General features: G+C 72.0%; 60 protein-coding genes, 1 tRNA gene and 1 pseudogene (1 of these 62 only partly in view). 24 read left to right on the top strand and 38 right to left on the bottom strand.

Going from position 1 to position 53,787, the window contains the following annotated elements:
* The 10 genes from F6X68_RS01925 to F6X68_RS01880 form a co-directional block, all read right to left on the bottom strand.
* Positions 1-757, bottom strand: partial view of an FtsX-like permease family protein gene (locus tag F6X68_RS01925; RefSeq protein WP_151452602.1) — the 5' end (the start) only. 773 nt of this gene lie to the left of the window's left edge; only the first 757 of its 1,530 coding nucleotides appear in the window; the start codon lies at positions 755-757; its stop codon lies beyond the left edge, outside the window.
* On the bottom strand, positions 754-1,455 hold the full coding sequence (locus F6X68_RS01920; protein WP_151452601.1) for an ABC transporter ATP-binding protein: 702 nt from the start codon (positions 1,453-1,455) through the stop codon (positions 754-756). Before F6X68_RS01920 ends, F6X68_RS01925 begins: the two co-directional genes overlap by 4 nt.
* Complete coding sequence (locus tag F6X68_RS01915; protein ID WP_151452600.1) at positions 1,452-1,988, bottom strand: PadR family transcriptional regulator; 537 nt, start codon at positions 1,986-1,988, stop codon at positions 1,452-1,454. Before F6X68_RS01915 ends, F6X68_RS01920 begins: the two co-directional genes overlap by 4 nt.
* An 85-nt stretch (positions 1,989-2,073) precedes the next feature.
* Entirely contained in the window at positions 2,074-2,649 is a 576-nt protein-coding gene (locus F6X68_RS01910) for a TIGR03086 family metal-binding protein (protein ID WP_151452599.1), read from the bottom strand.
* Between the two features lie 52 nt (positions 2,650-2,701).
* Positions 2,702-4,240 carry a SpoIIE family protein phosphatase gene (locus tag F6X68_RS01905; protein ID WP_151452598.1) on the bottom strand — a complete coding sequence of 513 codons (1,539 nt, stop codon included), beginning with the start codon at positions 4,238-4,240 and terminating at the stop codon, positions 2,702-2,704.
* Position 4,241: 1 nt separating this feature from the next.
* On the bottom strand, positions 4,242-5,609 hold the full coding sequence (locus F6X68_RS01900) for a sensor histidine kinase (RefSeq protein WP_151452597.1): 1,368 nt from the start codon (positions 5,607-5,609) through the stop codon (positions 4,242-4,244).
* Positions 5,600-6,628: a SpoIIE family protein phosphatase gene (locus F6X68_RS01895; RefSeq protein WP_225851913.1), complete on the bottom strand. Its 1,029-nt coding sequence runs from the start codon at positions 6,626-6,628 to the stop codon at positions 5,600-5,602. The genes F6X68_RS01900 and F6X68_RS01895 overlap by 10 nt, the downstream gene beginning before the upstream one ends.
* A complete protein-coding gene (locus F6X68_RS01890; RefSeq protein ID WP_151452596.1) occupies positions 6,616-7,035 on the bottom strand; it encodes an ATP-binding protein in 420 nt (139 codons plus the stop codon). Before F6X68_RS01890 ends, F6X68_RS01895 begins: the two co-directional genes overlap by 13 nt.
* Complete coding sequence (locus F6X68_RS01885) at positions 7,032-7,445, bottom strand: STAS domain-containing protein (protein WP_101413704.1); 414 nt, start codon at positions 7,443-7,445, stop codon at positions 7,032-7,034. The genes F6X68_RS01890 and F6X68_RS01885 overlap by 4 nt, the downstream gene beginning before the upstream one ends.
* Positions 7,445-8,302: an STAS domain-containing protein gene (locus F6X68_RS01880; protein ID WP_151452595.1), complete on the bottom strand. Its 858-nt coding sequence runs from the start codon at positions 8,300-8,302 to the stop codon at positions 7,445-7,447. The genes F6X68_RS01885 and F6X68_RS01880 overlap by 1 nt, the downstream gene beginning before the upstream one ends.
* Positions 8,303-8,464: 162 nt before the next feature.
* On the opposite strand from F6X68_RS01880, the gene F6X68_RS01875 reads away from it, so the two are divergent.
* On the top strand, positions 8,465-8,821 hold the full coding sequence (locus F6X68_RS01875; RefSeq protein ID WP_091624489.1) for an STAS domain-containing protein: 357 nt from the start codon (positions 8,465-8,467) through the stop codon (positions 8,819-8,821).
* 10 nt (positions 8,822-8,831) lie between these two features.
* Here F6X68_RS01875 and F6X68_RS01870 read toward each other — a convergent pair whose 3' ends face one another.
* Entirely contained in the window at positions 8,832-9,986 is a 1,155-nt protein-coding gene (locus F6X68_RS01870; RefSeq protein ID WP_225851915.1) for an MFS transporter, read from the bottom strand.
* 224 nt (positions 9,987-10,210) lie between these two features.
* On the opposite strand from F6X68_RS01870, the gene F6X68_RS01865 reads away from it, so the two are divergent.
* The 4 genes from F6X68_RS01865 (at position 10,211) to F6X68_RS01850 (ending at position 12,205) form a co-directional block, all read left to right on the top strand.
* A complete protein-coding gene (locus F6X68_RS01865) occupies positions 10,211-10,894 on the top strand; it encodes a FadR/GntR family transcriptional regulator (RefSeq protein ID WP_151452593.1) in 684 nt (227 codons plus the stop codon).
* A gap of 39 nt (positions 10,895-10,933) precedes the next feature.
* On the top strand, positions 10,934-11,407 hold the full coding sequence (mscL, locus tag F6X68_RS01860; protein WP_151452592.1) for a large conductance mechanosensitive channel protein MscL: 474 nt from the start codon (positions 10,934-10,936) through the stop codon (positions 11,405-11,407).
* An 81-nt stretch (positions 11,408-11,488) separates the two neighbouring features.
* Positions 11,489-11,725: a hypothetical protein gene (locus F6X68_RS01855; protein ID WP_151452591.1), complete on the top strand. Its 237-nt coding sequence runs from the start codon at positions 11,489-11,491 to the stop codon at positions 11,723-11,725.
* Positions 11,726-11,830: 105 nt separating this feature from the next.
* On the top strand, positions 11,831-12,205 hold the full coding sequence (locus F6X68_RS01850; RefSeq protein WP_132232266.1) for a hypothetical protein: 375 nt from the start codon (positions 11,831-11,833) through the stop codon (positions 12,203-12,205).
* A gap of 286 nt (positions 12,206-12,491) precedes the next feature.
* On the opposite strand, the gene F6X68_RS01845 is transcribed toward F6X68_RS01850, so the two are convergent.
* Complete coding sequence (locus F6X68_RS01845; RefSeq protein WP_151452590.1) at positions 12,492-13,751, bottom strand: benzoate/H(+) symporter BenE family transporter; 1,260 nt, start codon at positions 13,749-13,751, stop codon at positions 12,492-12,494.
* A 57-nt stretch (positions 13,752-13,808) separates the two neighbouring features.
* Here F6X68_RS01845 and F6X68_RS01840 point away from each other — a divergent pair, with 57 nt between their 5' ends.
* Positions 13,809-14,381 carry an XRE family transcriptional regulator gene (locus F6X68_RS01840; protein ID WP_225851910.1) on the top strand — a complete coding sequence of 191 codons (573 nt, stop codon included), beginning with the start codon at positions 13,809-13,811 and terminating at the stop codon, positions 14,379-14,381.
* A 55-nt stretch (positions 14,382-14,436) separates the two neighbouring features.
* Here F6X68_RS01840 and F6X68_RS01835 read toward each other — a convergent pair whose 3' ends face one another.
* On the bottom strand, positions 14,437-15,474 hold the full coding sequence (locus F6X68_RS01835) for a helix-turn-helix transcriptional regulator (protein ID WP_151452589.1): 1,038 nt from the start codon (positions 15,472-15,474) through the stop codon (positions 14,437-14,439).
* A gap of 63 nt (positions 15,475-15,537) precedes the next feature.
* On the opposite strand from F6X68_RS01835, the gene F6X68_RS01830 reads away from it, so the two are divergent.
* From F6X68_RS01830 to eis, 5 genes are all read left to right on the top strand, one after another.
* Positions 15,538-16,257 (top strand): PP2C family serine/threonine-protein phosphatase, encoded by a 720-nt coding sequence (locus F6X68_RS01830; protein ID WP_151452588.1) that lies wholly within the window; start codon positions 15,538-15,540, stop codon positions 16,255-16,257.
* A gap of 80 nt (positions 16,258-16,337) precedes the next feature.
* Positions 16,338-16,676 (top strand): PadR family transcriptional regulator, encoded by a 339-nt coding sequence (locus F6X68_RS01825; RefSeq protein WP_151452587.1) that lies wholly within the window; start codon positions 16,338-16,340, stop codon positions 16,674-16,676.
* The gene (locus F6X68_RS01820) at positions 16,673-17,491 is read left to right on the top strand and encodes an ATP-binding cassette domain-containing protein (protein WP_151452586.1); all 819 of its coding nucleotides are present in this window, start codon (positions 16,673-16,675) and stop codon (positions 17,489-17,491) included. Before F6X68_RS01825 ends, F6X68_RS01820 begins: the two co-directional genes overlap by 4 nt.
* The gene (locus F6X68_RS01815) at positions 17,488-18,180 is read left to right on the top strand and encodes a hypothetical protein (RefSeq protein WP_151452585.1); all 693 of its coding nucleotides are present in this window, start codon (positions 17,488-17,490) and stop codon (positions 18,178-18,180) included. The genes F6X68_RS01820 and F6X68_RS01815 overlap by 4 nt, the downstream gene beginning before the upstream one ends.
* A 66-nt stretch (positions 18,181-18,246) precedes the next feature.
* A complete protein-coding gene (eis, locus tag F6X68_RS01810; protein ID WP_151452584.1) occupies positions 18,247-19,446 on the top strand; it encodes an enhanced intracellular survival protein Eis in 1,200 nt (399 codons plus the stop codon).
* 28 nt (positions 19,447-19,474) lie between these two features.
* Here the strand turns inward: eis and F6X68_RS01805 are convergent, their stop codons facing one another.
* Together F6X68_RS01805 and F6X68_RS01800 are read right to left on the bottom strand one after the other, a co-directional pair.
* Positions 19,475-20,557, bottom strand: coding sequence for an NAD-dependent epimerase/dehydratase family protein (locus F6X68_RS01805; RefSeq protein WP_151452583.1), 1,083 nt, complete (start codon positions 20,555-20,557; stop codon positions 19,475-19,477).
* Between the two features lie 115 nt (positions 20,558-20,672).
* Complete coding sequence (locus F6X68_RS01800; protein ID WP_225851907.1) at positions 20,673-20,969, bottom strand: hypothetical protein; 297 nt, start codon at positions 20,967-20,969, stop codon at positions 20,673-20,675.
* Positions 20,970-21,403: 434 nt separating this feature from the next.
* Here F6X68_RS01800 and F6X68_RS01795 point away from each other — a divergent pair, with 434 nt between their 5' ends.
* Positions 21,404-22,726 carry a M23 family metallopeptidase gene (locus F6X68_RS01795; RefSeq protein WP_192581232.1) on the top strand — a complete coding sequence of 441 codons (1,323 nt, stop codon included), beginning with the start codon at positions 21,404-21,406 and terminating at the stop codon, positions 22,724-22,726.
* A gap of 30 nt (positions 22,727-22,756) precedes the next feature.
* Here F6X68_RS01795 and F6X68_RS01790 read toward each other — a convergent pair whose 3' ends face one another.
* Both F6X68_RS01790 and F6X68_RS01785 read right to left on the bottom strand, forming a co-directional pair.
* The gene (locus F6X68_RS01790; RefSeq protein ID WP_151452580.1) at positions 22,757-23,011 is read right to left on the bottom strand and encodes a flavin reductase; all 255 of its coding nucleotides are present in this window, start codon (positions 23,009-23,011) and stop codon (positions 22,757-22,759) included.
* Positions 23,008-23,268: a hypothetical protein gene (locus F6X68_RS01785; RefSeq protein ID WP_151452579.1), complete on the bottom strand. Its 261-nt coding sequence runs from the start codon at positions 23,266-23,268 to the stop codon at positions 23,008-23,010. The genes F6X68_RS01790 and F6X68_RS01785 overlap by 4 nt, the downstream gene beginning before the upstream one ends.
* A gap of 242 nt (positions 23,269-23,510) precedes the next feature.
* On the opposite strand from F6X68_RS01785, the gene F6X68_RS01780 reads away from it, so the two are divergent.
* Positions 23,511-24,317, top strand: a complete 807-nt coding sequence (locus tag F6X68_RS01780; protein WP_151452578.1) for a helix-turn-helix transcriptional regulator — start codon at positions 23,511-23,513, stop codon at positions 24,315-24,317.
* Positions 24,304-24,495, top strand: coding sequence for a DUF397 domain-containing protein (locus F6X68_RS01775; protein ID WP_151452577.1), 192 nt, complete (start codon positions 24,304-24,306; stop codon positions 24,493-24,495). Before F6X68_RS01780 ends, F6X68_RS01775 begins: the two co-directional genes overlap by 14 nt.
* A gap of 118 nt (positions 24,496-24,613) precedes the next feature.
* On the opposite strand, the gene F6X68_RS01770 is transcribed toward F6X68_RS01775, so the two are convergent.
* The 8 genes from F6X68_RS01770 to F6X68_RS01735 form a co-directional block, all read right to left on the bottom strand.
* Positions 24,614-25,696 carry a Gfo/Idh/MocA family protein gene (locus F6X68_RS01770; protein WP_192581231.1) on the bottom strand — a complete coding sequence of 361 codons (1,083 nt, stop codon included), beginning with the start codon at positions 25,694-25,696 and terminating at the stop codon, positions 24,614-24,616.
* A gap of 22 nt (positions 25,697-25,718) precedes the next feature.
* Positions 25,719-26,780 carry a Gfo/Idh/MocA family protein gene (locus F6X68_RS01765; RefSeq protein ID WP_151452575.1) on the bottom strand — a complete coding sequence of 354 codons (1,062 nt, stop codon included), beginning with the start codon at positions 26,778-26,780 and terminating at the stop codon, positions 25,719-25,721.
* Entirely contained in the window at positions 26,777-27,664 is an 888-nt protein-coding gene (locus F6X68_RS01760) for a sugar phosphate isomerase/epimerase (protein WP_151452574.1), read from the bottom strand. Before F6X68_RS01760 ends, F6X68_RS01765 begins: the two co-directional genes overlap by 4 nt.
* A 30-nt stretch (positions 27,665-27,694) precedes the next feature.
* The gene (locus F6X68_RS01755; RefSeq protein ID WP_151452573.1) at positions 27,695-28,537 is read right to left on the bottom strand and encodes an ATP-binding cassette domain-containing protein; all 843 of its coding nucleotides are present in this window, start codon (positions 28,535-28,537) and stop codon (positions 27,695-27,697) included.
* A complete protein-coding gene (locus tag F6X68_RS01750) occupies positions 28,534-30,315 on the bottom strand; it encodes a dipeptide/oligopeptide/nickel ABC transporter permease/ATP-binding protein (RefSeq protein ID WP_151452572.1) in 1,782 nt (593 codons plus the stop codon). The genes F6X68_RS01755 and F6X68_RS01750 overlap by 4 nt, the downstream gene beginning before the upstream one ends.
* Positions 30,312-31,253: an ABC transporter permease gene (locus F6X68_RS01745; protein ID WP_151452571.1), complete on the bottom strand. Its 942-nt coding sequence runs from the start codon at positions 31,251-31,253 to the stop codon at positions 30,312-30,314. The genes F6X68_RS01750 and F6X68_RS01745 overlap by 4 nt, the downstream gene beginning before the upstream one ends.
* A gap of 81 nt (positions 31,254-31,334) precedes the next feature.
* Positions 31,335-32,855, bottom strand: a complete 1,521-nt coding sequence (locus F6X68_RS01740; RefSeq protein ID WP_151452570.1) for an ABC transporter substrate-binding protein — start codon at positions 32,853-32,855, stop codon at positions 31,335-31,337.
* A gap of 73 nt (positions 32,856-32,928) precedes the next feature.
* Positions 32,929-34,074, bottom strand: coding sequence for an ROK family transcriptional regulator (locus F6X68_RS01735; protein WP_225851906.1), 1,146 nt, complete (start codon positions 34,072-34,074; stop codon positions 32,929-32,931).
* Positions 34,075-34,598: 524 nt separating this feature from the next.
* Here F6X68_RS01735 and F6X68_RS01730 point away from each other — a divergent pair.
* The 3 genes from F6X68_RS01730 to F6X68_RS01720 all read left to right on the top strand — a co-directional run bounded on the left by F6X68_RS01730 (position 34,599) and on the right by F6X68_RS01720 (position 35,347).
* A tRNA-Lys gene (locus F6X68_RS01730) sits at positions 34,599-34,670 on the top strand.
* A 147-nt stretch (positions 34,671-34,817) separates the two neighbouring features.
* A complete protein-coding gene (locus tag F6X68_RS01725; RefSeq protein ID WP_151452569.1) occupies positions 34,818-35,093 on the top strand; it encodes a type II toxin-antitoxin system Phd/YefM family antitoxin in 276 nt (91 codons plus the stop codon).
* Positions 35,090-35,347 (top strand): Txe/YoeB family addiction module toxin, encoded by a 258-nt coding sequence (locus tag F6X68_RS01720; protein ID WP_151452568.1) that lies wholly within the window; start codon positions 35,090-35,092, stop codon positions 35,345-35,347. Before F6X68_RS01725 ends, F6X68_RS01720 begins: the two co-directional genes overlap by 4 nt.
* 98 nt (positions 35,348-35,445) lie before the next feature.
* Here the strand turns inward: F6X68_RS01720 and F6X68_RS01715 are convergent, their stop codons facing one another.
* From F6X68_RS01715 to F6X68_RS01705, 3 genes are read right to left on the bottom strand one after another with little or no spacing between them, the layout of a single operon-like run.
* Positions 35,446-37,449, bottom strand: a complete 2,004-nt coding sequence (locus tag F6X68_RS01715) for a hypothetical protein (RefSeq protein WP_151452567.1) — start codon at positions 37,447-37,449, stop codon at positions 35,446-35,448.
* The gene (locus F6X68_RS01710; protein ID WP_151452566.1) at positions 37,446-38,603 is read right to left on the bottom strand and encodes a 5'-methylthioadenosine/S-adenosylhomocysteine nucleosidase; all 1,158 of its coding nucleotides are present in this window, start codon (positions 38,601-38,603) and stop codon (positions 37,446-37,448) included. Before F6X68_RS01710 ends, F6X68_RS01715 begins: the two co-directional genes overlap by 4 nt.
* The gene (locus tag F6X68_RS01705; protein WP_151452565.1) at positions 38,600-39,325 is read right to left on the bottom strand and encodes an NUDIX domain-containing protein; all 726 of its coding nucleotides are present in this window, start codon (positions 39,323-39,325) and stop codon (positions 38,600-38,602) included. The genes F6X68_RS01710 and F6X68_RS01705 overlap by 4 nt, the downstream gene beginning before the upstream one ends.
* Positions 39,326-39,350: 25 nt before the next feature.
* On the opposite strand from F6X68_RS01705, the pseudogene F6X68_RS34765 reads away from it, so the two are divergent.
* Positions 39,351-39,887: pseudogene (locus F6X68_RS34765) on the top strand (DUF5713 family protein); the annotation flags it as partial.
* Positions 39,888-40,055: 168 nt separating this feature from the next.
* Here F6X68_RS34765 and F6X68_RS01695 read toward each other — a convergent pair.
* Positions 40,056-40,898, bottom strand: coding sequence for a GDSL-type esterase/lipase family protein (locus F6X68_RS01695; RefSeq protein WP_151452564.1), 843 nt, complete (start codon positions 40,896-40,898; stop codon positions 40,056-40,058).
* 395 nt (positions 40,899-41,293) lie between these two features.
* Between F6X68_RS01695 and F6X68_RS01690 the strand changes: the two genes are divergently transcribed.
* Positions 41,294-41,698 carry a hypothetical protein gene (locus F6X68_RS01690; protein WP_151452563.1) on the top strand — a complete coding sequence of 135 codons (405 nt, stop codon included), beginning with the start codon at positions 41,294-41,296 and terminating at the stop codon, positions 41,696-41,698.
* 301 nt (positions 41,699-41,999) lie between these two features.
* Positions 42,000-43,718, top strand: a complete 1,719-nt coding sequence (argS, locus tag F6X68_RS01685) for an arginine--tRNA ligase (RefSeq protein WP_151452562.1) — start codon at positions 42,000-42,002, stop codon at positions 43,716-43,718.
* A 101-nt stretch (positions 43,719-43,819) separates the two neighbouring features.
* Here the strand turns inward: argS and F6X68_RS01680 are convergent, their stop codons facing one another.
* The 4 genes from F6X68_RS01680 to F6X68_RS01665 form a co-directional block, all read right to left on the bottom strand.
* Positions 43,820-44,092 (bottom strand): hypothetical protein, encoded by a 273-nt coding sequence (locus F6X68_RS01680; RefSeq protein WP_151452561.1) that lies wholly within the window; start codon positions 44,090-44,092, stop codon positions 43,820-43,822.
* 28 nt (positions 44,093-44,120) lie between these two features.
* Positions 44,121-44,570 (bottom strand): MerR family transcriptional regulator, encoded by a 450-nt coding sequence (locus F6X68_RS01675; protein WP_151452560.1) that lies wholly within the window; start codon positions 44,568-44,570, stop codon positions 44,121-44,123.
* Positions 44,567-44,923, bottom strand: coding sequence for a hypothetical protein (locus F6X68_RS01670; RefSeq protein WP_151452559.1), 357 nt, complete (start codon positions 44,921-44,923; stop codon positions 44,567-44,569). Before F6X68_RS01670 ends, F6X68_RS01675 begins: the two co-directional genes overlap by 4 nt.
* Before the next feature lie 87 nt (positions 44,924-45,010).
* Positions 45,011-45,994: an NAD(P)-dependent alcohol dehydrogenase gene (locus F6X68_RS01665; protein WP_151452558.1), complete on the bottom strand. Its 984-nt coding sequence runs from the start codon at positions 45,992-45,994 to the stop codon at positions 45,011-45,013.
* Positions 45,995-46,099: 105 nt separating this feature from the next.
* Here F6X68_RS01665 and F6X68_RS01660 point away from each other — a divergent pair, with 105 nt between their 5' ends.
* Positions 46,100-46,819 carry a TetR/AcrR family transcriptional regulator gene (locus F6X68_RS01660; RefSeq protein ID WP_151452557.1) on the top strand — a complete coding sequence of 240 codons (720 nt, stop codon included), beginning with the start codon at positions 46,100-46,102 and terminating at the stop codon, positions 46,817-46,819.
* Between the two features lie 119 nt (positions 46,820-46,938).
* Positions 46,939-47,961, top strand: coding sequence for a zinc-dependent alcohol dehydrogenase family protein (locus F6X68_RS01655; RefSeq protein WP_151452556.1), 1,023 nt, complete (start codon positions 46,939-46,941; stop codon positions 47,959-47,961).
* Between the two features lie 58 nt (positions 47,962-48,019).
* Here the strand turns inward: F6X68_RS01655 and F6X68_RS01650 are convergent, their stop codons facing one another.
* The 4 genes from F6X68_RS01650 to F6X68_RS01635 all read right to left on the bottom strand — a co-directional run bounded on the left by F6X68_RS01650 (position 48,020) and on the right by F6X68_RS01635 (position 51,948).
* On the bottom strand, positions 48,020-48,697 hold the full coding sequence (locus F6X68_RS01650; RefSeq protein ID WP_151452555.1) for a hypothetical protein: 678 nt from the start codon (positions 48,695-48,697) through the stop codon (positions 48,020-48,022).
* 165 nt (positions 48,698-48,862) lie between these two features.
* The gene (locus F6X68_RS01645; protein WP_151452554.1) at positions 48,863-49,360 is read right to left on the bottom strand and encodes a MerR family transcriptional regulator; all 498 of its coding nucleotides are present in this window, start codon (positions 49,358-49,360) and stop codon (positions 48,863-48,865) included.
* Positions 49,360-50,859, bottom strand: a complete 1,500-nt coding sequence (locus tag F6X68_RS01640) for a SulP family inorganic anion transporter (RefSeq protein ID WP_151452553.1) — start codon at positions 50,857-50,859, stop codon at positions 49,360-49,362. The genes F6X68_RS01645 and F6X68_RS01640 overlap by 1 nt, the downstream gene beginning before the upstream one ends.
* A 222-nt stretch (positions 50,860-51,081) precedes the next feature.
* Positions 51,082-51,948 carry an SDR family oxidoreductase gene (locus tag F6X68_RS01635; protein WP_151452552.1) on the bottom strand — a complete coding sequence of 289 codons (867 nt, stop codon included), beginning with the start codon at positions 51,946-51,948 and terminating at the stop codon, positions 51,082-51,084.
* Between the two features lie 119 nt (positions 51,949-52,067).
* Here F6X68_RS01635 and F6X68_RS01630 point away from each other — a divergent pair, with 119 nt between their 5' ends.
* Complete coding sequence (locus tag F6X68_RS01630) at positions 52,068-52,685, top strand: TetR/AcrR family transcriptional regulator (RefSeq protein WP_151452551.1); 618 nt, start codon at positions 52,068-52,070, stop codon at positions 52,683-52,685.
* A gap of 115 nt (positions 52,686-52,800) precedes the next feature.
* Complete coding sequence (locus tag F6X68_RS01625) at positions 52,801-53,307, top strand: hypothetical protein (RefSeq protein ID WP_132232336.1); 507 nt, start codon at positions 52,801-52,803, stop codon at positions 53,305-53,307.
* On the opposite strand, the gene F6X68_RS01620 is transcribed toward F6X68_RS01625, so the two are convergent.
* Positions 53,251-53,742, bottom strand: a complete 492-nt coding sequence (locus tag F6X68_RS01620; RefSeq protein ID WP_151452550.1) for a GNAT family N-acetyltransferase — start codon at positions 53,740-53,742, stop codon at positions 53,251-53,253. The two genes, F6X68_RS01625 and F6X68_RS01620, sit on opposite strands and share 57 nt — an antisense overlap.
* Positions 53,743-53,787 lie beyond the last annotated feature (45 nt).

Below are 53,787 nucleotides of genomic sequence, written 5' to 3'. Positions count from 1 at the left end.
GCAGCAGCGCCGGCACCAGCCAGGACGGCGGGTCGGTGTCGCGCCGGTCGTAGAGGCGGGTGACCGGTTCGACGGCGACGAAGGCGGCCAGCCCGGCGCCGATGAGGACGCCCGCCCAGGGTCGGGGGCCGCGTTCCCGGCGGTGCGTACGCAGCACGCCGAACGGGGTCGTGCTCACCCGGCGCAGCATCAGCGCGGTGGCCAGTGCCGCCACGACCGGCAGCCCCGCCAGCACCGCCACCAGCACGCCGGGGGTGGGCAGCACGTCGGTGGGGAGGACGAGCCGGCCCCGGGCGTCGGGCCGGTCGAGCAGCTCCCGGCCGACGAAGTGGACCGACGCGCCGGCCAGCGTGCCGAGCAGGCTCGCCAGGCCGGCCTCCAGCACGGCGATCCGGGTCACCTGGCCGGGGGTGGCGCCGGCCAGCCGGAACGCGGCCAGTCGGCGGTCCCGCGCCGGGGCGCCGAGCCGGGCGCACTGCCCGGCCAACGCCAGCACGGGAATCATGAGCAGCAGCAGGGCGAAGGCCGTGCCGCCGCGCAGCCCCGGCTCGACGAGCAGCTGGTTGGCGTACTGGTGGGACCAACGGCTGCCGTTGCCGTTGCCGTCGGTGGCGGGCGGGGTGGGGATGGCCAGCACGGTGAACGCGGCGAGGGCGACGAGGGTGGCCAGGGCGGCGCTGAGCGCGGTCAGCGCCACCCGGGCGGTGTCGGTGCGGGTGCCGGCCAGGGCGAGGCGTACCAGCGTCGACGGTCTCACCGGCGGCTGCCCGGCAGCGGGGTGTCGAGGCCGAGCCCGGTGTGGTCGACCATGCCGTCGCGGAGGATGACCTCGCGGTCGGCGTACGCGGCGATCTGCGGCTCGTGGGTGACCAGGACGACCGACGTCCGCTGCTCGCGGGCGAGCCGGACCAGTTGGATGAGCACCTGCTCGCCGGTGAGCGTGTCCAGCGCGCCGGTCGGCTCGTCGGCGAAGAGCACCCGGGGCTCGGTGACCAGCGCCCGTGCCATCGCGCAGCGCTGCTGCTGCCCGCCGGACATCTCGCCCGGCCGGACGTCGGCCAGGTCGGCCACGCCGAGCCGGTCCATCCAGGACAGCGCCGCCGTCCGCGCCTCCCGCCGCCGGGTGCCGGCGAGGAGCAGCGGAAGGGCGACGTTCTCGGCGGCGGTCAGTTCGGCGACGAGCTGGCCGAACTGGAAGAGCACCCCGAACTCCGTGCGCCGCAGCCTGGATCGTGCCGCCTCGGACCAGGTGTCGATCCGGTGCCCATTCCAGCTCACCTCGCCGGCGTCCGGACGCAGGATGCCGGCGAGGCAGTGCAGGAGGGTGGACTTGCCGCAGCCGCTCGGGCCGGTGACGGCGACGATCTCCCCCTCGGCGACGTCGACGGTGACGCCGCGCAGCGCGGGTGTCCGCCCGTAGGCCTTGACCACGCCGCGAGCCTGAAGTTGCGTCACGAGTGCACCTCCCGGTGCCAGTCGGCGACCCGGCCCAGGGTGCTCTGCAACCACCGCAGGTCGGCGTCGAGATGGGCGATGGCGAAGTCGGCCGCGACGATGTCGTCGAGGCTGGCCGAGGGCGCCGTCTTCACCGCGGTCAGCTCGCGCAGCCGCTCGGTGTGGGCCTGTCGCTGGGCGACGAGGTAGGTGCGGGCCCGGTCCGCGTCGGCCACCAGCAGCGCCACGACCACCTTGGCGAAGAGCGTGCTGGCGACGTACGGCATCGGCGGCTCGACCTCGGCGAGCCACCGCTGGAGCGCGGCCCGGCCGTCGGCGGTCAGCGAGTACGCGGTGCGGTCGGGACCGCCTTCGCGTTCCTGCCCGGCGGGTGCCACCAGGCCGTCCCGCTGCAACCGGCCGAGGGTCGAGTAGACCTGCCCGAAGGCCAGCGGCTTGACGCGGGGCAGGCGCTCGTCGTGGGCGCGCTTCAGCTCGTAGCCGTGCCGGTTGCCGGCGGCCAGCAGGCCCAGCAACACGTGCGGTGTGGACACCGCGTCACTATTCACCCGGTGAATAGTGACTGTCAAGGAGGCCCGCGCGGCGGGGGTGCCGCGCGGGCCTGGTGGCGCTTCGAGGTCAGGCGCCCGCCGACCAGCCCGGGTCCCGGCCGGTCAGGGCGAGCAGACGGTCGATCTCCGGGGCGTCCGACGACGACGTCCCCACCGGCTCCCCGAAGACGCCCTGCTTCCGGGCCATCGGGCCCATCTGCTCGGTCAGGGCGTACAGCGGGGGCAGCGCCTCCGGCGCGGGGCGGAACGGCTGCCCGGTGGCGACGGCCAGGTCCCAGGCGTGCACCGTCAGGTCGAGCAGCACCATGGTGCCGACCGTCTCCTGCGGAAGCCCCATCCCGGGCGAGACGCCCTCCAGCGCGGCCGGGTCCGACCACGCCTCGACCAGTTTCGCGGTCTCCGCCTCGAACCGGTCCCGCCAGCCCTCGGCCAGGTGGTCGGGCTTCTCCGCCCACTCCGGTTGCCCCCTGCCGGCGAGGGCCTGGAAGTTGACCACCACGTCGTAGAGGTGGTTGAGCAGGTCGCGCACGGCGTAGTCGCTGCACGGGGTCGGCAGGTCCAGTTGGTCGTCCGAGACGCCCCGGACCACCGCGACGGCACGGGGTGCCGCGGCTGCGAGCAGATCACCAGTCTTCGTGGCCATCAGCTCAGGGTACGAGGGTGGCCCCGACGTCGCCGCCCCGCGCGAGGCCGGCTCAGTTGCGGCGGAGGGCCACCACGGCGACGTCGTCGTGGATCTCCGACGGAGCCAGCTCGACCAGGAGCCGTTCGCAGAACCGGTCCAGGTCGTCGTCGACCCGGGTGGCGGCCACGGCCAGGGCGGCCAGCCCGTCGTCGATGGTGTTGTCCCGCCGCTCGATCAGTCCGTCGGTGTAGAACACCAGCGTCGCCCCGGCCGGCAGCACGAACTCCAGGTCGGGCGGCCGGGGGGCGCGGACCCCGAGCAGCGGGGCCGAGTGCTGCACGAACTCCACCTTGCCGTCGAGGCTGAGCGCCGGCGGCAGGTGCCCGGCGCTGGCCAGCCGCACCCGGCCGCTGGGCGGGTGCAGCAGCAGCACGCAGATCGTGGCCAGCTCGTTGGGGAGCAGGGTGCGCATGAGTTCGTTGACCCGGTGCAGGATCTCGCCCGGCTGGTGCCCCTCCACCGCGTACGCCCGCACCGCGTGCCGCAGCTCGGCCATCACCGTCGCGGCGTGCAGCGAGTGCCCGGCCACGTCGCCGATCGCCAGCAGCAGGTGACCGTCGAGCATCACCAGCTCGTAGAAGTCGCCCCCCACCTCGGTCTGCGCGCTCGCCGGCTCGTAGCGCACGGCCAGGTCGAGCCCGTTGACCTGCGGTATCCGGCGCGGCAGCAGGCTGCGCTGGAGGGTGACCGCGATGCGGTGCTCCTCGTCGAAGGAGCGCTGCGCCTCCACGGCCGCCGCCACGGCCTGGGCGAGCTGCCGCAGCACGGGAGTGTGGGCGGTCTGCGTGGCGGTGGGCACGACGACGTAGAGCGGCGCCCGGTCCTCGCGCAGCCGGGTGGCGGCCACCGTGACCGTGTCGTCCGCCGGCCAGTCGACCAGCCCCCAGGCGGCCGGATCGTCCACCCGGACCGTCGTCCCGGTCGGCACCCCGGTGTCGTCGACGACCCACGGGACGATCGTGGCCGTGCCGTCGGGGCCGTCCGCGGTCCCGGCGAGACAGTCGCCGTCGAACGTCTCGGCGATCACGGCGGCCGGGCTCCTGAAGATCTGCGCGGCCCCGGCCGCCGCCGCCTCCAGCAGCCGCGCGAAGTTCGGCGCGGAGTGCACCGCCACGGTGGTGTCGGCCAGCCCGAGCAGCCGTTCGGCGAGCAGCTCCGCGCGCTGCCGGGCCCGGTAGTAGCGCAGCACCGCGTGGGAGGTCGCGACCAGCTCCTCCGGCTCGATCGGCTCCGCCAGGTACGCGTCCGCGCCCCGGGTGAGCCCCTGCGCCCGGTCCACCACGTCCACCGCGTGCGCGGACACGTGGATCACCGGCATCGCCGGGTGCGCCGCCTTGATCCGCTCGCAGACCTCGAAGCCGTTCAGGTCCGGCAGCCGCACGTCGAGCACCACGAGGTCGATCGGGTCCACCCCGACCCGGGCCAGCGCCTCGGCGCCGTTCTCGGCCTCCAGCACCGCGAAGCCCGCCCGGGAGAGCCAGCTCACCAGGAGGTAGCGCTTGGTGGGGCTGTCGTCGACCACCAGGACCGTCGCCGGGCCGCCCTCCACGTCACGCTCCTCCCACGGGCAGGGTGACGGTGAACGTGCTGCCCCGGCCCGGCTCGCTGGACACCACGAGGCTGCCGCCGAGCAGGGTCACCAGCCGTCGGGCGTACGGCAGGCCGAGGCCCGTGCCGCCGACCCGGGTCGCGCCGGGCACCTGGTAGAACTCCTCGAAGATCCGCTCGTGCAGCTCCGGGGGGATGCCCGCGCCGGTGTCGGAGACGATGAGCGACCAGCGCTCGTCCCGCCGCTCCGCCCGCAGCCGGACCTCCCCGCGCTCGGTGAACTTGAGCCCGTTGTGCAGCAGGTTGCGCAGGACCTGGGCGAGCAGCACCTCGTCCGTACGCAGCGTCGCCGGAACGGGCGGCTCCTCCACCACCAGCTCCACGTCGGGCCGGGTGGCCAGGGCCCGTAGCGTGCCGCGCAACTGGCCGAAGACCGGCCGCAGGTCGACCTCGGTCCAGTCGGGCTCGATCCGGCCCGACTCGGCCTTGGCCAGGTCGAGCAGCTCGTTGACGAGCGTGAGGAGGTCGCCAGCCGAGGAACGGATCAGCCCGACCTGGCGGGCCTGCTCGGCCGTGAGCGGGTCGGAGGCGGAGTCGCCGAGCAGCCGGCCCAGGCCCATGATCGCGGTGACCGGCGCCCGCAGCTCGTGGCTGACGTTCGCCAGGAAGCGGCTCTTCGACTCGCTGGCCGCGCGCAGCTGGGCGGACTTCTCGTCGAGCTCGGCGTAGAGGGCCACCACGCCGCGGTTGGTCTCCTCCAGCTCCTCGGTGAGCTGGTTGTAGAGCGCCATCACCCCGCGGTTGGTCTCCTCCAGTTCCTCGTTCAGGACGGCCAGCTCGTCGCGCTGGCTGCGTACCTCGTCGAGGGCGGCGATCAGTTGGGCGTTCTGGGCGGTCAGCTCGTCCAGGGCGCTGCCCGGGGCGTTCCGGTCGAGCTCGGAGCGCAGCTCGGCGAGACGCTCGGGGGTCAGCACCTCTGCGGTGACCGGGACACGTCGGGACATCCTCACGACCGTAACCCCCTCCCCGGTCACCACGCCCAACTTGTCCACCAACCGCGCCACCGCGCCGGACTGCGGCTCGTACCGCCCGCCGGGCAGCGGGCGCACCGGGACGAGGTCCACCCGCAGGTGACGCCTGCCGTCGACGGCGTCGTCGACGAGGACGAATGCCACCTCCGCCCCGCCGACCGAGTGCAGCAGGTCCCGGGCGACCTCGCTGAGCGCCGTGGCGATGCGTACCTGGTCCTGGTGCTCCAGGCCCACCACGGCGGCGACCTCACGGCCCCGCTGCCGGACGACGAAGATGTCGTGTTCGACCCGCAGCGCCATCGTCAGCAGCGGCGCCCCGGTGGGTCCGGTCACGACCATGCCCGGACGGCCAGGACGCAGGCGTCGTCGCGGCGCGTGCCGGCGTCACGCAGCACCGTCGCGGCCACCACCAGGGGCGACCGGTCGGCGAGACCGGGATAGTCGGCGAACTGCCAGCGGTCGACCACCCCGTCACTGTGCATGACCAGCAGGGCGTCGGCCTCGAAGGGGTAGTCGTACTGCCGGACCGAGGGGCGCTGGTGCCCGGCGATGCCGGGCAGCGAGACCAGACCCCGCCGCTTGCCGTCGGCGCCGATCACGGCGGCGGAGATGTTGCCCAGCCCCGAGTAGCGCAGCACCCCGGCCGACGGGTCCGGCTCGGCCACGGCCAGCGCCGCGCCCCGGGTGTGCGACATCGAGCGGTGCAGGTGGGCGACGACCGCCGACGGCGCCCCCACCGGCGCCTTGCGGAACGCGTCGAGCGCCGCGTCGGTGGCGGCGGAGGCGAGCGGCCCGTGTCCCAGGCCGTCGCAGACCAGCACCTGGCGCCGGCCCTCGACGATCCGCCACGCGTACCCGTCGCCACTGACCGACTCCCCGGCCAGCGGCCGGCTGAGCGCGCCGACCCAGGGCCGCTCGTGCCCGCCGTCGGGCTTCGGCCAGACCTGTACGGCGAGGACCGTGCCGCGCTCCGGCCGGGAGTAGCCGTCGAACCAGCTGGCCTGTCGGACGATCGCGCCGAGGCCGATGCCGAGGGTCCCGACGGTGGAGTGCCCGTCCTGCGAGGAGGCGGTGAGGTCGGCCATTCCCGGCCCGGTGTCGAGGGCGACCAGCTCCACGCCGGCCTCCCCGTCGCGCCGGACCGGCCGCAGCAGCAGGACACCGTCGTCGGCGTGCTTGACCAGGTTGCTGGTCAGCTCGGCGGCGACGATGGACAGGTCGGCGATCCGGGCGTCGCCCAGGGCGAGCTGGGCGCCGAGCCGCTCGGCGGCCCGACGCGCCGTGCTGGCCGCGCTGCCGTTCTCGACCCGGTACCAGACTCCACGGTCGGGGACCGCGTCGTCGTTCATCGGGACCATTTGGTGACCGTGATCCGGGTTCCCTCACCCGGGGCGGTCTGGATGTCGAACTCGTCGACCAGCCGGCGTGCGCCGCTGAGCCCGAGGCCGAGCCCGCCGCCGGTGGTGTAGCCGTCGGTCAGCGCCAGGTCGAGGTCGGCGATGCCCGGGCCGGAGTCGGCGAAGACGATCCGCACGCCCCGCCGCCGGCCGTTGTCCACCGTGGCCACCTCGACCGAGCCGCCGCCGCCGTACACCAGGGTGTTGCGGGCCAACTCGCTCGCCGCGGTGACGACCTTGGTCTGGTCGACCAGCGAGAGCTTGACCGCCACCGACACCGTACGCACCAACTGCCGGACGCGTACCACGTCCTCGTCGCTGCGGATCGCCTGCGCCTGCGGCTGGCCCAGGTCGACTCCGGCGGTCATGACAACGCCGTCGTCTCGGCGTCCGGTTCGTCGTCGAACGCGAGCTCGTGCTCGTCGGCGTGGGCCGCCGCGATCAGCTCCATGCCCCGCTCGACGTTGAGCGCCGTCCGGATGCCGTTGAGCGACAGGCCCAGCTCGACCAGGGTGATGGCCACGGCGGGACGCATCCCGACCACGACCGTCTCCGCGTCGAGCACCTTGGAGATCGACGCGATGGTCGACAGCATCCGCCCGACGAAGGAGTCGACGATGTCCAGGGCGGTGATGTCGATGATCACGCCGTGGCAGCCGGTGGCGACGATCCGCTCCGCGAGGTCCTCCTGGAGCTGGACGGCCGTCTGGTCGGACATGTCGACCTGGATGGAGACCAGCAGGATGTCGCCGATCTTGAGGATCGGCACCCGTTCCATCAGGCCTCCCGGCGCTGGCGGCGGCCGGTCTCGACCCCGGTGAGCCGGAGCACGTGCCGCAGCGCGTCGGCGAGGCTGGCCTTGGTGGCGATGTCACCGAACTCGATGCCCAGGGCCACGATGGTCTGCGCGATCTGCGGCCGGATGCCGGAGATGATGCAGTCGGCGCCCATCAGCCGGGCGGCCACCACGGTCTTGAGGATGTGCTGGGCGACCTGGGTGTCCACCGCAGGCACGCCGGTGATGTCGATGATCGCGTAGGGCGAGCCGGTGTCGACCAGGGTCTGGAGCAGCCGCTCCATCACCACCTGGGCCCGGGCCGAGTCGAGGGTGCCGACCAGCGGCACGGCGACCACGCCCTCCCAGAGCTTCACCACCGGGGTGGACAGCTCCAGCAGCTGCTCCGCCTGGTCGGCGATGAGGCTCTCGCGGGTGCGCACGAAGCTCTCGAAGGTGAACAGGCCCATCTGGTCGATCAGGCCGGAGAAGGCGACGTAGTCGCGGAGCGTGTCGGCGCCGCCCTCGGCCTCCATCAGCTCCAGCAGCACCTCCTTGAGCGAGAACACGCTGACCGCGGTCTCGGAGGCGGAGAAGCCCTGCCGGGCGCGCCCCCGGGACAGCTCGGAGAGCACGGCGCGCAGCTCGGTGGCCTGCTCGGAGTCGAGGTCGACAGCCCCCTGCTCACTGGCAGTGATCATGCTAGAGTGCAGCTCCTGCATCTGCCGGCGCAGTTCGCCCTGACTGAGTCGCCCGCGCAGTGACCCCGCGGCGATCTCCGTCCAGCGCTGCATGATCCGCTCGGCGTGACCGGTCAGCAGACCGGCCAGCCGGCCGCTTTCCTCGGCGCTCAACGCCATGGTGAACCCCCTTCGACCTCGACGGCGGACTCTATCACCGGGGGTCGCAGCGCTACTTGTCGCAGGGCAAACGAATGAGGACGGCCACCGGATACCGCCTCCCGTTCTGCGTACCACCCCGATCGTGGGATACCGTTTCCCCGATAACAGGAGGTCTGGCGAATGTCCTTGACGGTGCACACGGAACAGCGCGGCGACGTGGTCGTCGTATCGGTCGCGGGCGAGCTGGACATGGCGACCGCACCGCAGCTTCAGGACCAGATCACCGACCTGCTCGACAAGGGCCGCAGCCGGCTCGTCTTCGACCTGGCGAACGTCTCGTTCTGCGACTCCACGGGGCTGTCGGTGTTCGTCCGGGCCAAGAACAGCTGCGACGAGGCCGGCGGCGTGGTGCGACTGGCCGCCCCGCAGCGCGGCGTGCTGCGCATCCTCGAGGTGAGCGGGCTCGTCGAGGTGCTGCACACCTACCCGACGGTCGACCAGGCCGTGGCCGGCGACCCCACGCCGGCCACCTCCTGACGGCCCCTCCTCACGCCTCGTCCTCGATGTGCCGGGGACGGGCGATCACCATGCCCGCGCCGGTCTGCACGGCGAGTGCCGCCAGCAGGAACCCGATCGGGACGGTCCACCCGCCGGTCGTCCCGTAGAGGATGCCCACCAGCAGTGGCCCCAGCGCGGCGATGAGGTAGCCGACGCTCTGGCTGAACGCGGAGAGCGCCACCGTCCCCTCGGTGGTCCGGGCCCGCAGCCCGATGGTGGCCAGGATCATCGGGAAGGCGCTCTGCCCGATCGCGAGCAGCACCACCCAGAGCAGCGCCCCGTCGTGCGGCGCGACGGCCATCCCGACGTAGGCGAGGGCCATCGCGGCGGAGAGCGTCAGCACCAGCGGGTGCAGGGTGCGCAGCCGCCCGGCCAGGGTCGGCATCAGCAGGGCGATCGGCACGCCCAGCGCCGTCACCCCGGCGAGCAGCAGGCCGGCGTCCTGCGGCCGGTAGCCGGCGTCGCGGAAGAGCTGGGCCAGCCAACCCATGATCGCGTAGGCGCCCAGCGACTGCGTCCCGAAGTAGACCGCCATCGCCCAGCCGAGCCGGGTCCGCCCCGGCCGGATCCGGCGGGGACGGGGCGCCACCGCCGCCGGGGTCGCCGCCCGTCGGGCCGCACGCGCCCGCAGCGCCAGCGGCACCCACGGGAGTACGGCCACCAGGGCCAGCCCGGCCCACACGGCGAGCCCGGCCCGCCAGGTGCCGAAGAGGTGCGCCACCGGCACCGCCGCCGCGGCGGCCACCGTCGCGCCCACCGTCAACGTCATCGAGTACGCCCCGGTGACCAGTCCGATGCGGTGCGGGAAGTACTGCTTGACCAGCAGCGGGAGCAGGACGTTCGCCACCGCGATCCCGGCCAGCGCGAGGGCGCTGCCGGCGATGAAGACCAGCGCGGAGTCCGTGCCGACCCGGACGAGCTGCCCGGCGGCGAGGATCAGCATCGCCACCACCAGCACCCGGGCCGGGGAGTTCCGGCGGACCAGCCGGGGGGTGAGTGACCCGAAGACGGCGAAGGCCACCGCGGGCAGGGTGGTCACGACCCCGGCCAGCGCCCCGGAGAGGGCCAGGCCGCCGCGTACCTCGTCGAGCAGGGCGCCGAGGCTGGTGATCGCGGCCCGCAGGTTGAGCGCCACGAGCAGCATGCCGACGAGCACGAGCAGGCCACCGGCGACCGGTCCGGCCGGCTTGGGGGTGGGACCGGCGGCAGGAGCCGTCGCATCCGCCGGCGCGGGCACGTCGTCCGGCCCGGCGATCGTCTCCCGCACGGAACGCGGTGAGGTTCCGGCGTCGACGGCTGCGGTGGTTGGCGGGGTCATGCGTCCGAACCTACAATCATGGGATGAATTCCGGGCAGGTGTTGTAACCAGTGCCACCGTCGGTTGATTCCGCCGCCGCGCCGCCCAGGGGCCACCGGGTGCGGCAGACCATCGCCCAGCTCAGGGAGCGGATCCTCGGCGGCGAGTGGCCGGTCGGCGGGCGGATCCCCACCGAGCCGCAGCTGGTCGCGGCGCTCGGCGTGGGCCGCAACACGGTCCGCGAGGCGGTGCGGGCGCTGGTGCACGCCGGGGTGCTGGAGTGCCGGCAGGGCTCCGGGACGTACGTGGTGTCGACCGACGAGCTGGCCCCGGTGGTGGCCCGCCGACTCACCGCCGACCGGATGGCCGAGGTGGTCGAGGTGCGCCGCGCCTTCGAGGTGGAGGCCGCCCGGCTCGCCGCGTTGAGGCGTACGGCCGAGGACCTGGCGGTCCTGGACGGCGCGCTCGCCGCCCGCGAGGCGGCCTGGCGCGACGGCCGGTTCGACGAGTTCGTGGCGGCCGACGCGGCGCTGCACACCGCCGTGGTCGCGGCGGCGCACAACGGCATGCTCGCCGAGCTGTACGCCTCGGTCGGGGCCGCGCTGCACAGCACGATCGCCCAGTCGATGGGCGGCGCGCTGGAGCCGGAACGCTACGTCGACCACTCCCGGCTGGTCGAGGCGATCCGGGCCGGCGACCCGGGCCGCGCGGCGATCGAGGCCGGCGCTTTTCTGGAGCCCTCGCCCGGGGCATAGGTTGTGCCGGACGGAAGACCGGACACCTCGGGAGTACGGATGCTCAAGGGCTTCAAAGACTTCATCATGCGCGGCAACGTCGTCGACCTGGCGGTCGGTGTCGTCATCGGCGCCGCGTTCACGGGCGTGGTCACCCAGCTCACCAAGTCGTTCCTGGAACCGCTGATCCGGGTCTTCGTGCTGCTCATCACGGGCAGCGACAAGGGCCTGGCCGGCACTGCCCCGATGTTCCGCGGCATCGCCTTCGACTGGATCGCGTTCGTGAACGCGCTGATCACGTTCCTGCTCACCGCGGGGGCGCTCTACTTCCTGGTCGTCTACCCGATGAACAAGCTGGCCGAGCGGCGCAAGCGGGGCGAGGAGCCGCCGCCGAAGGCGCCGAGCGAGGAGGTCCGGCTGCTCACCGAGATCCGTGACGCCCTGGTCGCCGCCGGCCACACCACCCCCGGGCAGCGGCGCGGCGCGCTCGACGACGTGCTCGGCCGCCGGGAGGAACCGCCCACCGGGCGCTGAACCCGACGCACGCACATCGGCCCCTGCGGGAATCCCGCAGGGGCCACACATTTTCGTACGCCTGTTCGATAGAGTCCCGCCATGGAGCAGCGGAAGCACTGGTGGAACGGGAAATGGGGCCGGCTGGCCCGGCGCGACGTCTTCCTCCGGGTGGACGCGGACCGGTGGCACGTCGAGCAGCGCGCCGGCGGCTCCGAGGGCGTCTCCCGGTTCTACGAGTACGGCACCGCCGAGGAGGCCGAGGAGACGGTCCGGGCGCTGCTCCAGGGCACCGACACGTGGCGCGAACTCTCCCCCCGCCCTCCAACGTCCTGGTGAGGGACCCCGCCCGAGATCTTGGACGGTTGGCGTTCGGCCCGAGCGACAACTGTCCAAGATCTCGACGATGGTTTAGCCGGAGCGGGGGCCGGGAACCGCCCCGGGATGGAGCAGCAGGGCACCGAGCGGCAGGCGACAGTTTCCCGGGTCACCACGGGCATGCGGGTGATCGACGTCGACGGCACCGAGTTCGGCACCGTCGACCTGGTCCAGCGGGGTGATCCCAACGCGGTGACAGTGCAGGCGCCGACCGCCGACCCGGGCAGCAGCCTGGACGAGCTGATCGAGTCGACGGCCGTCGAGGAGCCGGACGTGCCGGCCGACCTGGCGGCCCGGCTGCTGCACAGCGGCTACCTGAAGGTCTCCACCGACCTGGTCCGCACCGGCGCGGTCTACGTGCTCGCCGAGCAGATCGCCGCCGTCACCGACGACCAGGTACGCCTCGACGTCCCGGCCCGCGACCTGCCGCCCGAGGAGTGAGCGACGCACCGCCGCAGCGTGCCCGCCCGAACGCACCGCCGGGGCGCGCCCGTCCAGCGCGGCACAGCGTCAGCACCGGACACATCCGCCGCACGCTGTCGAGCTGATGTCGTAGACGATTCAAACTCACGCGCTGCCGGCCCGAAGCGGGCTGCCGGACCTGCGGGTGCCGAACGACAGGTTCCGAAACGCCGGATTCCGGTCGCCGAGCCACGTGCCGATCGGCCAGCCAACAGTGGCGAGGCCGTGATGTCGTAAACGACTCAGTTCGACAGCGCGTGGAGGGTCAGGTGCCGCCGGCCCGGCCGCCACTCGGCGACGAGGCGACCGCGACGGAATCCGGTCCTGTCGAAGCCGGCCCAGCCGCACCCGGTTCGGCCGCAGCCAGCCCGCCGGAGCGGTGGCGGAAGAGCAGGAGCATCACCCCGCCCGCGACCAGGCCCCAGAACGCGCCGCCCACGCCGAGCAGGGTCACCCCGGAGGCGGTGACCACGAAGGTGACCACGGCGGCCTCCCGGTCCGCCGGTTCCGCCAGCGCCGAGGTGAGCGCGGTGGCCAGCGCGCCGAGCAGCGCCAGCCCGGCGACCGCCTCGATCAGCACCGGCGGGGCGAGCGCGACCAGCGCGGTGGCCGCACCGGCGCCCAGCCCCAGCAGGGCCAGCCCGGTCCCGGCGGTGACCGAGGCGATCCAGCGGCGGTCCGGGTCGGGGTGGGCGTCCGGGCCGGCGGCCAGGGCGGCGGTGATCGCGGCGAGGTTGACCGCGTGTCCGCCGGCGGGCGCGGCGAGCACGGTGGTCAGTCCCGTGGCGCGCAGCGCGGCGCCGAAGGGCGGCCGGTAGCCGTAGCCGACCAGCACCGCCATCCCCGGTACGTTCTGCGCGGCCATGGTGACCAGGAAGAGCGGCAACGCCAGGCCCACCATCGCGGAGAGGGTCCAGGCCGGGGCGGTCAGCTCGACCGCGGGCAGCAGCCGCGTGCCACCGAGCCCGGAGACCGGGGTGGTCAGCGCGATCGCCGCCACCGCGACGACCAGCGCGCCCGGCACCGCCCACCGGCGGGCGAACCGGTGCAGCAGCAGCCAGGCCAGCACCACGGGGACGGCCAGCCGGGGCACCTCGACCAGCGCGCGGACGGGGGCGGTGCAGAGCGGCAGCAGGACCCCGGCGAGCATCGCGCCCGCGATCGGCCGGGGGATCGCCGCGACGGCCCGCCCGAGGGCGGGGAACAGCCCGGCGGCCACGATCAGCGCGCCCGAGACGAGGAACGCCCCGACGGCGACGGGCCAACCGCCGGGCACCGTGCCGGTGGCGACCAGCAGCGCCGCGCCCGGGGTGGACCACGCGACGCTCATCGGGATCCGGTGCCGCAGGCCCAGCCAGACGGCGGAGATCCCGGCGGCCACGCACACCGCCAGCAGCCCGGAGGCGGCCTGTGCGTCCGAGGCGCCGACGGCCCGCAGGCCGGCCAGCACCACCGTGAACGAGCTGGCGAACCCGACCAGCGCGGTCACCACACCCGCCAGCACCGGTTGCGACCGTCCCGCCATCCCCGCCTCCCCCGACCGTTCCGTTTATGGAACAGGAACCTGTAGCACCATAGCGGGGTGCCGCAGACGTCACCAGTCCACCGATCGGCCCCCGATCCGGGCGCCGATCCGGGCGCCGAGGCCGTCGGTCGCCGGGTACGCGCCCTGCGCGAGGAGCGCGGGATGTCGCTGTCCGCCCTCGCCCGGCTCGCCGGGGTGGGCAAGGCGACCCTCTCCGGCCTGGAGAACGGCACCCGCAATCCGACCCTGGAGACGCTCTACGCGATCACCGCGCAGCTCGGCGTGCCGCTGACGGCCGTGCTCTCCGGCCCGGCGGCCGGGCCGGTCGTCCGCGGCGCCGCGGTCAGCGCCATCCTGCTGGAGGTCTTCGAGGACAGCGACGCCACCTACGAGCTGTACCGGATGCTGGTCGCGCCCGGTCCGGAGCAGCTCTCCCCCGCCCACCAGAGGGGGGTCACCGAGCACGTCACCGTCTTCTCGGGCGTGCTGCGCGCCGGCCCGGTCGACGCGCCGCTGACCGCCGCCGCCGGCGGGCACCTGCGCTGGACGTCGGACGTGCCGCACGTGTACGCCGCCGTCGGCGACGAGGAGGTCGCCGCCAGCCTCCTGCTGCGCTACCCCCGCCCCTGAGCACCCGCCGGCCGGACCGCGCGCGTGGCCCGCACCGGCCCCGTCGGGCGTCGGCTCAGCCGTCGACGGGGGTCGGCACCGGCAGCCGCCGCTGCACCGCCCAGATCGCCGCCTCCGTACGCGACGCCGACCCGGTCTTGCGCAGCAGGTTGGACACGTGCACGGTGACCGTCCGCACCGAGATGCCGAGGGCCCGCGCCGCCTGCTTGTTGGACATCCCGGCGACCAGGCAGCCCAGCACCTCGATCTCCCGCCCGGTCAGCTCGGCGTCCACCGGACCCACCGGCCGCTGCGACGCCGTCCTCGGCGGGCGCGGGGCGGGTGGCGGGCGGAGCAGCGCCTCGGGCCCCCGGCCGGCGTGGGCGGCGAGCAGTTCGGTCAGCGCGTACGGGTTGCCGCCGGTGCGCTGCCAGACGGCGCGCACCAGCCGGCCGGACGGGCGCGGGTCCGCGTACACCTGGGTCAGCACCTCGGCGACCTCGGCCGGGAGCAGCGGTCCGAGGTGTTGGCGGACGGCGCCCCGGACGCCGCAGAGCCGGGCCAGGGCGCGGACCGCGAGGTCCGGCGCGACGGCGTCCTCGGCGGGCCGGCTCGCCACCACCAGCAGCGCCGGCAGGTCGGCGGCGGTCGCCAGCTCGCCGACCAGGTTCAGGCTGGCCGGGTCGAGGGCGTGCAGGTCCTCCACCACCAGTACGGCCGGGCCGGCGCCGACGAGCAGCCGGACGACCCGCACCGCGAGGCGGAGCAGGGTGCCCGGCGCGTAGCGCTCGCGCGGCGCGGTCGGCTGCTGGGCGAGCCAGGCCAGCGCGTCCGCCGGCAGGTCGAGCCGGCTCGTGTCCCGGCCCGTGAGAACGGCGGCCAGCCAGTCGTACGGGGCGGGGCTGTGCACGCGGGCGGCGCCGGAGAGCACCACCGCCGGTCGGGGGGCGAACGCGTCGAGGGCGGCCGCGACCAGCAGGGACTTGCCCACCCCGGCGGCTCCGGTGATCACCGCGACGGTCGGCGCGGACCGTCGGCCGGCGACCACGTTGGACCACGCCCGGTCGAGCTCGACCAGCTCGCCGGTGCGTCCGACCATCGACACCGGCATCATTCCCCAACCCTACGCAGTAGTGCGTAGAGACGGCGGGAGGGTGTTCTTGGCAAGCTTGACCCCATGACGCTGATCCTCCGCTCGGCCATCCTCAACGACATCGGCCTGGTTCGCACCAACAACGAGGACTCCGCCCTCGCCGGTGACCGCCTCGTCGCGGTCGCGGACGGCATGGGCGGCCTGCCCGCGGGCGAGGTGGCGAGCGAGATCGTCATCCGCATCCTGGACGAGCTGAGCCCGCCGACCGCCCCCGACGAGGCGGCCGCGGCGCTGCGCGCCGTGGTGAGCACCGCCAACCGGCGCATCCACGCCGCCATCACCGTCGACCCGGCGCGCGACGGCATGGGTACGACGCTGACCGCCGCCCTGCTCGCCGGGGACGCGCTGGTGCTGGCCCAGGTGGGTGACTCCCGCTGCTACCTGCTGCGCAACGGGGAGCTGACCCAGCTCACCCGGGACGACACCTTCGTCCAGGCGCTGGTGGACCAGGGGGCGCTCTCGCCGGAGCAGGCACGGCACCACCCGCAGCGGTCCCTGGTGACCCGGGCGGTGCAGGGCTCGGACACTCCCCCGGCGGTCGGGGTGCTCACGGTGGTCGCCGGCGACCGGCTGCTGCTGTGCAGCGACGGGCTCTCCGACTACGTCGAGGACGGGACGATCGCCGCGACGCTGATCACGTACGGCGACCGTCACCACTGCGGCGAGCAGCTCGTCAAGCTCGCCCACCAGGCCGGCGCGCCGGACAACGTGACAGTCGTGGTCTCGGACGTCGTCGCCGGCTGAGCGCGTCCCGGCTCCTGTCGCGGGCAGCCGCCGCCAGCTAGGTAGTTGTGCCATCTAGGTAGTGCGGCTACGTTCCTCGGGTGGATTCCGACCGGCGCGGGCAGTGGCTGCGCGGGGTGCTCGACCTCTGCGTCCTGGCCCTGCTGCGCGAGGGCGAGTCCTACGGCTACCAGCTCGCCCAGGCGCTGGAGGCCGCCGGCATCGGGCCGATCCAGGGCGGCACGCTCTATCCGGTGCTGCTGCGCCTGCAACGCACCGGCCTGGTCACCGCCGAGTGGCGGGAGGGCGCGTCCGGTCCGGCCCGCAAGTACTACCGGATCACCGACAGCGGGCGGGCGACCCTGCGCCAGGGCGGCAGCGCCTGGCTCGCGTTCGTCGCCCCGGTGACCGGCCTCGTCACGAAGGGGGTCGACGGATGAACGCCGACGAGTGGCTGCGGGTGTTCGCGGCCGAGTTGGACCGGCGCCGGGTCCGGGCAGACGCCGCCCGGCACGTGGTCGCCGAGGCCGCCACGCACCTGCGCGACAGCGGGGGCGACCCGTGGGCCGTCTTCGGCCGGCCGCAGGACTACGCCGCCGCGATCGTCGAGACCATCGGCACCTCGCCCGCCGCGCGTCCCGGACCGGTCCGGCTGCACGCCCGGGGGATCACCAAGCGGTACGGGCGACGCACCGTCCTGCGTGACGCGTCCCTGACCGTCCGGGCCGGACAGATCGCCGCCGTGATCGGGGCGAACGGCTGCGGCAAGAGCACCTTCCTGCGCGTCTGCGCCGGGCTGGTCTCCCCCGACGCCGGGGACGTGACCGTCTCCGGCCGGGTCGGCTACTGCCCCCAGCAGGGCGGCACCGCCGACTTCCTGCTGCCCGACGAGCACTTCGTGCTGGTCGGCGCCGGCCGGGGCGTGGCCCGGGGACCGGCCCGCCGCGCCGGTCGGACGGCGGCCCGCCACCTCGGCTGGGAGGCCGACGGCGACGTCCTCGCCCGCAACCTCTCCGGCGGCACCCGGCAGAAGCTGAACCTGACCATGTCCACCCTCAGCGAGCCGGACGTGCTGCTGCTCGACGAGCCCTACCAGGGCTTCGACCAGGGCACGTACGTCAACTTCTGGGACCAGCTCGCCCGGCTGCGCGACGAGGGCCGGGCGATCGTCGTGGTGACCCACCTGCTCAACCAGCTCGACCGGGTCGACCTGGTGCTCGACCTGACCCCGGCCACCCAGGGAGGGCGTGCGTGAACCGCCTCGTCACCGTCGCCGAGATGACCCTGCGGGAGCTGCTGCGCCGTCGGGGCGTGCTCCTGCTGCTGCTGTTGATGCCGCTGGCGTTCTGGCTGATCCGGCGGGACTCACACGTCGGGCAGTCCGTACGCTCGCTGCTGCTCGGCATCAGCTGGGCCGTCAGCACCGCCGCCCTCTTCGCCACCGGCGCGGCCCGCGAGCTGGAGCCCCGGCTGCGGCTGGCCGGCTACCGCCCGCACGACCTCTACCTCGGCCGGCTGCTCGGCCTGTGGGCGGCCGGGCTCATCCTGTCCGTGCCGTTCTTCGTGCTCACCGTCGTGGACGCGCCCGAGCTGCGGCACGGCGGGGTGGCGGTGGCGATGCTCTGCTGCGTGGGGGTGGCCGCGCCGTTCGGGATGCTGATCGGCGCGCTGCTCCCCCGCGAGCTGGAGGGGACGCTGCTGCTGCTCACCGTGGTGGCGGTGCAGATGCTGATCGACCCGGCCGGCACCGGCGCGAAGCTGACCCCGTTCTGGTCCAGCCGGGAGATCGCCACGTGGGCGGTGGACCACACCGACTCCGGCTACCTGGCGCGGGGTTCGCTGCACGGGCTGGCCGTCACCGCGCTGCTGATCGGCGCCGTGGCAGCCGTGTTCAGCGTCCGGCTGCGCCGCCGCCGGCACCTTCGACACCTGCCGATCGGCTGACCGGGCGTCGCTGGGTCACCGGCGATTGCGGTTGCGGCGACCGCCGGGCCGGGATGGGATGGGCGGATGACCGTCCGCCGGGTGAACGCCGAAGAAAGACTGTCCACCAGCTTCGCGCTCGGCGCGTACGCCTTCGAGGCGTCGCCGCGCAGCCCGGCCCGGGCGGAGGAGTTCCGCGGCTACCTGCCCTACAACAAGGGCAACCGGACGCTGGTCGTCGAGGAGGGCGGCACCACGCTGGCCGCCGCCTCGGCCATCCCGATGCGGCAGAACCTGCGCGGCGAGGTGCTGCCGATGGCCGGCGTCGCCGGGGTGGCGAGCCATCCGCTGGCCCGCCGGCAGGGGCACGTACGCACGCTGATGCACCAACTCCTCGACGAGATGCGCGACGAGGGGCACCAGCTGAGCGCGCTCTACCCGTTCCGGCCGTCGTTCTACGCCCGGTTCGGCTACGTGGGGCTGCCGAAGCCGCGTACGGTCACGTTCTCGCCGGCCGACCTGGGCGAGCTGCTCGGCGCCGACCTGCCCGGCGAGGTGGGCTGGGAGCGGATCGGCGAGGGCTACCGGGACTGGCGCGCGTTCACCGAGCGGTGCCTGAACGAGCGGCACGGCTTCGCGATCTTCCCCGGCTACCGGGACGTGGGGTTGCGCGACCGCGACGAACACTGGCTGCTGACGGCCCGCACGGGCGGTACGGTCACCGGCGCGGTGCTCTACCGCATCGACGACCACGGCGGCACGCTCGCCGCCGGCGACCTGCTCGCCGCCGATCCGCTCGCCCGGGCACTCATGTTGCAGTTCTTCGGCCGGCACGTCGACCAGGTGGAACGGGTGACCGTGCAGGTGCCCGTCGACGAGGTGCCGGAGCTGTGGCTGACCGACCTGGCCGTGCACGTCGAGGCGCGGGTGGCCCGACCGGGTTACGCCGCGCCCATGGCCCGGCTGCTGTCGATCGACGCGCTGGCCGGGCTGCCCGTCGGGGCGGGCCGGGTGCGGGTGGAGCTGACCGGCGACCGGTGGCTGGCCGGGTCGTACCTGCTGGACGGCACCACCGGCGCGCTGGAGCTGGTCACCGGCGCCGCCGCCACCGCCGGCTCGCCGCCGACCGCCACGCTGACGGCCGCCGGCCTCTCCGCCCTGGCGTACGGGGTCCTGGACCCGGTCGAGGTGGGCCTGCGGGGGCTGGGCGACGTGTCGACGGACGCGGCGGCGGAACTGCGCCGCCTCTTCCCCCGCCAGAACCCGTACGTCTTCGCCGACTTCTGACTCCCTGCCCGCCTCCCGCGGGCGTGGGTCAGTAGGGGTTGCCGTGGCCGGCGGGGCGACCGCGCAGCAGGGCGGTGGGGCGGCCCGGGAGGTGGCGCGCCGCCGACATCGGCGGGCTGGCGGTGTGCGCCCGGTCGGCCATGCCGGCGAAGAGTTCCTTCAGCGCGCTGAGCGCGTCGTGGCGCGGATGCCAGCCCAGCTCCGACTCGGCGCGCTCGCTCGACATCAGCGGCGCGTGCAGCGCCAGCTCCACCCAGCCGGCGTCGATCGGTTGCAGCCGCGCCCGCCAGGTCAGGGCGGCGGCGACGCGCAGCACCGGGGCGGCGACGGGCACCGTCCAGCCGTGGAAGTGCCGGGCCACCAGCTCCGGGGTCAGCACCGGGTCCGCGGCGACGTTGAACGCGCCGCGCGCGTCACCCAGGACCGCCCGGGCGTACGCGTCGGCGACGTCGTCGGTGTGCACCGCCTGCATCCGCAGCCGTGGGTTCGTCGGCACCAGCGGGATCCGGCCGAAGCGCAGCAGCCGGACGGGCGCGAACGGGCCGAGGAAGTAGCGGGTGATCTCGGTGGCCGCCGCCCGCTGGAAGTTCAGGCCGGGCCGCAGCCGCACCACCCGCAGCCCCGGGTGCTCCCGCTCGGCCCGGTCGAGCAGCGCCTCCACCTCTGCCTTGTCCCGGCTGTACGACGAGCCGGGCACCCCGGTCGCCGGCCAGCGCTCGGAGACCGGGTGGTCCTTCGGGCCGGACGCGTAGACGCCGACCGACGACGCGTACACCAGGGCCGGCACGCCGGCGCGGACCACGGCGTCGATCACGGCCGCGCTGCCGCCCACGTTGGTCCGGTGCAGCACCCGCTGGTCGTGGCTGGGCTGGATCTGCCAGGCCAGGTGCACCACCGCGTCGGCGCCGGCGAAGACCTCGGCGAGCTGGTCGGCCGCGCCGGGCAGGCCGACGTCGCAGGAGTGCCACTCCACCTGGTCGTACGGCTCGCCGCAGTCCGGCCCGGGCAGCCGGCGGGCCACCCCGGCGAGTTCCACTCCGCGTTCCCGCCGCAGCCGGCGCAACAGGGCGGTGCCCGCGTTACCGGTCGCCCCCACCACCACGATCCGCATGCCCGTCCCGTACCCGGTCAGCCCCGGCTCAATCGCCGATCACGCCCACCGTCGGGAGTAGGGCGAGCGGCGCGCCCGTCAGGGGCGGGGCGAGCGGCACACCCGTCAGGGGCCGTCAGGGGCGGGGCGAGCGGCGGACCCAGTTCTTCTGCCCGCCCCGGCGGCGGCCCTGCGAGGCGGCGAGGCAGCGCGGGCAGATCCGGCCGACGGGGTCCGCCTCGGTGAGCACGTCCGTCGACGTGTACTCGAACCGCACGTGCGGGAAGCGGCGCAGCCGGGTCCGGCTGAGCGGGAGCCCGCAGACGGTCTGGTTCTGGCCCGGCAACCAGGCGTGCACCTCGCCGGCCGGCCCCCGTACGCCGTCTGGGTCCGTCTCCTCGCTGGAGGCCGCCACGGCCGGGGTGCTGCTCATCCTCATACGGGCACGGTTCCCCCACGCCGACCCGCCCATGCCTGCCGCGTCGGTGCGGGCGGCGACACGGCCGGCCCGGCCCGACCGGCGGTCAGCCGCGCCGGGCCAGCGGCCTTCAGCCGGTCGTTCAGCGGCACGTTGAGGCCGTGGTCACCCCGACGGTGACCAGGTAGCAGGCCAGCGCGGCGACGGTCCAGACGAGGACCGGGCCGCCCGTGTCGTCCCACCAGTCAACCGGGCGCTGCCCCTTCGGCCCATGGCCGAGCCGCTCGCCCCCGTGAGCACCCGTCCACCGGGCTGTCACCCGAGACGGGGAGTTCAACCGCTGCCGGTGCCCGGCCGGACGGGCGCGGATTCGTCGACGCGACCTTGTGAACATCCGCGCGATGCCACACCATGCCGATGTTGATCGATATCGGCGAGAGGGCGGAGACGTGACCAGAGTGAGCGCGTGGGGTCGACTGCGGGCGATCGGAGTAGCGGCAGGAGTCCTGCTCGGGATCGCGGTCGTTCCGGCGCAGCCGGCGTCCGCGCAGACCGGGGCGATGATCCAGCCGGTGGGTGGGCGGGTCACGGGTGTGCTCGCGAACAGGTGTGGTGCCACCGACAGCGATCACTACGGGGTGGACATCGCGGGCAACAGCGGGATGGCGATCGGTGCGGCGTATCCGGGCACGGTGGCCTTCGCGGGTTGGACCTCGGGTGGGGGCAACATGGTGACGCTGTCGCACGCCGGTGGTTACCAGACCCGGTACCTGCACATGGTGGGGGCGGCGTCGGTCGCCGTGGGGCAGCAGGTCGGGCAGGGGCAGGTGCTCGGGCACGTCGGCAGCACGGGCAACTCCACGGGCCCGCACCTGCACTTCGAGATCCGCCGCCACGGCGCGGTGTACGACATCCGCCCGGCGTACGTCTGCGGCGGCACGGTCACCAAGGGCGCCCCGATCAACCTCCCGTTCGCCGACCTGACGCCGGTCAACGCCGTTCCCGACCGGGTCCTGGTGGTGCGCACCGACGGGACGCTCGCGGCCAAGGAGTCGCTGAACGGGACCGTGCACGAACTCAAGACCAACGTCACCAGGGTCTCCGCCGACCGCGACCGCGTCGCCGTGATCAGCACGAACGGGGCCGCCGAGGTGAAGGTCGGCGGCCTCACCGCCGGCTGGGTGACGCTGTTCCACAACGCCAGGGACGTCGTCGTCGACGGTGACCGCTACGTCGTGCTCGGCACCGACGGCAGGGCCTGGGCCAAGGACGGCCTCTACAGCGCCAACTGGGCCCACATCTCGAGCAACACGACCGTGATCGACGCGGCCGACGGTCGGATCGGGGTCATCGAGAACGGCGTCGCGAAGGTCAAGGAGGGGCCGATCAACGCGCCCTGGCACACCGTCGCGGCCAGCGCGACCGACCTGTCCCTCGACGGGGCCCGGATCGGCGTCGTCGAGGGCGGCACGGCCAAGGTCAAGGAAGGGCCGCTCAACGCGGCCTGGGTGAACCAGGCCGCGGGCCGGCAGGTCGTCGTCGAGGGCTACCGGATCGCGGTACGGGACGACAGCGGCAACGCCTACGTGAAGGCCGGCCCGCTCAACGGGAGCTGGGAGCACGTTGCCACCGGCGCCACGGATCTCGACGTCGCCGGCAACCGGATCGCCGTGGTGTCCGGCGGCTGGGCCCGGGTGAAGGAACCGAACCTGAACTCGTACTGGGTGGACGTCGTCGTCAACGCCCGGCAGGTGGCCCTCGCCAACCAGTGACGCCCCACCCGAGGGAGAGCGCGCAGGTGGTCAGGAGGCGGGACGGGGGCGGGCCCAAGCGGTGAAGCGGTCGGCCAGGTCGACGCGGGAACCGCCGCCGTCCAGCTCGGCGAGCTGGGCGGCGGCCTCGACCTGGAGGGTGGCGAGGTGGACCAGCAGGGCGGTCCGGTCGGTCCGGTACTCGCCGAGCAGGCGCAGCTTCGCCGCCGAGCAGGGCCAGGCGATCCCGCAGGCCGCGCAACGCCAGGTCGGGCGGGACGGTACGTGGTCGCGTCGCCGGGTCACCGCGACGGCACCCCGACGGCGGTCGCCCGGTCCAGCCGGACGGAGGCGTACCGCTCGCGCGGTCGAAGCGTGCCGTCCGGGTTCAGCTCCCGGCCGCGCAGCTCGACCCACTCCGCGCCCTGGAACGGACCCCGGTCGAGGACCTCGGTGACGTACATCGTGAGGGCCCCGACCCCGAACCGGTAGGAGTCCTCCGGGACGCGGATCACCTCGCCCGGCGCGATCGCGCGCTCCCCGCGCGGCCTGTCGACCGTCACGTCTTCCTCCCGCCCGTCGGCCGGCCGTCACGTGGAAGGGGACCGCCCACGGACGCCCGCCCGGGGCGGCCCCCGCGAGGACCGCCCCCGGCCAACGCTCCACGAGCGGCCCTCGCTGGTGACACTCTGCTGTGGAGACGACTACGCTCGGAAGGCTCCGCGCGCGTCCGGGCCGGGCTGGCCGAGCCCGCGCCCGACGGGTGGCGCCGCGGGTAGTCGATCTTCAAATTGGGAGGCCCTGAATGGCCGACGTGCCGAGCCCGCTCGCCGCCTTCATCGTGGGCGAGATCCGCCGCGCCCGGGGCGGCGCCGGCATGACGCAGGAGACCTTCGGCCGGGGCGCGGGCTTCAGCGCGTCGCACGTCAGCGCCGTCGAAGGCGGCACCCGGGCGCTGACGATGGACTTCATCAAGGGAGCCGACCGGGCGCTCAAGACCGGCGGACTCTTCGAACGGCTCGTCGCCAGCGTCGGCGCCCCGTCCTGGTTCCTACCCTGGCTCGACGCCGAACGCGCCGCACGACAACTACGGCTGTTCGAGCCGCTGTTGGTTCCCGGGCTGCTGCAAACCGAGAACTACGCCCGCGTGGTCATGCGCCTCAACGACCTCATGTCAGCGACGGAGGTCGACCAGCAGGTCAGCGCCCGGATGGACCGGCAGAGCATCTTGACCGGCGAGAACCCGCCGCAACTGGTCGCGGTCCTGGACGAGTCGGCACTGAGCCGGACCGGCGACGGATTCAGCGGCATCATGGCCGAGCAGGTGTCGCACCTCGTCGCGATGGCGGAACTACCGCACGTTCACGTGCACGTGATTCCAGCGACGACCGGCCTGCACATAGGGCTGTCCGGCCCCTTCGCGCTGGCTCGGTCCGCCGACGGCGGGTGGGTCGGGCATCTGGAAAACCAACTGGGCGGAGTTGTGGCGGACAGTAAGGATGATGTGGCTAGTCTTCTGGCGAAGTGGGAAGGCGTGCGGAACGAAGCGCTCCCGCGTCGGCAGTCCATTGACCTCATGAAGGAAGTGTGGAGCCATCATGGACCTCAGTAGCGCTCAGTGGCGCAAGTCCAGCCGCAGCGGTTCGAGCGGCGGGAACTGTGTCGAGGTGGCCGACAACCTGCCCGGGGTGGTCGCCGTCCGCGACTCGAAGGACCCGACCGGCCCCGCCCTGACCTTCGCCCCCACGGCGTGGCGCGCGTTCGTCGCCCGCACCGCCGGTCGGGCCTGACCTCCTCCCGTACGCCCGGAGGTGCCCGCACCGGGCCTGCCTCATCCCGTACGCCCGGAGACGCCCGCCCACGACGGGCCGGCGTCTCCGGCGGCGGTTGCCTGCGCTCGGCCGGCCCTCACCCGACGACACCCGTGTCACGTCGACCGGGGGTCTCCAGCCTCGAACTGATCGTCGTGAAGCCTCCGCCGGAGCGGGCGGCGTCGGCGATGGCCGTGAGCACCTCGAGGACGTGGAGCCCCCGTGTCGCCGCGGCCAGCGCGGGCTGCCCCGCCAGGATGGCCCTGGCCATCTCGACCAGGCCCATCCCCATGAACCCGTCGGAGTCGCGTGGGCCGGGGAGCACCTCGACGAAGTCGGTGCTGCCCGCCGCCCTGAGCAGCACGGGGCCGCCCCACGAGTTGGCCTGCGCCGCGACGATCGTGCCCTCGGTGCCGTGGATCTCGAGGTGCGGCGTACGCGTCGCCACGACGTCGAAGCTGGTCACCAGCATGCCCATGGCCCCGCTGGCGAACTCCAGGACGCTGTTGATGTGGGTGGGTGTCTGCACGCTGAAGGTCGCCCCCGCGCGGGGCCCGGCCAACACGACGCGTTCGGTACGCGCGGTCGCGCCCAGCGCCCCCACCCGGACGATGGAACCCATGAGTTCGGTCAGCACCGTGAGGTAGTACGGACCGATGTCGAACAGGGGTCCGGCGCCCTCCTGGTACAGGAACTCCGGCTCGGGGTGGAACCGTTCCGGCCCGGCGTTCATCATGGCGGCGTTCACCGAGGTCGGGGTGCCGATCGCGCCTTCGGCGAGCAGCGCCGCGCAGGTCTGCGCCCCGACGCCCAGGAAGGTGTCCGGCGCGGTGCCGACCTGCAACGACCGCGCCCGGGCGGCCTCGACGATGCGGTGACCGTCGGCCATGGTGGTCGCCAGGGGCTTCTCCGTGTAGACGTGCTTGCCGTGCTCCAGGGCGCGCAGGGTCACCTCGGCGTGCGCCCTGGGTGGGGTCAGGTTGAGAACCAGGTCGATGTCCGGATGGGTCAACAGGGCGTCGACCGGGTGCACCTCCGGCACCGCGTGGGCAGCGCCGAGCGCCCGCGCGCGCGCCGGGTCGGCGTCGGCGCAGGCGACGACGGTGACCGCCGGGTCCCCGGCGAGGTTGGCCAGATAGCGGGAACTGACGTTTCCGCACCCCACGACCCCCACCCGCACGGACCCTCCGTCGTGGACCATGTCAGGAGAGCCTGATCTCGTGGCCGGCACGCGCCGACTCGTAGATCCCGTCGAGCATGCGCATGACCTCCGTGCCGTGGGAGACGGGGGCCACCTGCTCGGCCTCTCCCAGGCACAGCGAGACGAAGTGCGCGATCTCGTTGGCGAACCCCTCGGCGAAGTCGAAGCTGAGGTGGTCGATCTGGGGTCCCACGTTGAGGATGGTGTCGTGCATCTCGGTGGCGATCCGAAGCTTCGGTTCGAGTTCCGCGCCACCGCGCTCGCCGAAGACCGCCACTTCGAGGCGGTCCTCGAGGGCGTGCAGGGAGTAGCTGGTCTCCAGCGTCAGGGACGCCCCGTTGTCGAACCGGATGAGGGCCGTGGCGAAGTCCTCGACGTCGCTCTGGGTCGGGTCGTAGTCCGCGACCTTGTACCGCGACAACGACGTGACGTTGGCCCGGTTGCCCAGCCGGGTGTGGGTGACCGCGCTGACCGTGACGGCCTTCGGGGTGCCCATGAAGTACCAGCAGAGGTCCAGCACGTGCACGCCGATGTCGATGAGCGGTCCCCCGCCGGACCGCTTGTGGTCCGCGAACCAGCCACCGGGGTTGCCGAGCCGTCGGATGTTCGTCGCGCGCGCGTGGTAGACGTCGCCCAGCAGCCCGGCGTCGACGAACGACTTGAGGACCTTGGCGTTCGCGCCGAAGCGCCGGACGAAGCCGACCTCCAGGTGCCTGCCGCTGCGCTCGACGGCCTCGACGAGCGCCTCGGCCTCGCCGGCCGTACGGCTCAAGGGCTTCTCCACCAGGACGTGCTTGCCGGCGTCGAGCGCCGCTGTGGCGATCTCCGCGTGGCTGTCGTTCCAGGTGCAGATGCTCACCGCGTCGATCTCGGGGTCGGCGAGCAGGCTGTCGAGCGTCGGGTGCACGCGGGTCACGCCGAAGGTCTCGGCCTTCTGCGCGCTCCGTTCCTGGTTGACGTCGAACACCCCGACGAGGTGGACGTCCGGGTTGGCGGCGTACGCGCCCAGGTGCATCTCCGCGATGCTCCCGACGCCGATCACGCCCACACCGAGCCGGCTCACTTCGCCGCCTCCGCCTCGGCGAAGAGCCGCTTCGCGTTGGCCAGACCGATCGGGTTGGCCATCAGGCACTCCTCGATGCCCTCGAACTCGATGGACACGAAGCCGTCGTAGCCGGCGTCGACGATGCCCCGCACGATCCTGCGCATGTCGAGGTCGCCGTAGCCGACGATGGAGCCGAGCAGGTAGTTGCCGCCGGGGGTGTGGTGCCAGCCGTCGCCGGGGTACTGCGAGCGGACGTAGAAGTCCTTCAGGTGCACGATGCTGGCGTACGGGGCGTTCTCGGCGACCGACACCACCGGGTTGTCGTCCACCGACATGAAGTTGCCGACGTCGAGGGTCGTCTTGAAGTTCGGCTCGTCGACGAGGTGGATGAGCCGGCGTACGCGCTCACCGCCGTTCATGAGCAGCCCGTGGTTCTCCACGCTGGTGGTGATGCCGTACGGGGCGGCGTACTGAGCGATCTCCTTGCACGCCTCCACCATGCGGGGCAGCAGCGCCTCGAACTCGGCGATGTCCTTCGCCCGGTGGGCCCACTTGGCGACGTCGTGGCGGAAGAGCTTGATGTCCAGGGCGGCGGCCACCTCGATGTGCCGCTTGACCCGCTGCATGCTCTTCTCCGCGCCCTCGCCGAGGAGGTCGGCCGGGACGACGAGGTTGGACAGGGTGACGCCCTGGTCGGCCGCGCGGGTCTTGATCTCCTGGACGAACCCGGGGTCCTGGTCGAGGGTGGAGGTGTCGTTGGAGATCTCCGGGGAGAGCGACACCGTCGCGATCTCCATGTGGGTGGCGTCGCTGGCGCCGATCCAGTCGATGACCTCGAAGAGGCTCATCCGGTTGGTGCGCAGGTGCTGGTAGAAGGAGTAGGAGCTGAAGCCGAACTGCACGGGTACTTCCTTCGGTCGGGGTTGGCGGGGTCAGGAGGAGAGCGCGGCGTACTGGCGGCGGCGTTCCGCCTGCCGCGCCGGGTCAGGGATGGGCGACGCCATGAGCAGCCGATTCGTGTACGCATGGCTCGGTCGTGACGTGACGGTGTCACCGTCACCGGTCTCCACGATGCGGCCCTTGAGCATGACCGCGACCCGGTGGCAGATGTAGCGGACCACCGACAGGTCGTGGGAGATGAAGAGGTACGCGACGCCGGTCTGCTCCTGGATGTCGATGAGCAGGTCGAGGATGCGTGCCTGGGTGGAGAGGTCGAGAGCGCTGACCGGTTCGTCGCAGACGATGAGTCGGGGCTTCAGCGCGAGGGCGCGGGCGATGGCGATCCGCTGCCGTTGCCCGCCGGAGAACTCGCGCGGGTACCGCAACCCGGCGTCGGCTTCCAGGCCGATCTGGCCCAGCAGCTGACCGATCCGCGCGGAGGCTTCGGCCCCGGGCACCCCCTGCGCCCTGAGCGGCTCGGCGAGGATGCTCTCCACGGACATCGCCGGGTTGAGCGACGAGTACGGATCCTGGAAGACGACCTGGATGTCCCGGCTCAGGGCCCGGCGGGCGCGCCGGTTCGCGTGGGTGATGTCGGCGCCGTCGAACGTGACCGTGCCGGCGCTGATCGGGGCGAGCCCCAGGAGCGCGCGGCCCAGGGTCGTCTTTCCCGAGCCGGACTCGCCGACCAGGCCGACCGTCTCTCCCGCCCGGATCTGCATCGAGACGTCGTGCAGCGCGTGGAAGGACGGACTGCGCCACCGGGACCCGCGATAGACGACGTTGACGTCGCGGACGTCGAGCAGCGGAGCGTCGGAATCGTTGCGGGTGCTCATGACTGCACCTCCTGAAGGTCGTCGCGCGACCGCCGGGGAGGGGCGTCCTCCAGGGTCGCGTCCAAGAGCATGCGGGTGTACTCGTGCTGCGGGTTGGCGAAGAGTTCGGCGACGGGTTGCTGCTCGACGACGAGGCCGTCCCGCATCACCGCGACCCGGTCGCAGAGGTCGGCGACCACACCCAGGTTGTGGGTGACCAGGATGAGGCCCATGTTGCGTTCCCGTTGCAGGTCGCGGAGGAGTTCGAGGACCTCCACCTGGACCGTGACGTCGAGGGCGGTGGTCGGCTCGTCCGCGATGAGCAGCTCGGGATCGCAGGAGACGGCGCCCGCGATGAGCACCCGCTGTGCCATTCCTCCGCTGAGCTGATGGGGGTAGGCGGCGAGCGTGCGGGCGGGGTCGGGAATGCCGACGCGTTCGAGCAGGTGCAGGGCCCGCTCGTGCGCGGCCTTCCTGGACAGGTTGAGCTTGCGCCGCATCGGCTTCGTCAGCTGGGCGCCGACGGTGAAGGACGGGTCCAGGTTGGACATCGGCTCCTGCGGCACGTAGGCCATCTGCGGCCCGCGCAGCTTCTGCAACTCGCCCTCGCGCAGCCCGATCAGGGACCGCCCGTCGAGGGAGAGGTGCCGGGCGGACACGGAGGCGTCGGGTGGCAGGAGTCCGAGGATCGCGAAGGACGTCTGGGACTTCCCGGAGCCGGACTCCCCGACCAGGCCGAGCACCTCTCCCCGCGCGACGTGCAGCGACACGCCCCGCACCACGTCCTTGGTGGCTCCGTCCTCGGCCACGTACCGCACCGACAGGTCCTCGACGCGGAGCAGGGTGTCCGCGGGGAGGGCGGTCGCGGGCGTACGGTCGGCTTCGCCCTGGACGACCGTCAGGTCGTCCCGGCCGGCGGACCGCGCGGCCCGCTTGGCCTTGGGTTTGCGGCTGACCCCCAGCGAATCCGCCAGGGCCGTGCCGAAGAGCACGAGTGCCATGACCGTGAGGCCGATGGCGACGCCGGGCGCGATGACCAGCTCGGGCGCGCGGTGGAAGTTCTGGAAGGCGTTGCTGAGCTCGCCACCCCAGCTGGGGCGCTGCGGGTCGCCGAAGCCGAGGAACTCCAGGCCGGACTGGACGATGATCGCCATGCCGAAGATGAACGAGGACCGCACGAGGACCGGCCCCAGCACCACGGAGAGCACGTGGCGGAAGATGATGCGCAGGTCGGAGAGCCCCGCGACGCGGGCGGCGTCGAGGTAGAGCTCCTCGCGCACCGCGATCACGGCGCTCCGGGTCAGCCGGAAGATGTCCGGCGACGCCAGCACGCCAAGGGTGATCATCGTCGGGGCGAGGCCGCTGCCGAGGGAGGCGATCACCACGATGATGATGAGGATCTCCGGCAGGGACATCAGCATGTTGAAGATCCAGCTCGACACCCCGTCGAACCGCTTCGCGCGGTAGCCGGCGAGCAGACCTGCGGGAATCCCGCACAGGAGGGCGACGGCGACCATGATCGCGCCCGCCTGGAGGCTCACCCGGCCGCCCCACAGGAGGCGGCTGAGGATGTCCCGCCCGTTGCCGTCCGTGCCGAGCGGGTGGTCGCCGCTCGGCGGGCGGAGCGCCTCCGAGAGCACCACCAGGTTCGGGTCCTGCGGGGCGAGCAGCGGCGCGAGGATGCTCGCCGCGACGATGGCCAGCAGGACGCCGCCCGCCACCACGCCCATGGGGTTACGCAGGAACGAGCGGAATCTCCTGGCTGTCAGGCCCGCGCGGGGCGTCACGTCGGCGCTCATGCGTTCCGTACCTTCGGGTTCAGTGCGGCGTAGAGAATGTCGACCGCGAGATTGACGAGTACGACGACGAGCACGGTGAAGAGCAGGACGCCCATGATGACGGGGATGTCGCTGTTGCCCGAGGCGTTGATGGCGACGGCGCCGATGCCCTGGAGGCCGAACACGCGCTCGATGATGGCGGCGCCGCTCATCGCCGCGATGAACTGGAGGGAGAGCATCGTCAGCGCCGGCGGAGCCGCGTTGCGCAGGACGTGGGTGAGCAGGATCTCGCGCTGCGAGAGGCCCCGGCTGCGCAGCGTACGGACGTAGTCCTGGCTGTTGACGGTGATCACGGAGTTCCGCAACTGCTGGGCGATGGCGGCGATCGAACCGATCGACAGCGCGACGATCGGCAGGGTGATGGACCAGAGCCAACCGCCGGGTGAGTCGTTCAGGTGCACGTAGCCCGTGGCGGGGAACCAGCCCAGCTGCACGGCGAAGACCAGGGCCAGGATGATCGCGACCCAGAAGTTCGGCAGGCTGAAGCCGAACACCATGAACACCTGGAGCACGCGGTCGAACGTCCCGGGTCGGGTCGCCGCGAGCAGTCCGAGCACGACGCCGAGGACGGCGGCCACCAGGACGGCGCCCAACGCCAGGGAGACGGTGACCGGCAGCCTCGTCACGATGAGGTCGCTCACGTCGGTGTTCTGCGCGGACGAGACCCCCAGGTCACCGCGTACGACCCCGCCCAGCCAGCTCAGGTACTGCTCGACGAGCGGCCGGTCGAGGCCGAGCTGCTCCCGCTTGACCGCGACCTGTTCCTCCGTGGCGTAGAGGCCGAGCGCGCCCCGGGCCGGATCGGAGCCGGTGAGCATGAGGAAGAAGAACATCCCCGTCACGACGGAGAACGCCAGCAGCAGGCCCGTGGCCAACCGCCGACCGATGAAGCCCAGCATGCCTGCTACCTCCTAGATGAGCTGTAGTGATCCACCGGATGGGCCGGACCGTTGCCCGACCCATCCGGGGTCGATCGGCGGTTACTTCGCCGGGGCGAAGAAGCGGAGGCTCGGCATGAGCTGCGCCTGCTGCATGGTCACGTCGATGTCGGACTTGAACAGGTAGACGTTCTCCTGCGTGACGATCGGCGCGAACCAGGCCTGCTCGACGAGGTGGGTGTTCAGCTCCTTGTAGAGGGCGGCCTGCTTGTCACCCTGCGCGGCCGGGATCTCCTTGAGCAGCCGGGTGACGGTCTCGTCGGTGTACTTGAAGTTGTTCCACAGCGACGTCGGGGTGAGCTTGTTCAGCACGTCCGTCCACGCCGGGATGTTCGTGGAGAACGAGAGCATGAAGGCCGGCTGGCCCTTCAGGGTCTCCAGCCCGCCGTTGGCGAAGCCGTTGACCGGCACCTGCTCGACCGTGATGCCCACGTCGCCCAGGTACTGGGTGACGATCGGCACCAGCGGAGACATGAAGCCCTCGCTGTACGAGACCTTGATCTTGAAGCCGCTGCCGTAGCCCGCCGAGGCCAGCAGCTCGCGCGCCTTCGCCGGGTCGTACGGGTAACGCGCGTTCAGCTCCGGCACCCACGCCTCGCTGGACGGGTTGAAGGTCTGCGTGGAGACCTGGCCGAAGCCGCCGTAGTGGGTCTCGAGGATGGCCTTGCGGTCGAGCGCGTGGTTGATCGCCTGCCGCACCCGCACGTCGCCGAGTGCCGCCGACGCCTTGCCGGCGCGGTCCTGGAGGATGATGCCCTGCCACTCGCCGGGCACCGTCTTGACGGTGAGCCCGTCGGTCTTGGCCTTCGGCACCATGTCGGGGGTGCCGTACATGAACTGGATCTGGCCGGTGGCGAGCGCGTTGTACCGGGCGGTGAACTCCTCGTACGGGCGGATCACGACGTTCTCGAAGGGGAACGCCTCGCGGTTCCAGTAGCCGTCGCGCGCCTTGAACGTGTACTTGACGCCCTTCTCGGAGGCGCCCGCGTCGTACGTGTAGGGCCCGGAGCCCACCGGGTTCGAGGCGATGGTGCCCGCGCTGAGCGCCTTGGGGCTCGCCATGTACCCCGTGTACGTCGCCAGGGCGGCCAGGAGGCCGGGGCTGGGCTCGCTGAGGTGCAGGCGCACCGTGGCCTTGTCCACGACCTCGACGCGCTCGATCGCCCGGGCCCCCTCGGAGGCGCTGCCCGCCCCCTTCTTGCGCGCCTCGAGGTTGACCTTCACCACGTCGGCGTCGAAGGCGGCGCCGTCACTGAAGGTGACACCGTCGCGCAGCTTCAGGGTGAGCTCGGTGAGGTCGGCGTTGTACTCGTACGAGGTGGCCAGGTTGCCCTCGATCTTCGACTCGGACGTCTTGCGGAGCAGCGGGTCGTAGACGGCCTCCGCGTAGTGGATGACCGCGCCTTCCTTCATCTCGGCGGGGTCCCAGGTCAGCAGGTCGCCGTTGTTGCCCAGGACGAGTTGGGACGAGCCTGCTTCATTCGCCTGCCCGCCACCGCTACAACCGGCGAGGGCGAGAGCGACAACGGCAAACGCTGCCGTCAGCGTGCGTGTCAGTTGCACCGTGTTCCCTTCTGTTGCTGCAAAGCCAGCGCCGGTCGGCGTCGCTGTAAGTGACGGGGATCGGATCAGCGGATCAGGCGATCCCGAGTTGTTGGCTCATGACCATGGCGGTCGCGCCGCGCAGGACGATGTCGTCGCCGAGCTCCGAGAGCCGCAGCACGATGTCGCCGTGGACCTCGGTCAGGGCGCGCTGTCGGATGGTTTCCATCGCCGCGGCGGCCAGCGGTCCTTCCAGCACCCGGTGCGGCCCGCTGAGGACGATTTCCGAGACGTTGATGGCGGCCACGATCGGGGCCAGCACCGAACCGAGTGCCTCACCCGCGGCGGCGAGGACCCGGGTGTGCTCCGCGTCGGTACGCGCTTCCGAGAGGTCTTCCTGGATGCGCCGGGTCGACAGCCAGGTCTCGAGGCAGCCGAACTTTCCACAGACACAGGCCCGCTCGCTGCCTGTGTCCACGACCACGTGGCCGATCTCGCCGGCCGCGAACCTGCTGCCCAGGACGGGCGTGCCGCCGAGCAGCAGACCCGCCCCCACGCCGACACCGACCCGGACGAGGAGGGTGTCCGCCGCGCTCTCGCCGTAACTACGCTCGGCGAGCGCGGTCGCGTTGGCGTCGTTCGACACGACCACGGGGCAGCCGAACTGCTCGGCCAGCACCGACCGGAGGTTGAGGTCCTTCCAGCCCAGGTTGGGTGCGCTGAGGACGACGCCACCGAGGTCCACGATCCCCGGGATGCCGATGCCGATGCCGAGCAGCGGCACCGTCACCTGTTCGCGCAACGCCCCGACGAGACCGACGACCTTCGCCAACGCGTCGGCTCCGGTGCTGCCCTCGATCTCGACCTGATGGCGAGCCACCACCGAGCCGCCGAGGTCGAGCACGGCCCCCCGGTAGAGCGTCGAGTGGCTCAGGTCCACGGCGACCGACTGGCAGGCGTGCTCGTTGAACTCGAGCATCATGGCCGGCTTCCCGGGCCGCGTCCCCGCCCGCGTACCGACCTCGACCACGAGGTCGTCCGCGAGGAGGTCGCTCACGACGTCCGAGACCGAGACCCTCGTCAGCCCCGTGCGCCGCGCCAGATCCGCCCGGCTGTGCGGCCCTTCCCGGTAGAGCGTGCGCAGCAGCAACTCGCGGTTGTGCACGCGGGCCTGCTCCGGGAGCACCTTCTCGCCGGAGCGGACCCGGGCCGGAACCCGGTCTCGCCGCAGGGTCCCCACCGCGCGGTCCTGGGGCTCCGGCGGTGTGGTTCCCGTCTCATCAATGCAGGTCACCCGGTTAGTACAGGCTGCTAACAAACTGCGGACAAGAACGCGGCTCGCGTTGTTCCCAAGTTGTTACATTCCCATGGCCCGCTTTTCGCGGCAGCTTTCGCCAGTTAACAGCCCTGGTAGAGCCGCCGACCACGACGCTGGGCGGGCCTGACAGCACGCCGGCGAGCCGGCACGGCGACGAGGAGGGACACCACGGGCGCTGGCTCTCCGATAAGGTCCGACCGGAGGCTCGCCAGCCTTCTTCGGGATCGACCGCCGGACCACGACCGGTCCCCCGCCTGCCAAGATCAAAGGACCCCGAAGGCTCGGGCAGTTGACCTTCCGGCACCCTCCGCGCCGCCCGGCCTGATTCCTCCCGTACGCCCGGAAGCGCCGTCATGGACGGGCGCTCCTCGCCTGAGCTGCCGGTTCCGCCTACGGCACGAAAGCCGAGAGTCGCAACCGGCCGCCTTCCGGTAACCTGAGCGCGCGGGCCGCTAGCTCAATGGCAGAGCTGTGGACTTTTAATCCATAGGTTCAGGGTTCGAGTCCCTGGCGGCCCACTCCTCCGCAGGTCAGCGGCCCTTTCGGGGCCGCTGTTGCCGTGATTCGGGCCGGCACAGCAGCGAAGTGCAGCAGCACCCGTGGATCCATCGCCAGGGTCGAGCCCATCCGAGGTACAGTTTTCTGTACTTACCTCGGAGGTGGTCATGCGAACCGTCAACTTCACCCAGCTACGACAGAACCTGGCCGCCGAACTCGACAGCGTCATCAACGACGCGGAGGAAGTGGTGGTGACCCGGTCGGGCCACGAACCGGTGGTCATCGTGCCGCTTGCGGAGTACGAGGCGATGAAGGAAACCGAGTACCTCCTTCGCAACCCGGCCAACGCCGCAGCCCTGCGCCGCTCGATCTCGGAGCTTGAGGAGGGCCACGCGGCCGAGCGGGACCTGATCGACCCGGCCACCGTGCGGGACGTCGCGTGAGGCTGGTCTTCACCGCGACGGCCTGGAACCAGTACCACAGCCACACCGACCGGAAGCTGATCAGGCGCATCAACGATCTCATCGCGGACGTGATGCGCAACGGATACGAGGGCATCGGCAAGCCGGAGCCCCTTCGGGGAGAGCTGTCCGGCTTCTGGTCCCGCCGAATTGATCGCGAACACCGGCTGGTCTATCGGATCACCAAGGACGACGTCGAGATCATCGCCTGCCGGTACCACTACGGCGACCGCTAACGGACCGGACTGGAAGCGGGAGCGTCGACGTCCCGACCGAGGCCGTACGTCCTACCGGTCCAGCGCGCTGCCCAGCCGCTTGAGGGCGTCTGGTGCCCTCAGTCCAGCAGCCCGCTAGTGCGGCGGGACAGTTCGGCGAGCCTGTTATCGGCCTGCTCCCGGCGGAACCTAACCCAGTCCTTGCCCTCTGCGGCTACACCCTCCAGCACGTGCAGGGTCTGATGAAGTCCCGAAGCGTCGACGGTCAGCTCAGTGATGGGGCTCGGGTCCTGATTGGGTTCGGCCGCTTTGGTGTCCGTTCCGGTCACCTGGACGGTCATCTTCTCGCCGCTGTTGAGCGTCAGGTGGAACGTCGGCTTGCGCAGAGCCAGTCCATCGATCCGGACGGCGGAGATCGCGTGGAATCGGTAGTTGAGCCGCTGCGTGTCACGATGATCAGCGCGTCTGAAGTCCAGCTCAAGGTCGATCTGTCGTACGCCATCCTCGGTGAGCAGGAAGAGCAGGAGCCGGTAGTGGGAATACCGCCACGGTCCGTCCTCTGCGCGCCTCTTGCGAGCGGACTTCGCTGGTGCTTCCAGAAAGGCGTGGGCGACGACCTGGCCCGGCTGGAGCCGGAACTGCTGCAGGGCCTGGTCGGTGATGACCTTGCGGTCGCACTCCAGCCAGGTGGCCATCTCGGTGTCTGTCGGCCTGTCCGCGAGTTTGGCCACCCAGCGGTCATACGCCTCCGTCCGCCTGTCCTGCTCAGCGGACCGATGAACGCTGTCGGCGGCAACCCGCCGACGCTCGGCGACGATGCGGAACGCCGCCCTCGTGGTGACAACCGCTGTCGGCACGGTCAGCGCCAACCAGAGCGAGCCGGGTAGAACGGCAGCCGAGAAGACGGCTGCAGTTACCGAGACAAAACCGGCGATGAGGGCGATGACGCCTACGACCTGCAGCAGCCAGGTCCGAAGCGACACACGTAGCTCCTGGCGGTATGCGGTCAGGGTCCCCTGATTCCAGCGCGTCCTTACGTCACTCGCCAGATATCTCACCAGCCAGGCCACCCGGTCGGCGTTGATGCGCTCCTCCCGGTAGGCGTCGACCACCTCATTACGCAGGTGTCGGCGGATGCCGGCGGTCTCATCGAGCCACTCGGCGCTGGCCATCCCGTCGGGCCGGTATTGGGCGAAGTAGTGGGTGAAGAGGCGGTCGATCCTGCCGGCGAATCCGCCGGGCCTCGCGTCGGTGCGCTGACGACGGGATGGCCGCAGCTCGCTGTCCTTCGCCTGCCGGTAGCGGTGCCGGAAGTACCGGTCCGCCCCTGCGATACCGAAGATCGCCAACCCGGCCACCGCGCTGTACAGGCCGATCAGCCCGCCGAACTCGCCGTTGGCTGTCAGCAACGTCGTCAACTTGCTCGTCGCCAACAGGAGCAGAGGTCCCCCGACTCCAACTTTGACGCGGTCCGACATCGCGATGGCAGCCGGCGTGACCGGCCGGGTCCTGGCCGGTGCGGGCGTGGGATGGAAGAACTTCCACGCTCGACCGAGCCGGTCGCCAGCGGTCCGGTTCTCTCGCGCATGAGCTACGGACTTCTGCCACACGCGGTCCCGCAGCGCCCCTTCGAGCGCTATGTCCAGATGGCCGAATATGTAGTGCTTCTGGCGAGGGGGCAATGACTCCAGTTCCTTCGCCGCCGTTTCCGGTCCGGCAGCGTCAGTCGAATTCAGTAGCCTCAGGATCGCCCGCAGCCCCAGCGTCCATTCATCACTTTCGTCGAGGTCGGGCGGGTCGCTCCAGATCGCCAGAAGGCGCTTCCATTCCTCGTCTTCCAACTGGCGCGGGGTCCGCCCACTGAGCAGGGCGACCAGTCGGTAGAACTGAGCTCGAGGGGTGATGGGATAGCCACGGGTGACCGCTCGCTCGATGTGCTGTCGCGCGGTGTCGAGCAGGAACCTGTCGAGGTATCGCACACCGGCCTCGAACTCGCCCTCCGGAGTGGAATGAGGATCCGGAGGCGCGTGGTGGTGGCTGTGAAAGCCGCCGCTCACCGAGCCCACTTGGACGCCGACGTACGCGTTACCTTGGGCGACGTTGCGGGTGGACTGGGCTGTCATGCTATGCCCCTTGCGGCCGCGATGATCATCGCCAGCCTCGCCGCCAGCTCGGAAACGTCGGCCACCAAGCCTCGTAGCCGCTTGAGGGAGACCAGGAATCCACCGCGGTCGGTGGCAGATCCGTCGCGCAGACAGCCGGCCGCCGCGTCCAGCTCCGCCTCTGCCGCCGCGTAGGTCTCCTCGTCCAGCCTGCCGTCCAGGCATGCCTGCTTCATCTGGTGCCGCAGGTCGGCGATGCTGACCGCGAGGTCGACTGGCTCCTCTCGGCTGATGCCGATGGTGACGTTGCCGTGGATCTGGCCCGCCTGCACACCGACCCGGGCGTTGCCGGTTGCGAGGTTCTCGTTCTTCATGGTCATCGGAGCGCTCCCGTGTCCGCTCGGCGTACCGCTTCCGCGGCCGCTGTCGATGGTCAGTTCCTGGGCCAGCGCGACGGCGAAGGCGGCGGCGTGACGCGCGGCCCGTGGCTGCCACTTCTGGCCGTCGGTGACGGCCTTGCTGCCGTCGGCCCGGTCGCTGATTCCTCGTACGACCACTACCGGAAGCGCTCGGTTCAGGTGGCCAGCCTGCGCGACACCGGCGGCCTCCATCTCAATCGCCACCGCGTCGTTGTAGTGCTGCCGAATCCACTGGGCCTGGGCGGAGATCGCCGAATCCTGCACCACTTCCCCGGCAGCGATCGCGCCGAAGTGAACCCGAATGTTGGGCGCGTCGGAGAGATCACGGCACCATTCGCCGACCCTGTCGACGTGATGGGCGACCTGATCCGCCTCGTGCGGGATCTCCCATGCCTTCGGCCGAGCCTTCAGCCCGTCGTCTTCGCTGGTGCCCCCGTGGTAGGCGTAAATCTTCCTCGCGATGACGACATCGCCGAGTGCAACGCTGGGTTTGAGGCCGCCGGCCACACCGACGAAGAGCACGGCAGAGGGCCGGAACTCGGCGATCGCGCGCTCGGTGAGCACTGCGGAGAGATGGTTTCCCATACCGACCAGTCCCAGCGCCACTCGAGGGCCGTCCTGCCCGATACGGCCGACCTCGAAGCGGGTGCCGGCGGCGTGGCGCCGGACAGCCAGGCCGCTCAGCCGGTCGCGGACCGCCTCGTACTCGAGATTCAGCGCCGTGAGGATTACTACGAGGTTTTCGTCCGGGCTCACGTCGGTTCCTTGTCTGTCGGGTTGGGTCTGGTCATCGGCGGCCTTAACGCCAACTGCGGTCCAGGGCGGAACAGCCGGGCAGGGCGCCCGCTCTCCGCCTTGCGAGTAGGTCCGGCCGGGACGATGAAGCCGGGGACGCTTTGGACCTTGCGATAGAAGTTCCGGGGATCGAGCCGCACTCCCCACACCGCCTCATAGACCTCCTGCAGGTCGGAGATCGTGAACGTCGACCCGCAGAAGGCGGTGGCGAGTGCGGTCCGCTCCAACTTGTCGCGGGCCCGCTCCACGCCGTCAACGAGGATCTGACGGTGGTCGAAGGCGAGCTGCACGTGGTCGGAGAGAGCCTCCTCGACTGGCATCCAGTAAGCGTGGGTCGCGTTCTTGCCCGCAGTCGGTTCCGGCAGCCGGGGCGCGACGGCCAGGTAGGCGACGGACAGCACACGCCCCCTCGGGTCTCGGCCCGGAGTGCCGTAGACGCTGAGAAGTTCGAGGTGTGGGTGCTCCGAGCCGAGGCTGGCCTCCTCCGCCAACTTTCGATGGGCCGCGTCGAGGAGGTCCTCCTCGACGTGCTTGAGGAATCCACCGGGGAGAGCCAGACGGCCGGAATGCGGCTCAATGCCCCGCTGAATCAATAGCGCGTGGAGCCGGGCCTCCCGCAGTGTGAGGATGACGAGATCCACGGCGACGAGCACAGCCGGCGGGCTGCCATGAGGCTTGACCATGAGACCACCATAGGTTTTTGTCACCATGACAGAAAGGCCTGCGGTGTGTCGGATTTCGGCACCTGTCGGTCCCGGGTGCCGACGACACCACAGGACGAAGTGCGCTTCCCTCCCGCCGACGCGGGGCGCGGCGCTGACATCGCCGCGCCGGGCGGACCGACAACTGACTGTCGTCAACGGCGGACCGCTGCGGGTTGAAGCGCGTCGAGAGGCGTTGGGTGCCGAGCCTTCAGCCGGGCCGAAAGTGCCGGCAGCGTGTCGCATGATCGACCGGTGGATCTGCGAAGGGGAACAGGGCTATGCCGATCGTGACCAGCAGGTGGCGGCGTATGCCTTCCTGCACGAGCCGTACGAGGACGAGTACCTTCCGGATCACGTCATCGACAAGGGCCGAGCCATCCTGCTGCGATTGTGCGAGCGGATCGAGGCGGAGCACCCCAAGGATCTGGCAGCCCTCTACACGCTCACCGACGCCGCGACCGACGAGTTCAACCTGCTCGAGGCGGAGTTCGAGGCGGTTTGCAGCGAGATCGAGACGGTCGTGCGTGAAGCGAGAACCATGACCACCGAGCCGGTCTGCCGGGTGACCAGACTGCGCGCGGCACGGTTCACCACGTACTCGGTCTCGGCGGGCCTCACCGAATCCGTCCAGGTGGGATACGAGCCGACCGTTCCGGGCGGCTGGCCGACCCGTGGGTGCCGGCCAGCCGACACCCACGGATCACGCGACTCAGTCGACGTCGAAGACGCCCTGTCGGACGGCCTCGTCCCAGGCGACCTGGGCGATCTTGTTCTGCCCACTGATCGACGGGTGGAAGCCGTCAAGGACCGACAGGTCCGACGCCGTGAACGCGGCGTTGTGCACCGCGCCGTTGTCGTAGAACACGTTGGCCCGCTCCGCGGCGAGCTTGGCCAGCCGCTGGTTGTACTCGTCGACCCGTGCCTCCACTGCGGCGCGCCGCGCGTTCGCGGCGGACGAGGTGTCGGTCGGGTTGGCCAGCATGACCTCGCAGATGCCGATCAGGTTCCAGCGCGTCCGGATCAGGAAGTTCTGCTGGCCGATCCGGTAGAGCGACATCATGCTCGGCACCGAGGCCAACAGCACCCGGGTGTTCGGGTTCTTGGCCCTGATGATGTCGAGCGCCTTGCGCACGTTCGCCTCGAAGGCGTCTGGCGGGGTGGTGCCCGACGGGGTCGAGGCGTAGCAGATGTCGTTCCCGCCGATCAGGATGGTCACGTAGTCGGCGTTGGCGTTGGCGAGGGCGTTGGTCGCCTGGGTGGCCAGGTGGACCGAGCGTTCGCCGCCCTTGGCGTAGTTGCCGCCGGTCATGTCGACCCCGTACGCCTCCAGGCGCCGCAGGTGCGAGTTGACCGCCGTACTGGTGCCGGTGGACCAGGAGTTCTGCGGCTGGGCGTTCTGGGTCCCGTCGGCGACGGCCGCCCGGGTGATGGAGTCGCCGAGCGCGACCATCCGCGCGCTCGAGGGCACTGCCGCCACCGCGGCCGACGGGGCCAGGACCGCGGCGGTCACCACTGCCGCGACACTGGAGAGGAGGGTCCGGTGAGAGATCACATGGGCTCCGGAAGGTGGGTCGAAAAGGCTTGCCGCCGTCGGCCGAACCGCTGGTCCGGGGCGGGCAGCGATTGTCACCCGCGAGCGTAGAACTAGACGATCATCGCTGCCAGCAGTCGATGGCGATCGTTGGGTCGTGTTACGGAAACGACGCCGACCGGGCGTGTCCCGCCCCGGCCGTCGGCTTCCTCGGACTGGTCACGGGTGAGCCGAACGGGCTGGACCGGCGGTGACCCCGGTGCCCCCGGTGGTCGATCTCCGCGATACAAAGCCGGTCCACTGGCAGGACGGCTCCGCGAGGCGGGCGAGTCGTTGACGCATCTGGTCGACCGGAGCGTCAGGAACGCGTGACCTCGTGGCAGGGTCTTGCTCATCGTCTGGATCCGAGGAGAACCATGTCGAAGGACGTCACCGTCGATCTCATCCGGTCGTTGATCGAGGCCATGAACGGACCGTCGTTGGCCAGGGAGATGCGCGGGCCCGTGGAGGGCTGGGAGTCGCTGGCGATGATCCTGGAGTTCGGCGAGGGCTATCGCAGCGCGCACGGGTACGCGTACTCGCCGGATGGCGTCATCACGGCCGTGTCCTGTGGCTGGTCGAGCATCGAATCGGCGGTCCAGGCGTACCTGGGGAGCCACTACGAGCCCGGTGATCTGCTGCCCGTGAAGATCCTCGTGCAGTTCGACCGGACGACCGGCAGGTACCAGGTGACGTTCGAGGACACGGACGAGGAACGCTGGGCGGTGAAGCCGGCGAACTACCGGGAGATGCGCGAAGCGCTGCGCCCGAAATTCGACTGACACAGTCGTGACCTGGGCGTACTGCGTCCAGGTGTGCCCGCTCGCTGAGGGAACGGCGTTGCGCAACCCCCGGACCGGCCGGTTAGGCTGCTGCCATGACCAGCTCGCCCGCGTACCCGATGACGTCCCCCGACGTCCAGATCGGCGCGCGGCGACGCCGGCGGTTCCGCGACCGCCTGCGCTGAGTCTTCTTCTCCTGCGACCGGCGGATCGAGCCGCCGGTCATCGTCGATCGTCCTCGGTCCGCCCGCATCCCCATCCGGTGATCCGCGCGGCGGATCCGAGCGAGATCGGCGTACCCATGGACCTTGAAAAGCTGTTGGCCGACCGGCTGGCGCCGGCGTTCGCGACGGTGGCCGGCGGGCCGGTGGATCCGATCGTGCGGCGCTCCCAGCGCGCGGACTTCCAGTCCGACGCGGCGCTGGCGCTGGCCCGGCGGCTCGGCCGGCCGCCGCGCGAGATCGCCGCCGAGGTGCTGGACCTCGCGAAGCTGGCCGATCTGTGCAGCGCGGCGGAGGTCTCCGGGCCGGGCTTCCTCAACCTGACCATCGCCGACGAAGCCCTGGGCGGGCTGGTCTCCGCGCTGGCCACCGACCCGCGGCTCGGGGTGCCGCTGGTCACCGAGCCGGAGACGGTGGTGGTCGACTACTCGGCGCCGAACGTGGCGAAGGAGATGCACGTCGGGCACCTGCGGTCGACGGTGATCGGCGACGCGGCGGCCCGGCTGCTGGAGTGGCTGGGGCACCGGGTGCTGCGGGCCAACCACCTGGGTGACTGGGGCACGCCGTTCGGCATGCTGATCGAGCACCTGGTCGACCTGGGCGGGGCCGAGGCGGCGCGCGAGCTGTCCATGGGTGACCTGGACTCGTTCTACAAGACGGCCCGGGTCACGTTCGACGCGGATGAGGCGTTCCGGGAGCGGTCCCGGCGGCGGGTGGTGGCCCTGCAGAGCGGCGATCCGGCGACGCTGCGGCTGTGGCGGTTGCTGGTGGAGCAGTCCGAGCGGTACTTCATGACCGTCTACGACCTGCTCGACGTGACCCTCACCGAGCGGGACTTCCACGGTGAGAGCAGCTACAACGACCTGCTCGAACCGGTGACCGAGGAGCTGGACCGCCTGGGGCTGCTGCGGGAGAGCGAGGGTGCGGCCTGCGTGTTTCCGCCCGGCTCGGTGGGCCGGGACGGCGAGCCGCTGCCGCTGATCGTCCGCAAGTCCGACGGCGGGTACGGCTATCCGGCAACCGACCTGGCGGCGATCCGGCACCGCACCGGCACGCTGGCCGCGACCCGGTTGCTCTACGTGGTCGGCCTGCCGCAGCGGCGGCACTTCGAGATGGTGTACGCCGCAGCCACGCAGGCCGGCTGGCTGGCCCCGCCGGCCCGGGCCGAGCACGTCGGGTTCGGCTCGATCCTCGGGCCGGACGGGCGGATGCTGCGCAGCCGGGCCGGCGGCTCGGTGAAGCTGGTCGGGCTGCTGGAGGAGGCGATCGTCCGGGCTACGGCGCTGGCCCGGGAGCGGAACCCGGACCTGGGCGAGGTGGAGGCGGCCGAGGTGGGCCGGGCGGTCGGCATCGGCGCGATCAAGTACGCCGACCTGTCCAGCGACCGGCACAAGGACTACGTGCTCGACTGGGAGCGGATGCTGTCGCTGGACGGCAACACCGCGCCCTATCTCCAGTACGCGTACTCGCGGATCCGGTCGATCTTCCGGCGGGCCGGGATGGCGGCCCGGCCGGAGGCGGCGATCTCGCTGGCCGATCCGGCCGAACGGGCGCTCGCCTTCGAACTGGTCGGCTTCGGGACGGTGGTCGGCGAGGTGGCGGACAGCCTGGAGTTCCACCACCTGTCCGGACACCTGTACCGGCTGGCCGTCGCGTTCAGCGCGTTCTACGAGCGCTGCCCGGTGCTGCGCGCCGACGAGCCGGTCCGGGAGAGCCGGCTGGCGCTCTGCGACCTCACCGCCCGGGTGCTCCGGCAGGGGTTGTACCTGCTCGGCATCAGGACTCCCGAACGCATGTGATCGGAACTGGGTGGCCGCATCTCTCGGGCGAACCCACTCGACCTCGAAGCCGCCCTGTTCGCGAGGCAGAGCCAGCGATTCGCGTCCCGGTCCGGCAACCGTCATGCGTCGGCCCGTAGCGTGATCACCTCGCGGTCGTGCTGGTCGTGCTGGTCGGGCTGGCCGCAGGAGCAGGTGCCGCCTACGCAGCCGGTGGCGTGGCGGCGTTTGGTGGCCCACCACCAGGACAGGCCGGCGAGCACGGCCAGGGCGACGGCGGCGCCGGGAAGGAAGCGGTTGACCGCGGCCCAGCCGGCACCACCGAGGATCCCGGCGGCGAGCAGGAGCGGCAGCAGGCAGCAGGCAGCGCAGGCGGCTCCCGCGAGTCCCGTCATTCCGGAGGGGAGTAGGCGGCGGAGCCGGTCAGCAGGTGTCGGCACGATCGGTCCTCTCGACCAGTCCAGCGAAGGGCAGGGGGCAGCAGGAGCTTCCGGCGCAGGCGACCAGGTCGTCGCAGCCGGCTGAGATGGCGGCCCGCAGGGTGTCACGGATGATGGTGAGGTCAGCGAGCTTCTGCTCCACCTCGATGAGCTTCTCCCTGGCCCGTGCCTGGAGGCCGCTGTCGGGTCGACGGTCGTGCTGGTGCCGGCCGGCGTCGAGCAGGTCGGCAACCTCGTTGAGGGTGAAGCCGAGGCGTTGCGCGGTCTTGATGACCCGCAGCAGGGTGACTGACTCGGCCGGGTAGAGCCGGTGCCCGCCTGGCGACCGCCGTGGTGAGGCGAGCAGGCCCCGGCGCTCGTAGTAGCGCAGCGTCTGCTGGTTGACCCCGGCCGCGTCGGCCAGTTGGCCGCTGCGCAGTCCCGACCCGGTCATCCCTGATCCCGAACGGATACCGCCCGGTCGGCGAGGGCATCGAGCACGTCGACGTGTGCGGCCGGTACCCGGACGTCCAACGCCAGCGCATCCGGGCCGGAGCGGGAGAGGTCGAAGGCGAAGAACGAGCAGCAGGACGACTCACGGGCCGTCAGGTCCCGGGCCGTCTCCTCGACCTGCGCAGAGCCGTCGAGCTGCAACCGCAGATGCTGTGCCGACGGCCGGTCGACGCCCCGTACGGCGGCGGCGAAGAACTGGTCGAACTCAGCGACTCGCAGTGGCCGTTCGGCCGTCGGCAGGGTGCAGGAATCCGGCGCCCAGGCGCCGTCCGTCGTGCTCTGGTGGTCACTCATACCCCGACGGTAAGCCTGTACCCAGGTACCGGATGCAAGCCTGACGGTTGTCCCGGGCGATCTGCAAGCCCGGAAGAACGCAGCAGTTCAGAGGGTGATGACCACCTTCGCCCGCGCGTGTTCACCTTCGAGGTACCGGACGGCCTGGGGCACCTCGCGCAGCGGATAGGTCCGGTCGATGACCGGGGTGAGGCGGCCGGCCTCGGCGTGGGCGCGGAGCGTGTCGAGGTGTTGCCGGCTGGGCGTCGCGGTGAGGGTGACGATGCGCTGGCGGACGAGGGGCGCCAGCAGCCGTCCGCGCGCGAGGAGCCAGACCGGTCCGACGAGGCTGCCGCCGCCGTACACGCCGCCGCCGGAGAGCACCAGCGTCCCGGTGGGGGTCAGCGCCCGCCGGAGCGCGGTGAGTGAGCGGTTGCCGACCAGGTCGAACACGACGTCGTGACGGCGGTCGCCGCGGGTGAAGTCGTCGCGGGTGTAGTCGACGACGTGGTCGGCGCCGAGGGAGCGGACCAGGTCGACGTTGCGGGTGCTGCACACTGCGGTCACGGTCGCGCCGAGCGCCTTGGCCAGTTGGACGGCCAGGGTGCCGACGCCGCCGGAGGCGCCGTTGACGAGGACGCGGTGGCCGGGCTCGACCTGCCCGACGTCGCGCAGCCCCATGAGCGCGGTGACCCCGGCCAGCGGCAGCGCGGCGGCCTGCTGCGGGGTCAGGTTCGCCGGCTTCGGCGCGACCAGGGTCGCGGGCACGCACACGTAATCGGCGAACGCGCCGTTGGCGTCGCCGAGGTCGCCGAAGACGGCGTCGCCCGGGCGCACCTGTCGGACGTGGCTGCCGACGGCCTCGACCCGGCCGGCGAAGTCGCGGCCCCGGATGCGCGCGCGGGGCCGCGTCCGGCCCATCGTCAACCGCGCCATCCGCGGATCGCCACGCATGGCATGCCAGTCGTACGCGTTGAGCGCGGCGGCCTCGACCCGCACGAGCACTTCGTCGGGGGCGGGCACCGGCACGTCGACGTCCGCGAGCGTGAGCGTCTCCGGCGGGCCGTACCGGTCCTGGACTATCGCCTTCATCTTTGCCCTCCCTCTAGGTGTACGCCGTACACCCAATGTAGGTGTACGCCGTACACCGGTCAAGGCGGTTATGGTTTCAACCGCCGCCAGAAGACGAGGACCGAGATGGCTGAGCAGGCTGAGACGCTGCGCCGGGCGCCGCTGAGCAGGGACCGGATCCTGCACGCCGCCGTCGCGCTCGCCGACGGGGCCGGCATCGAGTCCCTCAGCATGCGCAATCTCGCCCAGGATCTGGGCGTCGTGCCGATGGCCCTCTACAAGCACGTGGCCAACAAGGACGAACTGCTCGACGGCATGATCGACGTCGTCGTCGGCGAGATCGACCCGCCGGTGCCCGATGCCGACTGGAAGCACGCCGTCCGCAGCCGCATCCTCTCGGCGCGGCAGGTGCTGCGGCGCCACCCCTGGGCGCCGCTCGCGATCGAGTCGCGGAACATGGCGACGCCGGCCGTCCTCGCGTACCTCGACTCGATGGTCGGGACCCTCCGGGCCGGCGGGTTCTCCGCCGACCTCGCCCACCACGTGATGCACGCGATGGGCAGCCGGATCCTGGGCTTCAGTCAGGAGCTGTTCGACGCCTCCCGGCGCGCCGGCCGCTCCGGCACGGCCAGCTCAGAACCACCGCAGGCCTTCCCGCCGGAGGTCGCGGCCCGGTTCCCGCACCTCGCGGAGATCTCCACGGCCGCTTCCCACGACGACGCGTCGGTCGTGGGACAGGGCTGCGACGACCAGTTCGAGTTCGAGTTCGCGCTGGACCTGCTGCTGGACGGCATCGAACGGCTCCGACAGCAGAACTGGACGTCGTCGCGATCGGCTGTCCGATGACCACGCCGTAGCGGCACCCGGTGTTGTTCGCCCCACGGCGGCAATCCCACGCCCGGACTGGGTAAGCCGAGAGGCTAGCCGCCTCGTCGCAGCCGGACCGGACCGAAGGGAAGAGCCTGATGCGTGGTGTCGTCCTGCACGCCCCCCGAGACGTACGGGTGGAGGAGCGCGAGGATCCGCGGATCCTCCTCCCGACCGACGCGATCATCCGCCTGTCCGCCACCTGCGTCTGCGGTTCGGACCTGTGGCCGTATCGCGGCATCGAGACGGTCCACGGGCCGTCCCCCATGGGCCACGAGTACGTCGGCGTCGTCCAGGAGGTCGGCGGCGAGGTCAGGGAGATCAAGCCCGGCCAGTTCGTCGTCGGCTCCTTCTTCGCCTCCGACAACACCTGCCCCATCTGCCGCGCGGGCTACCAGTCCTCGTGCGTCCATCGGGAGCCGGTGGGCGGGCTGGGTTCCCAGGCGGAGTACCTGCGGGTACCGCTGGCCGACGGCACCCTGGTCGCCACGCCCGACCTCCCTCCCGACGACCTGGTCCCGGCCCTGCTCGCGGCCTCCGACGTGCTCGGCACCGGCTGGTTCGGCGCGGTGGCCGCCGAGGCGGGCCCGGGCAAGACCGTCGCGGTCGTCGGCGACGGTGCGGTGGGTCTGCTCGCCGTGCTGGCGGCCCGGCAGCTCGGCGCGGAACGCGTCATCGCGGTCAGCCGGCACGAGCCCCGCCAGAAGCTGGCGACCCACTACGGCGCCACCGACATCGTCACCGAGCGCGGCGACGACGGCGTGGCCCGGATCAAGGACCTGACCGACGGCCTCGGCGCGCACTCGGTCATCGAGGCGGTCGGCACCCAGGAGTCGATGTTGCAGGCCATCCGCTCCACCCGGGCGGGAGGTCACGTCGGCTACGTCGGCGTGGCCCACGGCGTCGAACTGCCCGGCGAGGAGCTGTTCTTCTCCCACGTGCACCTGCACGGCGGCCCCGCCCCGGTGCGTCGCTTCCTGCCCGAGCTGATCGACCTGATCTACAAGCGTGAGATCGACCCCGGCCGGGTCTTCGACCTCACCCTCCCCCTCGACCAGGCCGCCGAGGGGTACCGGGCCATGGACGAGCGCCGGGCCATCAAGGTCCTGCTCAATCCCTGAGCAACTGGACCGGTGGGCCGTTCCGCGCCGGAACGGCCCACCGCGTGGGGCCGACCGCTCAGGGGGTGTACGGCGCGTCCGTGTGGCTGATCTCGACGAGCCGGCTGCCGCTGAGTTCGTAGACGGCCGTACGCCGCACGGCGACCTCCGCCGAGGACGCGTCCTCGGGGCGGGTCAGGTAGACCACCGTCGCCCGGCGCGACTTGATCGAGACCGACTCGACAGGCGTACGGTCGCCGATGTCGACCATGGTGACGTAGACGGGCTTACCGTCGATGTTGCCGTACATCACGATCTGCCAGAACTTGCCGGTCCCGCCGCCGTCCATCAGCACCGGGACCACCGCGTCGGCCGCGTCGTCGCCGGTCAGGTCGCCGACGGCGCACGGCTGTTGCATGTGGACGACGGTGCCGTCCTCGCCGGACCACATGCCGTCGACCAGCGGGATCGGATCCGGGTAGCCGTTGTACCGCTCGGATCCGTTTCCGAGCACGGCGGTCTTGAGCTGCGCGCAGGTGAGCGCCTTGAGCGTGGCGGGCGCTCCGGACGTGTCGGGTACGGCCGAGGGCGCCGGCTTGTCCGGGTCCGCTGTCTCGTCGTTCACGCTGACGGTGCTGCCTGTCGGCTGCGCCGAGGCGGCCGGGTCCAGGTCGTCCGCCGGCGTGTTGATCGTGACGCATCCGCTCAGCGCCGCCACCAGGGCGAGTGCCGCGACGGGCAGCAGGGTCCTACGCATTGATCTTCCCTCTCCTTGTGTGGCCCGGAGCGTAGTGCGCCTCCGCCACGGCCGGCAGCCGGCGGATGGCAGACCGTCCTCAGTGGAGCGACGAGGGCCAGCCGGATCGGGCAGCAAGGGAAGCTGCCCGCGTCGCCACTCCCGCCCCCGGGGCCGGCAACCGGCTCAGGTGGACGGACCGCCGTGCTGGTCGAGCCTGTCGCGGAGCGTGCCGGCGAAGCCCTCGGCCGTGGCGAGCTGGTCGCGCAGCGCGCTGACGCGTGCGGTGGCGGCGGTGTGAAACATGCCGAGCCGGTCGAGCAGGGCGACCCGGTCGGCGCCCTCGGCCGTGTCGAGGGCGTCGAGGACGCCGAGCAGGTCGCGCATCTCGTCGAGGGTGAAGCCGAGCGGCTTCATCCGCTTGACCACGGCGAGCCGGTCGAGGTCGGGTGCGGTGTAGAGGCGGAAGCCCCCGTCGCTGCGGGCCGACGGGACGATCAGGCCGACGTCCTCGTAGTGCCGGATGGTGCGGATGCTCAACCCGACCCGCTCGGCAACCTCGCCGATCTGCATCAGCCGCCCTCCGACCGGGCCGGGGGCGGGCGCCGAAGCCGGGCCGGGGGCGGACTCGGCAGCCGGGCCGGGGGCGGGTGCCGGCCCGGCCGTACGGCGGTCGGGGGCCATCAGTGGCCGACGCCGAGCCGGCCGGCGAGGGTGCCGTGGATCTCCGCGCTGGGGCGGTTCAGCTCGACTATCTCCACGGTCTTGCCGCGGGCGGCGTACCTGGTGGTGACGGCGTCGAGGGCGGCCACGGAGGAGGCGTCCCAGACGTGGGCGTGCGTCATGTCGATGACCACGCTGTCGGGATCGTTGGCGTAGTCGAACTGCCCGACCAGGTCGTTGCTGGAGGCGAAGAACAGCTCGCCGTGCACCGAGTAGATCCGGGTCGTCCCGTCGGGGTCGAGGACGCTTGTCACCTCCACCAGGTGGGCGACCCGCCGGGCGAAGACGACCATCGCGGTGAGCACGCCGGCGACGACGCCGACGGCGAGGTTGTGGGTGGCCAGCGTGGTGACGACGGTGGTCACCATGACGATCGTCTCGCCGTACGGCATCCGCCTGAGCGTGGCCGGGGCGACCGAGTGCCAGTCGAACGTCGACACCGCGACGATGACCATCACGGCGACCAGGGCGGCCATCGGGATCACCGCGACCACGTCGCCGAGCGCGACCACCAGGATCAGCAGGAAGACGCCGGCCAGGAAGGTCGACAGCCGCGTACGGGCGCCGGACGCCTTCACGTTGATCATCGTCTGACCGATCATCGCGCAGCCGCCCATGCCGCCGAAGAACCCGGTGACGATGTTCGCCACCCCCTGCCCCCACGACTCCCGGGTCTTGCTGGAGGGGGTGTCGGTGATGTCGTCGACCAGCTTCGCGGTCATCAACGACTCCATCAGCCCGACCAGCGCGATGCCCAGGGCGTACGGGGCGATCAGGGTCAGGGTGTCCATGGTCCAGGGGACCTGTGGCAGGCCGAGCGTGGGCAGGCTGTCCGGCAACGCCCCCTCGTCGCCCACGGTCGGCACCGCCGCGTGGGTGGCCACCGTGACCACGGTCAGCACCACGATGGCGACCAGCGGCGCCGGGACGGCCCGGGTGAGGCGGGGCAGCCCCACCATGATCGCCAGCGCGACCGCCGCGAGCGGGTACACCAGCCACGGCACCCCGATCAGGTGCGGCACCTGGGCGACGAAGATCAGGATGGCCAGGGCGTTGACGAAGCCGACCATCACGCTGCGCGGGATGAACCGCATCAGCTTCGCCACCCCGAGCACCGCCAGCAGGATCTGGATCGTGCCGCCGAGGATCACCGCCGCCACGAGGTGGTCGAGGCCGTGCTCCTTGGCGAGGGGCGCCACGACCAGGGCGACCGCGCCGGTGGCGGCGGAGATCATCGCCGGCCGCCCGCCGCAGATCGCGATGGTCACCGCCATCGTGAACGAGGCGAAGAGGCCCACCCGGGGATCGACCCCGGCCAGGATCGAGAAGGAGATCGCCTCCGGGATCAGCGCCAGGGCGACGACCAGGCCGGCGAGGACCTCGGTGCGGAACACCCTCGGCGACAGCCAGGACGGGCGGGGCAGGCGCGGGCGGCCGACCAGGGACGACACAGAGGACATACAGCCATTTCCACTCGGGGGGCGCGCACCACGCCCACCCGGCGGAGACGGGTCGGTCGGGGTCGCATCGCGTACGGATGCAGGAGCGCCGTCGTCGCCCGGTCACCGGGGTCGCACGGCGCGGCGAACCCTACTCTTCCGCCACGGAAGAGTTCCCACGCGCGTGGTGAGCGTCACGACCGTGGGCGACCGTGCGCCCCGCCCTCCCGCGCCCGGCGGCGGTCAGGCCGGCCCGGCGCCCGGGGCGGGGACCGCCTGCTCGGCGGCGCGGCTCACCTCTTCCCAGCCGGCCCAGACGTCCATGCGTCGCTTGGAGATGTCGAAGGCGAGGTCGTAGACCATGCTGCCCAGCAGCAGCCGCAGCGGCGGGTCGTCGCTGGCGACGAGCTTCATCAGCGCCTCGGCGGCCAGCCGGGGTTCGCTGTCGATCGACCCTTCCGCCCACTGCCGTGCCAACTCCTCCCGCAGCGGGTCGTAAGCGGGGTTCGGGGCGGCCGCTGTGCTGCTGGTGTAGAGGTCGGTCCAGTAGCCGCCCGGCTGGACGATGGTGACCTTGACGCCGAAGCCGGCGGCCTCGGCGGCCAGCGCCTCGCTCATGCCCTCCAGCGCGAACTTGCTCGCGCTGTAGAGCCCCGTACTGGGGAAGCCCCCGAGCGCACCGATGCTGGAGACCTGCACGACGTGCCCGGCGCCCTGGGCGCGCAGGTGCGGCAGGACGGCCTGGCTGACCCAGAGCGCGCCGAAGAAGTTGAGGTCCAGCTGGGCGCGCGCCTCGGCCTCGGTGAACTCCTCGATCATGCCCATGTAGAGCGCCCCGGCGTTGTTCACGACGACGTCGAGCCGGCCGAAGTGCCGTACCGCCTCGTCGACGACGCCGAGCACCGCCGCGCGGTCCGTGACGTCGAGGCGCAGCGCCAGCAGGCGGTCGGGGTGTCGGGCGGCGAGGTCGTCGAGCGGCGAGACGTCCCGGGCCGCGCCGACGACCCGGTCGCCGGCGGCGAGCGCGGCCTCGGTGAAGGCGCGGCCGAGGCCACGGCTGGCCCCGGTGACGAACCAGACCCGCGGCGCGGCGGTGGCTGAGGCTTCCATGGGGACTCCCTCCCTAACGAGACGGACCGTCTCGTCTTGTTGACGGGAGTGACCCTACCCGACCGGGCCCCACTGTCAAGACGGACCGTCTCGTCTCATCCTCTTGCTAGATTGGGCCCGTGCCCACGCAGAAGGTCGCCCCCGACTCCAGCCGTCGCAGCGAGACGGCACGCCGCGCCATCCTCGCCGCCGCCTTCGACCTCGTCGGCGACGTGGGCTACGCGAAGCTCAGCATCGAGGGCATCGCCGCCGCCGCCGGCGTCGGCAAGCAGACGATCTACCGCTGGTGGCCCTCGAAGGGCGCCCTGCTGTTCGACGCCTTCCTCGCGCTCACGACCGACGGCGGGCAGGACGGCCAGGGCGGCGCCCTACCGGACACCGGCGACCTGGCCGCCGACCTGAAGCTGGTCCTGCGGGCCGTCGTCGACGAGCTGAACGACCCGCGCTACGACCTGCCCATGCGCGCCCTGCACACCGAGATCGTCCACGACCCCGCCCTGGCCGCCGACTACGCGGAGCGGCTGGACGGGCCCATGCGGGAGCTGAAGAAGGAACGCCTGCGCGCCGCCCGGCGTGCCGGCCAGCTCGCCGAGGACGTCGACCTCGACGTGGCCGTCGACCTGATCTTCGGGCCGGTCCTCAACCGGTGGCTCCAGCGCACCGGCCCGCTGACGCACGGGTACGCCGACCAGGTGGTGGACACGGCGCTGCGCGGCCTGCGGCCCCACCAGCCGTAGGCCCCCGCGGCGGATCCCGCGGCACCGGGCGGACAACACCCGACCCCCGGTCGTCGTTGATCCGGTCGTACCCGCCCCACCGGGCGCGGGCACCGACCGTGGAGGAGGCACGCCGATGACCAGTCAGCGCGAGACCGTGGAGGTCGACCCGGTCCTGTTCCGTGCCGTCTACGACTCGCCCGCCTCGCTGCCCGGCAGGCACCGGTGGACGACCCCGGAGTCGGACGTACGCCGGATCGAGAAGCTGCTCGGCATGCCGCTGCGCAGCATCGGCGCCCCGCTCTGGGTCAGCGGCGACGAGCCGGACTGCCCGAAGTGCGGCCGCCGGGTGAACTGGTACGACATCGTCTCCTCCGCCCTCTCCGGCGTACACGACCGGATGATGATCGCGACGGTCATCCTCGGCGACCGCAGGTACGTCAACACCGAGGTCCCCGACGCGATCGCCGGGGTGCGCTGCACCGACTGCCGCACCGCGATCGAGGGGCTGCGCAGCTTCAAGTGCCACAACTGGGCGTACGCCTTCGAGGCGCTGGAGACCGTCCGGCAGCGGATGTCGGGCGCGTCAGTCGTCGGCCGTCAGCCCGCGGGCGAACCGCAGCCCGGGGCGCCCGTCGAGTGACACCTCGCCCACCGGCGTGAACCCGGTACGCCGGAGCACCGCGAGCGAGCCCGCGTTGTCCAGCGTGGTCCCGGCGGTCAGCCGGCGCAGCCCGTACGCCCGGCGGGCCAGTGCCACGACGCGGCGGACGCCGTCGGTCGCCACCCCGCGCCCGGCGGCCCGCTCGGCCACCCGGTAGCCCAGCTCGGCCTCGCCGTCGGCGACGTCGACCAGGTTGAACCGGCCCAGCGCTTCCCCGTCGGCGTCGACCAGGACGTGGAAGTGGCAGGTGCCGCTCTCCTGCTCGGCGAGCAGCCCCGCGTGCCGCGCGGCGAAGTCGGCGAAGTACGCGTCGCCCCGGTCCGGCACCGACCGCGCGAACCACCCCCGGTTCTCCCGCTCGAAGCGCAGCAGCGCGTCGGCGTGGTGGGCGGCGAGCCGCTGAAGATCGGACACCGCGCCACCCTACCGAGCTGCGCTACCGGGTGGCCGAGCGGGCCG

Origin of the sequence: Micromonospora sp. AMSO12t, assembly GCF_008806585.1 — a bacterium.
Classification (GTDB): domain Bacteria; phylum Actinomycetota; class Actinomycetes; order Mycobacteriales; family Micromonosporaceae; genus Micromonospora; species Micromonospora reichwaldensis.
Note: the sequence above shows the minus strand (reverse complement) of the source record. Positions and strands in the feature narration are given on the sequence as shown.

Excerpts from the sequence above, each read along its gene's own strand:
- F6X68_RS01910 (WP_151452599.1), bottom strand. The coding sequence starts at position 2,649 with ATGGCCACGAAGACTGGTGATCTGCTCGCAGCCGCGGCACCCCGTGCC.
- F6X68_RS01900 (WP_151452597.1), bottom strand. The coding sequence starts at position 5,609 with ATGGTCGTGACCGGACCCACCGGGGCGCCGCTGCTGACGATGGCGCTG.
- F6X68_RS01895 (WP_225851913.1), bottom strand. The coding sequence starts at position 6,628 with ATGGTCCCGATGAACGACGACGCGGTCCCCGACCGTGGAGTCTGGTAC.
- F6X68_RS01890 (WP_151452596.1), bottom strand. The coding sequence starts at position 7,035 with ATGACCGCCGGAGTCGACCTGGGCCAGCCGCAGGCGCAGGCGATCCGC.
- F6X68_RS01885 (WP_101413704.1), bottom strand. The coding sequence starts at position 7,445 with ATGGAACGGGTGCCGATCCTCAAGATCGGCGACATCCTGCTGGTCTCC.
- F6X68_RS01880 (WP_151452595.1), bottom strand. The coding sequence starts at position 8,302 with ATGGCGTTGAGCGCCGAGGAAAGCGGCCGGCTGGCCGGTCTGCTGACC.
- F6X68_RS01875 (WP_091624489.1), top strand. The coding sequence starts at position 8,465 with ATGTCCTTGACGGTGCACACGGAACAGCGCGGCGACGTGGTCGTCGTA.
- F6X68_RS01870 (WP_225851915.1), bottom strand. The coding sequence starts at position 9,986 with ATGCTGCTCGTGGCGCTCAACCTGCGGGCCGCGATCACCAGCCTCGGC.
- mscL (WP_151452592.1), top strand. The coding sequence starts at position 10,934 with ATGCTCAAGGGCTTCAAAGACTTCATCATGCGCGGCAACGTCGTCGAC.
- F6X68_RS01855 (WP_151452591.1), top strand. The coding sequence starts at position 11,489 with ATGGAGCAGCGGAAGCACTGGTGGAACGGGAAATGGGGCCGGCTGGCC.
- F6X68_RS01850 (WP_132232266.1), top strand. The coding sequence starts at position 11,831 with ATGGAGCAGCAGGGCACCGAGCGGCAGGCGACAGTTTCCCGGGTCACC.
- F6X68_RS01845 (WP_151452590.1), bottom strand. The coding sequence starts at position 13,751 with ATGGCGGGACGGTCGCAACCGGTGCTGGCGGGTGTGGTGACCGCGCTG.
- F6X68_RS01835 (WP_151452589.1), bottom strand. The coding sequence starts at position 15,474 with ATGATGCCGGTGTCGATGGTCGGACGCACCGGCGAGCTGGTCGAGCTC.
- F6X68_RS01830 (WP_151452588.1), top strand. The coding sequence starts at position 15,538 with ATGACGCTGATCCTCCGCTCGGCCATCCTCAACGACATCGGCCTGGTT.
- F6X68_RS01820 (WP_151452586.1), top strand. The coding sequence starts at position 16,673 with ATGAACGCCGACGAGTGGCTGCGGGTGTTCGCGGCCGAGTTGGACCGG.
- eis (WP_151452584.1), top strand. The coding sequence starts at position 18,247 with ATGACCGTCCGCCGGGTGAACGCCGAAGAAAGACTGTCCACCAGCTTC.
- F6X68_RS01805 (WP_151452583.1), bottom strand. The coding sequence starts at position 20,557 with ATGCGGATCGTGGTGGTGGGGGCGACCGGTAACGCGGGCACCGCCCTG.
- F6X68_RS01800 (WP_225851907.1), bottom strand. The coding sequence starts at position 20,969 with ATGAGCAGCACCCCGGCCGTGGCGGCCTCCAGCGAGGAGACGGACCCA.
- F6X68_RS01780 (WP_151452578.1), top strand. The coding sequence starts at position 23,511 with ATGGCCGACGTGCCGAGCCCGCTCGCCGCCTTCATCGTGGGCGAGATC.
- F6X68_RS01775 (WP_151452577.1), top strand. The coding sequence starts at position 24,304 with ATGGACCTCAGTAGCGCTCAGTGGCGCAAGTCCAGCCGCAGCGGTTCG.
- F6X68_RS01755 (WP_151452573.1), bottom strand. The coding sequence starts at position 28,537 with ATGAGCACCCGCAACGATTCCGACGCTCCGCTGCTCGACGTCCGCGAC.
- F6X68_RS01750 (WP_151452572.1), bottom strand. The coding sequence starts at position 30,315 with ATGAGCGCCGACGTGACGCCCCGCGCGGGCCTGACAGCCAGGAGATTC.
- F6X68_RS01745 (WP_151452571.1), bottom strand. The coding sequence starts at position 31,253 with ATGCTGGGCTTCATCGGTCGGCGGTTGGCCACGGGCCTGCTGCTGGCG.
- F6X68_RS01725 (WP_151452569.1), top strand. The coding sequence starts at position 34,818 with ATGCGAACCGTCAACTTCACCCAGCTACGACAGAACCTGGCCGCCGAA.
- F6X68_RS01715 (WP_151452567.1), bottom strand. The coding sequence starts at position 37,449 with ATGACAGCCCAGTCCACCCGCAACGTCGCCCAAGGTAACGCGTACGTC.
- F6X68_RS01705 (WP_151452565.1), bottom strand. The coding sequence starts at position 39,325 with ATGGTCAAGCCTCATGGCAGCCCGCCGGCTGTGCTCGTCGCCGTGGAT.
- F6X68_RS01690 (WP_151452563.1), top strand. The coding sequence starts at position 41,294 with ATGTCGAAGGACGTCACCGTCGATCTCATCCGGTCGTTGATCGAGGCC.
- argS (WP_151452562.1), top strand. The coding sequence starts at position 42,000 with ATGGACCTTGAAAAGCTGTTGGCCGACCGGCTGGCGCCGGCGTTCGCG.
- F6X68_RS01680 (WP_151452561.1), bottom strand. The coding sequence starts at position 44,092 with ATGACGGGACTCGCGGGAGCCGCCTGCGCTGCCTGCTGCCTGCTGCCG.
- F6X68_RS01675 (WP_151452560.1), bottom strand. The coding sequence starts at position 44,570 with ATGACCGGGTCGGGACTGCGCAGCGGCCAACTGGCCGACGCGGCCGGG.
- F6X68_RS01670 (WP_151452559.1), bottom strand. The coding sequence starts at position 44,923 with ATGAGTGACCACCAGAGCACGACGGACGGCGCCTGGGCGCCGGATTCC.
- F6X68_RS01665 (WP_151452558.1), bottom strand. The coding sequence starts at position 45,994 with ATGAAGGCGATAGTCCAGGACCGGTACGGCCCGCCGGAGACGCTCACG.
- F6X68_RS01660 (WP_151452557.1), top strand. The coding sequence starts at position 46,100 with ATGGCTGAGCAGGCTGAGACGCTGCGCCGGGCGCCGCTGAGCAGGGAC.
- F6X68_RS01655 (WP_151452556.1), top strand. The coding sequence starts at position 46,939 with ATGCGTGGTGTCGTCCTGCACGCCCCCCGAGACGTACGGGTGGAGGAG.
- F6X68_RS01650 (WP_151452555.1), bottom strand. The coding sequence starts at position 48,697 with ATGCGTAGGACCCTGCTGCCCGTCGCGGCACTCGCCCTGGTGGCGGCG.
- F6X68_RS01645 (WP_151452554.1), bottom strand. The coding sequence starts at position 49,360 with ATGGCCCCCGACCGCCGTACGGCCGGGCCGGCACCCGCCCCCGGCCCG.
- F6X68_RS01640 (WP_151452553.1), bottom strand. The coding sequence starts at position 50,859 with ATGTCCTCTGTGTCGTCCCTGGTCGGCCGCCCGCGCCTGCCCCGCCCG.
- F6X68_RS01635 (WP_151452552.1), bottom strand. The coding sequence starts at position 51,948 with ATGGAAGCCTCAGCCACCGCCGCGCCGCGGGTCTGGTTCGTCACCGGG.
- F6X68_RS01625 (WP_132232336.1), top strand. The coding sequence starts at position 52,801 with ATGACCAGTCAGCGCGAGACCGTGGAGGTCGACCCGGTCCTGTTCCGT.